The sequence below is a fragment of the Streptomyces sp. CBMA29 genome (genome assembly GCF_014596445.1).
Classification (GTDB): domain Bacteria; phylum Actinomycetota; class Actinomycetes; order Streptomycetales; family Streptomycetaceae; genus Actinacidiphila.
Map to the genome: position 1 here is coordinate 1 of NZ_MECL01000093.1, position 55,010 is coordinate 55,010.

A 55,010-nucleotide genomic window follows, 5' to 3' on the forward strand; every position below is an offset into this window, starting at 1 on the left:
GCCGGGCCAGCACCAGCGCGGGCAGGCACAGGGCGGCGGCGCCCAGCAGCAGCCCCGCGAGGTCGCCGGTCGGGCCGCCGCCGAGCCGGGCGGTGACGGCGTGGGCGGTGAGCAGGGCCAGGGCGGCGCCCGGCAGGAAGGCCACGGTAAGCCGTACGTGGTGGCCCAGGACACGGGGCCGCCAGCCCAGGCGGCGGCGCAGCAGCGCGGCGGTGGCCAGCAGGCCGGCCGTACAGGCGAGCGCGTATCCGGCGGCCATGCCGGTGACCGCCCAGCGGGCCGGGAGCAGCGCGTAACAGGCGGCGGCGGTCGCGGCGTTGACGGCGGCGATGAGGACGTTGAGGAAGAAGGGCGTACGGGTGTCGCCGAGTGCGTAGTAGCCGCGCGCGAGGAGGTACTGGCCCGCGAAGGCGGGCAGGCCGGCGGCGAAGGCGACCAGCATCCAGGCGATGGCGCGGGCGTCCGCCTCGCTGGTGGCGCCGTGCTGGAAGACGACGCCGGTGATCTGCGGGGCGAGCGTGAGGAAGGCGAAGACGGCGGGGACGACGGCGGTGCCGGAGACGGTGAGGCCGCGTGTGAGGTCGGCGCCGATCGCCGCGTGGTCGCCGTCGGCCGCGGCCCGGCTCATCCGCGGCAGCAGCGCGGTGGCCAGCGACACGGTGACGATGCCCTGCGGGACGACCCACAGGCTGTACGCGTTGCTGTAGGCCGCGTAGCCGACGCCGGTGGAGTGTCCCGAGGCCAGCGCGCGCAGTCCGGCGGAGGTGGACAGCCGGGTCACCACCCAGTACGCGCCCTGGTTGACCAGGACCAGCAGCAGCGTCCACACGGCGGCCCGCATCGGCTGGGTAAGTCCGGCGCCGCGCCAGTCGAACCGCGGGTGCCAGCGGAAGCCGGTGGCGCGCAGCGACGGCAGCAGCGCGAGGGCCTGTACGGCGATCCCCGCGGTGCTGCCGAGGCCGAGCAGCAGCGCGTCCCGGTGCCCGATGCCCCCGCTCGCGACCGCGAGGTACAGGCCGAAGACGGCGATCACGACGAGGTTGTTGAGCACCGGGGTCCACATCATGGCGCCGAACCGGTCACGGGCGCCGAGCACCTGGCCGAGGAGCGTGAACAGGCCGTAGAAGAGGATCTGCGGCAGGCAGTAACGGGCCAGGGCCACGGTCAGGTCGCGCTGGCCGCCGCTGAAGCCGGGGGCGTACGCGCTGACCAGCCAGGGCGCGGCGAGCACCGCGAGGGCGGTGACGGCGAGCAGCGCGACCGCGCACAGGGTGAGCAGCCGGTCGGTGTACGCCTGGCCGCCGTCGGCGTGCTCGCGGGCGGCGCGGACGAGTTCGGGGACGAAGACGGACTGGAGGGCGCCGCCGATCATCAGCGCGTAGATGATGTTCGGCACGGTGTTGGCGACCCCGAAGGCGTCTCCGGCCGCCGCCGTGCCGAGCGCCGCGGTGATCGTCGCCAGCCGCAGGAAGCCGGTGGCGCGGGACACCAGCGACCCGGCCATCATCAGACCGCCGCTGCGCCGCAGGGAGTCGGTGTCGCGGGCGTGCGCCCGCCGCCCCTTGCGGTGCGTGGAGCCGTCCACTGCTGAAGTCACCCGTCGGTCCCCTGTTCACGCTGATCGTCCTGTGCCCGGTATCGGCTGGTCGCGGTGGTCGCCGTCCCCTGGGCAGACGCGCAGTCTGCCCCGGCGGTCACGGCTGACGGAAGTCGCGGGGCGGTACGGCGGGTGTCGGAAAAGTCTCTGTCACCTGACGGCCGCGCCGGGCGTGTCCTGTGTGAGCGGGCCGCCCCGGCCCGCCCCGCAGCGCGGAGGACGACGCCTTGACGATGACCACTCACCAGCGTTCCGGCCCCGGCTCCGACCGCGCCGCGGACGACAAGGGCAGCGGGACCGGCATCGAGACCGGCAGCGGGACCGGCATGAGCGCCGGGACCGGTGTTCTGCGGCTGCTGCCGGTGCCCGCCTCCGTGCACGCCGACTTCGTCCGCCGCCCCGGCCCGTACACCGCGAGCTTCCTCCAGACACCCGCCTGGGCGCGGGTGAAGTCCGGGTGGCAGGCCGAGAGCCTGGGCTGGCTGGACGAGCACGACCGGGTGGTCGGCTCCGCGCTGGTCCTGTACCGCCAACTGCCGGGCGTACGGCGGTCGTTCGCCTACCTCCCGGAGGGCCCCGCGGTGGACTGGGCCGATCCGCGCCTGGTCCGCTGGCTCGACCCGCTGCTGGAACACCTGCGCGGTACGGGGGCGTTCGCGGTACGGATGGGGCCGCCGCTGGCGTACCGGCGGTGGACGGCGCGGACGTTGAAGGACGCGTCGGGTCCCGGGCGCCGGGTCGGTGACGTGCTGCCCGACCTGGTCGAGCCGCTGGGCGCGGCGGTCTGCGACCGGCTGCGGGAGGGCGGTTGGCGGCGCTGCGGCGAGGACGGGCAGGGTGTGGGGGTACCTCCCGGGCGGAGCTCTGGGGACGCGCAGCCGCGGCTGGTGTTCGAGATACCGCTGGCAGGGCGCGGTCTGGACGACCTGTGGACCGGCCTCAACCAGGAGTGGCGGCGCAACGTCAAGAAGGCCGCCAAGTGCGGTGTGCGAACGGGCGTCGAGGGCCCGGAGACGCTGCCCGCCTTCCACGAACTGCTGCGGGTCACCGAGGCCCGCGACGGCTTCGACCTCGGCCGTTCGCTGGACTACTACCGGCGGCAGTACGAGGCGCTCAACGCCGAGGAGCCGGGCCGCATGCGGCTGTACACCGCGCGGCACGAGGGCGAACTCCTCGCCGCGCACACGCTGTTGACCGCGCCGGACGGCGGCCGGGCCTGGTACCAGACGGGTGCCTCCGCCGACCACCGCCGCGAGGTGCGGCCGAGCAACGCGCTCCAGTGGCGGATGCTGTGCGACGCGCAGGCGAGGGGCGCGGCGGTCTACGACATGCGCGGGGTGCCCGACGGCCTCGACCCGGCGGCGCGCGCCTACGGGCTGCTGCGCTGGAAGTTGGGCACCGGCGGGGAGGCGGTGGAGACGGTGGGCGAGTGGGAGCTGCCGCTCCAGGGCGCGGTCAACAAGACGCTGCACCGGGCGATGCACGCGTATCTGACCCGGCGTTGAATGCTCCGGCGTTGAATGCTCCGGGGCCATGGGTCACGGGGTCACGGGGTCACGGGCCACGGGCCACGGGGTCAACGCGTAGTCCCGCGAGGGCCGTTGCTCAGGCGGGGCTGGCCGCGGCGCCCATCGGCTGCGTACGGCGTACCGACCGCAGCACGGGCACGACGCTGAGCGTGCCGAGTATCCCCGCGCCCGCGATCACCGCGTAGGGCGGCACCCACTCCGCGACGGCGCCGCCGACCGTCATGCCGACGCCCTGGAGCGTCATGATCCCGGCGCCGAGCAGCGACATGGCCCGGCCGCGCATGTCCTCGGGCACGTCGTGCACGAACCACTTGTCGATGCCGAGCGCGTACGCGGTGGTGATCCCGGTGATCAGCAGCAGCACGATCGCCAGCGGCAGCGAGGGGTGCACGAGGAAGCAGACGAAGGGCAGCATCGAGACGGCGGCGAGCGGGATGGCGATCCGTTCGCGGGCGGCCGGGGTGAGCAGGGTGCCCGCCAGTACCTCGCCGACGACGGTGCCCGCGGGCATCGCGGCGAGCAGGATGCCGAAGCCCGCGGAGCCCGCGCCCGCCGCGTCCGCGTAAGGGGCGGCGACGCCCTCGGCGACGACGCAGAACATCGGCGGCACCCACCACATGAGCATCAGCGAGCGAATCCGCGCGTTGCGGAACAGCCGCCCCGCCGAGCCGATCGAGTCGCGCATCATGGCGCCGGTCCCGGTGACCCGGGCGGGCCGGTCGCGGGTGCCGAAGCGCAGCAGCAGCGCGGAGCTGAGGAAGGTGCCGATCGTCACCAGCAGCGCGGCGCGCGGCGACAGCCACACCAGGACGAGACCGCCGATTCCGTATCCGATGATCTGCGAGCTCTGGCCGACGATCCGCACCAGGGAGCGGCCGAGCACGAAGACGTCGCCCTGGAGGATGTCGGCCAGGCTGGCGGCCCTCGTTCCGGTGAACAGCGGTGTGATCATCGAGACGGACACGCGTAGCACGAAGAGAAGGGCGAGCGGTGTGGCCGGCACGGCCATCACCGCGACGAAGGCGGCACAGAGCAGATCGCAGGCCACCAGGACGCGGCGGGTGGGGTACCGGTCGGAGATTCCGGACAGCAGGATGCCGCTGAGCGCGTAGGGCAGGAAGCCGAGCGCGAAGATCAGCGCGGTGAGGACGGCGGAGCCGGTCTGCCGGAAGACGAGGACGGCCAGCGAGACCTCGGCGAAGACGCTGCCGAGGACGGACAGGACATGCGCGGCGAAGATCGGGCGGAATTCCCTGACCGCGAAAACGGCACCGTAGCCGGTGGGGGTGCTGTCGCCGGTGGCGGCGACGCCGCTGGTAGGAGGCGTGCCGTGGCCCTTCCCGTGGGTGGTGGGAGCGGGCTGCGAACCGGTCGGCGATGGGGTGCGTCCACCTGGTGGGGGGTGCTCGCTGTCCGTTGTCATGACATCACCCTGGTGGCATGAGCACTGCATATCGTAGTGTTTCGGACTGAGCCGAATCTTGGGGGTCGTGATGTCGTTTCGTATGCGATTTGCGGCTGAGGACCTTTTGCGGTGCCGCTTCGCCATCTCGCCGCTGCGGGAGACCCAGGGGGCGATACGTACCCTGTCCCGGCCGGACCGACACGGCTACCACCTGCCCTGGTTGCGGCAGGTCAGGGCCGCGGCGGCCGGTCTCGACCTGGCTCCGCTGTGGCTGCTGGCGCCGGACCACGGGCACCCCCCGGACTTCCTGCACCCCTCGCCCCAGGCGCCCCTGGGCACCCTGGACGACGAACTCGACGTCGTACGGGCCACGGACCCGGACGAGGCGCACCGCCAGATCCAGGCCGCGCTGGCCCAGACACCGGGCGCGGAACACGGCAAGCGGGGCCGCGCGATGCTCGCCGATCCGGCCGGAACCGTACGGCAGTTGGCCGGTTTGTACGAGCATGTGTGGGCTGCCCTGCTCGCCCCGCACTGGCCCCGGCTGCGGGCGGTGCTGGAGGCGGACATCGCCTATCACGCGCGGCGGCTGGCGGACGGCGGCATGCAGCGGCTGTTCACCGCGCTGCACCCGAAGCTGAGCTGGTCGGAGGGCGCGCTGACGGCGGCGGGGCACACCTCGCACCTGCCGGATTTCAGCGGCCAGGGGCTGGTGCTGGTGCCCAGCGTCTTCTTCTGGCCCGAGGCGGGCAACGCCTTCGACCCGCCCTGGCAGCCCACCGTCGTCTATCCGGCGCGCGGCATCGGCGGGCTGTGGGCCGAGACCGGGCCGACCGCGTCCGCCGCGATGATCGCGCTGCTCGGCGCCAACCGGGCCGCGATCCTCAGCGACCTCGACGCGCCCAGCACCACGACGGCGCTGGCCCACCGGCACGCCCTCGCGCTGTCGTCGGTCTCCGCGCATCTGGCGGTGCTGCGCGACGCGGGTCTGCTGGCGTCACGGCGCTACGGGCACCAGGTGCTCTACGAGCGGACGCCGCTGGGGATCGCGCTCACGACCGGCGGGCTGTTCTGAGCGGGAGAAGCGTGAGAAGCAGAGGACGCAGAGGACGCGGAGGACGCGGAGAAAGGGGAAGAAGGGGCCCGACGAGGGGCGCCCCGCTACTGCGAGAGGTAGCGCTCCACCGTCTCGACCTTCGAGGTCAGTCCGTCCGTCACGCCCGGCCTGATGTCGGCCTTGAGGACCAGCGACACCCGGGGCGCCCGCGCCTCGACCGCGGCGACGGCTCGCCGTACGACGTCCATCACCTCGTCCCACTCGCCCTCGACGGAGGTGAACATCGCGTCCGTACGGTTCGGCAGCCGGGACTCGCGGACCACGCGGACGGCGTCGGCCACGTACTCGCCGACGTCCTCGCCGACGCCCAGCGGGGTGATGGAGAAGGCGACGATCACGCGCCGACCGCCTCGCCCTGAGCGCCGCGCGCGGCCACGACCGACTCCTCGGACTCGCGGCGCAGCATCCGCTCGGCGAAGAAGCCGCCGGTGGGCAGGACGGACAGCACGAAGAAGAGGGCGCCGCGGGCCGGCGACCACTTGGCGCGGCGCCAGGCGTCCGCCCAGAAGACGACGTAGAGGACGAACAGCACTCCGTGCACCATGCCCATGACGGGCACCGCGTTGAAGTCCGTGGTCCGTTTGAGTACCGAGCAGACCATCAGCAGCAGGAACGACACCGCTTCCGGTGCGGAGATCAGACGGAGCCTGCGCAGGGCGGTGGCGGTCTTCAGGTCCACGAGAACCTCACTGTTGGTGACGGGAAACCGCCTTGTGAACGTGATCACAAGACCACCCCATTATCACCGGCCCGTATCGATGGTCCGCCCCGGGGGTAGGAAACCGCGGGGCGGGCGATAGCGTCCCTGTCCACGACACGACCCGTACGCACCACCCGCACGACGTGATCCGCACGACCTGACCGACCACCCAACGGGGACCGAGACACGATGACGATGGACTGGGACCGGCGGCACTGCGCCCGCAAGGGGCACATCACCTACGCGCCCGACGAGAACCACCTGCGGCAGAAGCTGCACGCGAGCACCGCCGTCGGCACGGTGTGGCGCTGTCTGCGCTGCGGCGACTTCGTCCTCGGCGACCCGCACGGCAGCGGCCCCGCCGACCGCGCCCCCGAGGTGCCGCGCGGCCGGGCGCTGCGCGACCTGTTCATCCTGCGCTTCCTCGCCGTCGAGCGAATCCTGCGCGGGCTGCTGGTCCTGATCGCCGCCTGGGCGGTCTGGCGGTTCAGCAACTCGCAGAACGCGGTGCGCGACCTGTTCGAGAAGGACCTCACCGTCTTCAAGCCGGTCGCCGAGCACTTCCACTACGACCTGGACCACTCGCCGGTCGTCGACACCATCCGCAAGACCTTCGACTACAAGCACTCCACCCTCCAGCTCGTCGCCGCGCTGCTGCTGGCGTACGCGCTGATCGAGATCATCGAGGGTTTCGGCCTGTGGTGGGGCAAGCGATGGGCGGAGTATCTGGCGGTGGTGGCGACCGCCGCGTTCCTGCCGATCGAGGGCTACGAGCTGACCGAGCGGGTCAGTTGGTTCAAGGTCGCCACGATCACCCTCAATGTGCTGGCCGTCCTCTACATCCTGCTCGGCAAGCGGCTGTTCGGGCTGCGCGGCGGCCACAAGGCGTTCGAGGCGGAACGCCGGGGCGCGTCGCTGCTCGAGGTCGAGGAGGCGGCGGGCGAGGTGCCCGGCGACCACGCGCCCAAGCCGCCGCTGCCCGTACGGCAGCGGTCCACGGCGGACGGCGTCTGATCCGCGATGCCACGTTTCCGGCTCCAGGGCACCCGGGTGCTCGCCGTGGACCTCACCGGCGACACCGTCAAGGCGAAGAACGGCGCGATGGTCGCCTATGAGGGCGAGATGACGTTCAAGAAGATGACCGGCGGCGGCGAGGGCCTGCGCGGCCTGGTCACCCGCCGGATCACCGGCGAGTCGATGGCCGTCATGGAGGTGAAGGGGCACGGCACCTGCTACTTCGCCGACCGCGCCACCGAGATCAATCTGGTCCGGCTGAACGGCGAGAAGCTGTACGTGGAGGCGAGCAATCTGCTGGCCACCGACTCCGCGCTGCGCACCGGCACCACCTTCACCGGACTGCGCGGCGCCTCGCAGGGCAACGGCCTGTTCACCACGACCGTCGAGGGCACCGGGCAGGCGGCCGTGATGTCCGACGGGCCCGCGATCGTGCTGCGGGTGTCGGCCGCGACGCCGCTGACCGTGGACCCGGGCGCGTACATCGCGCACACCGGGAATCTGCGGCAGCAGCTCCAGCACTCGGTGGGCTGGCGCACGGTGATCGGCGAGGGTTCCGGCGAGAGCTTCCAGATCCGCTTCGAGGGCGAGGGGCTGGTGTACGTGCAGCCCAGCGAGCGCACCACGATCGGGGGTCAGCTCTGATGCCGTTCACCAGGATCAACTCCAAGATGGTGGAGGCCGGGATCGCCCCAGGCCAGCGGATGTTCAGCCAGCGCGGGGCGATGCTGGCGTACCGCGGGGAGGTCTCCTTCACGCCGAGCATCACCGGCGGGCAGGGCGGTGTGATGTCGATGATCGGCCGCCGGGTCGCCAACGAGGCGACGCCGCTGATGACCATCGAGGGCGAAGGTTCGGTCATGTTCGGGCACGGCGGGCACCACATCCACTGCGTCGACCTCGCTGGCGAGACGCTGTACGTCGAGGCCGACCGGCTGCTCGCCTTCGACGGCTCGCTCCAGCAGGGCACCATGTTCATGGGTTCGCAGGGCGGTGTCATGGGCGTGATACGCGGTCAGGTCACCGGGCAGGGCCTGTTCACCACCACGCTCCAGGGCAAGGGCTCGGTCGCCGTCATGGCGCACGGCGGCGTCATCGAACTGCCCATCGCCCCGCAGCACCCGGTGCACGTCGACCCGCAGGCGTATGTCGCCCACCGCGGCGACGTACGCAACAAGCTGTCCGCGGCGCTGGGCTGGCGCGAGATGGTCGGGCGCGGTTCGGGCGAGGCGTTCCAACTGGAGCTGTCAGGGCAGGGGATGGTCTACGTACAGGCGTCGGAGGAGAAGCTGTGAGCGTCCCGATGACCGGTGACGGCGGCGGGCCCGTGGTGTACGACCCGTACACGCTGCCGGTGAACGACAACGTCAACCCGTACGCCTTCTCCGTGGAGCTGAACGGGCAGTGGTTCCTCCAGAAGGGGAAGATGATCGCCTATTACGGGCAGGTCGACTTCCACGCGATCGGGCACGGCCCGCTGGACCGGCTGGTCGCCACCAGCTTCCACTCGCCGCTGCACGCGGCGGACTGGGTGGTGGCGCAGGGGCGCGGCAAGATGCTGCTCGCGGACCGGTCGTACGACATCAATTCGTACGATCTGGAGGACGGCAATCTGACCATCAGGTCGGGGAATCTGCTGGCCTTCGAGCCCACGCTGGCGCTGAAGCAGTCGATCATTCCCGGCTTTCTGACGCTGATCGGCACGGGGAAGTTCGTGGCCGCGTCCAACGGCGCGGTGCACTTCGTGGAGCCGCCGATCCGGGTCGACCCGCAGGCGCTGGTCGGCTGGGCGGACTGCCCCTCTCCCTGCCACCACTACGACCACGCGTATCTGCGCGGTGTCCTCGGCGGTATCCGGGCGATGACCGGGATCGGCGGGGCGTCGGGCGAGGAGCACCAGTTCGAGTTCGTCGGCGCGGGGCAGGTGCTGCTCCAGTCCACCGAGACGCTGATGGCCGAGGTCAACACCGGCGGCGTGCCGGGACAGGCCGGACCAGGGGTCCCCGGCGCGGGCCCCCCTGGGCAGGGCCGTTCCGGACGGTGACCGTCCGGCTACCCTGACGATCATCCGCGGTGTGACCGCCGGTAGAATTCACCCTATGGAGACCGTGACAGCAGAAGCTGAAGGCGCTACGGCTTGGCTCACCGAGGACGAGCAGCACGCCTGGCGCATCCATCTGGACGTCAGCCGGCTGCTCATGTACCAACTCGAGCGGGACCTCCAGTCCTTCGGCCTGACCAACAACGACTACGAGATCCTGGTCAACCTCTCCGAGGCCGAGGAGCGGCGGCTGCGCATGAGCGATCTGGCGCGCTCCACGCTCCAGTCCAAGAGCCGCCTCTCGCACCAGATCACCCGCATGGAGTCGGCCGGTCTCGTCCGCCGCGAGAACTGCGAGTCCGACCGCCGCGGTCTCTACGCGGTCCTCACCGACCAGGGCTGGGCCACCATGCGCCAGGTCGCCCCCCGTCATGTCGCCGCGGTCCGCGCCCACTTCATCGACCTCATCACCCCCGAGGACCTCGCGACCTACCGCCGCGCCCTGGCCCCGGTCGCCGACCACCTCCGCGCAGTCCGCGAGAAGTAGCCTTCCAGGCCGGATCAGGCGAAGTCCGACGCGCCGAGGTCGATCGTGAGGGCGTTGCCGCAGTTGTGGGTGAAGGCCGCCGTCATGCCGTCGGCCTCCGCCCGCACGAACGGATTCGACCGGCTCAGCGACACCAGCCCCCTCCTCCCCGTCCGGACCGGGTACGCCCGTCCCGGACGCCCTAACTCGCCGTCAGGCCGGCGATCAGTTCGTCGGCTGCTGCGTAGGGGTCGAGGGTGCCTTGGGTGACGCGCTCGGCGAGGGAGTCCAGGCGCTGGTCGCCGCGGAGGTCGCCGATGCGGGAGCGCAGGGCGGTGACGGCGATGTGCTCGACCTCGGTGGCGGCGCGGGCGCGGCGGCGGGTGGCCAGGACGCCGTGCTCCTCCATCCAGGCGCGGTGCTTCTCCAGGGCTTCGACGACTTCGTCGATGCCCTCGCCGCGCGCGGCGACGGTCTTGACGATGGGGGGCCGCCAGTCCCCCGCCTCGCGGGCTTCGCCGAGGCCGAGCATGTGGTTCAGCTCGCGGGCGGTGGCGTCGGCCCCGTCGCGGTCGGCCTTGTTGACCACGTAGACGTCGCCGATCTCCAGGATTCCGGCCTTGGCGGCCTGGATGCCGTCGCCCATGCCGGGGGCGAGCAGCACGACGGAGGTGTCGGCCTGCGCGGCGATCTCGACCTCGGACTGCCCGACGCCGACGGTCTCGACGAGGACGATGTCGCAGCCCGCCGCGTCCAGCACCCGGATGGCCTGGGGGGCGGCCCAGGCCAGGCCGCCGAGGTGGCCGCGGGTGGCCATCGAGCGGATGTAGACGCCGGGGTCGGAGGCGTGCTCCGACATCCGGACCCGGTCGCCGAGCAGCGCGCCGCCGGAGAACGGCGAGGACGGGTCGACGGCGAGCACGCCGACCCGCTTGCCCGCCTTGCGGTACGCGGTGACCAGCGCCGAGGTGGATGTCGACTTGCCGACACCGGGCGACCCGGTGAGGCCGACCACGTACGCGCCGCCGGTCAGCGGCGCGAGCGCGGCCATCACCTCGCGGAGCTGCGGGGACGCCCCCTCCACGAGCGAGATCAGCCGGGCCACGGCCCGCGGCCCGCCCTGCCGCGCCTGCTCGACCAGGGCAAGGACGTCCACCATCTGGCTCCTCCCGATTCCCGCGATACCTACAGATACCGATGTCAGTTTCCGGCCACCGTGATGATCAGCGCGTCACCCTGTCCGCCGCCCCCGCACAGCGCCGCCGCTCCCGTACCGCCGCCGCGCCGCTTCAGTTCGAGGGCCAGGTGCAGCACGATACGTGCTCCCGACATGCCGATCGGGTGCCCGAGGGCGATGGCGCCGCCGTTCACGTTCACCTTTTCGGGTGTGACGCCCAGGTCCTTCATCGACTGGACGGCGACGGCCGCGAACGCCTCGTTGATCTCGATGAGGTCGAGGTCGTCCACGGTCAGGCCCTGCTTGCCGAGCGCGTGCCTGATGGCGTTGGACGGCTGGGACTGGAGCGAGTTGTCCGGGCCCGCGACATTGCCGTGGGCGCCGATCTCGGCGATCCAGCTCAGCCCCAGCTCCTCCGCCTTGGCGCGGCTCATGACGACCACGGCGGCGGCGCCGTCGGAGATCTGCGAGGCCGTACCTGCGGTGATCGTGCCGTCCTTCTTGAAGGCGGGCCGCAGCTTGCCCAGCGACTCGGCGGTGGTCTCCGGCCGGATGCCCTCGTCCTGGCTGAAGACCACCGGGTCTCCCTTGCGCTGCGGGATCTCGACGGGGGTGATCTCGGCGTCGAAGACGCCGTTCTTCTGCGCGGCGGCGGCCCGCTGGTGGGACAGCGCGCCGAACTCGTCCTGCGGGGCGCGCTCGATGCCGAGCCGCCCGTTGTGCGTCTCGGTCGACTCGCCCATCGCGATGTTCTCGAAGGCGTCGGTCAGCCCGTCGTACGCCATCGCGTCCAGCATCTCGATCGCGCCGTACTTGTGTCCCTCGCGGGACTTGGGCAGCAGGTGCGGGGCGTTGGTCATGGACTCCTGGCCGCCCGCCACCACGATGTCGAACTCGCCGGCCCGGATGAGCTGGTCGGCCAGCGCGATGGCGTCGAGGCCGGACAGGCACACCTTGTTGACGGTGAGCGCGGGCACGCTCATCGGGATGCCGGCCTTGACCGCCGCCTGCCGGGCCGGGATCTGGCCCGCGCCCGCCTGGAGCACCTGGCCCATGATCACGTACTGCACCTGGTCGCCGCCGATTCCGGCGCGGTCGAGCGCGGCCTTGATCGCGACACCGCCGAGGTCCGATCCGGAGAAGGTGCGCAGGCTGCCCAGCAGCCTGCCCATCGGGGTTCGGGCACCTGCGACGATCACGGATGTACGCGCCTGGCTGGTCATGGTGCGGCCCCTTCGGCTGAAGAGAGAAGTTAACGAGGGTTATCGTCAATGTACTGAGGGGTAGGCCGCCGGGTCACCCGTCGGAACGTGTGACGGCGCGCACGTTGCGTGACCACACACCCGTGCGGTGCACTGTGTCCATGGCTACTGGGCTGACCCGCATCGACCACATCGGCATCGCCTGCTTCGACCTGGACGCGACCGTCGAGTTCTACCGTGCCACCTACGGCTTCGAAGTGGCGCACAGCGAGGTGAACGAGGAGCAGGGCGTACGCGAGGCCATGCTCAGGATCAACGGCACGGACGACGGCGGCGCCAGCTACCTCCAGCTCCTGGAGCCCACCCGTGAGGACTCCGCGGTCGGCAAGTGGCTGGCCAAGAACGGCGAGGGCGTGCACCACATCGCCTTCGGCACCGCGGACGTGGACGCCGACGCCGCGGCGATCCGCGAGAAAGGCGTACGGGTGCTCTACGACGAGCCGCGCAGGGGCTCGATGGACTCCCGGATCACGTTCCTGCACCCCAAGGACTGCCACGGCGTACTGACCGAGCTGGTCACCTCGGCGGAAAAGACCACGGCAGGGACCGCGAAGGGCTCCCGGGACCACTGACCCAACCCCCGCCCCGCCCGGTAGAGTGACCGGGCCGACCGGGGTGGGTCCATAGGTACTGGGCACGCGGGTACGCTCGCGCTCCGCGGCGTTGATCTGACACCATTCTTCGTAGAGCTCTGTCTTCAAACGGAGTGACGAGGAATCTCACCCGGTTGGCGGGTGAGTACGCCAGGAGACCGATGGGACCGCGGAGTGCGGGGCAACGACAGCTACCAGGCTGACGACCACCTCTCTCAGCTCGAAGCCGAGATGGAGCGGCTTCGTACCGAGCGGGGCAAGGCCGTCGACCACGCCGACGACCTCGGTTATCAGGTCGAGGTGCTGCGCGCCAAGCTGCACGAGGCGCGCCGCAATCTGGCGACCCGTCCTGCCTACGACAACATCGGCCACCAGGCCGACCAGCTCCTGCGCAACGCCCAGATCCAGGCCGACCAGCTCCGCGCCGACGCCGAGCGCGAGCTGCGCGACGCCCGCGCCCAGACCCAGCGGCTGCTCCAGGAGCAGGCCGAGCACCAGGCCCGCTTCGAGGCGGAGTGGCACGCCGAGGCCATCGCCCGGCGGCGGCAGCTCGACGAGGAGCTGGGCGAGCGCCGCGCGACCGTAGAGACGCACGTCAACGAGAACGTGGCGTGGGCCGAGCAGCTGCGGGCCCGCAGCGAGTCGCAGGCCCGCCGCCTGCTGGACGAGACCCGCGCCGAGTCCGAGGCGGCGCTGGCCGCCGCCCGCGGTGAGGCCACCCGGGTCGCCGAGCAGACCCGCGAGCGGCTGACCTCGGAGGCGCAGTCCGCGCGCAACGAGGCGGAGCAGCTGCTGCGCCGGGCCCGCACCGACGCCGAGCGGCTGCTGACCGCCGCCTCGACGCAGGCGCAGGAGGCCACCAGCGAGGCCGAGCAGCTGCGGACCTCCACCCGCAGCGAGTCCGACGAGGCCAGAAGCCGGGCGATCGAGCTGTCCCGGCTGGCCGAGGAGCGGCTGCGGGAGGCCGACGAGGCGCTGCGCACCGCCCGCGCGGAGGCCGAGCGGCTGCGCGAGGAGGCCACGGCCGGCGCCGCCAAGCGCCTGGCGGCCACCGAGACGGAGAACGAGCAGCGCACCCGTACGGCCAGGGCCGAGATCGCCCGCATGGTCGGCGAGGCCACCAAGCAGGTGGACAGCGCCAAGGCGGAGGCCGAACAGACCGTCGCCGACGCCCGCGCGCAGGCCGAGCGCATCCGTACCGAGGCGCAGGAGACCGCCCGCGCCGCCGCGTCCGAGGACGCCGCCGCCCAGCTGGCGCAGGCCGCCAGGTCGGCCGAGGAGATCCTGACCAAGGCGTCGGAGGACGCCCGCTCCACCACGAAGTCGGCGGGCGAGGAGGCCGAGCGGATCCGCCGCGAGGCCGAGGCGGAGACCGAGCGGCTGCGCAGCGAGGCCGAGGCGTCCGCGCAGGAGCTGCGCGGCGCCGCCCAGGACGACACCGAGGAGTACCGGGCCAGGACCGTCGAGCTCCAGGAGGAGGCCAGGCGGCTGCGCGGCGAGGCCGAGCAGCTGCGGGCCGACGCGGTCGCCGAGGGCGAGCGCATCCGCGGTGAGGCCCGCAGGGAGGCCGTCCAGCAGATCGAGGAGGCCGCGAGCAAGGCCGAGGAGCTGCTGGCCAAGGCGAAGGCCGACGGCGACGAGCTGCGGCAGGGCGCGGCCACCGAGGCCGACCGGATGCGTACCGAGTCCGTCGAGCGGGCCTCCGCGCTGAACACCAAGGCCGAGGACGCCCTTCAGCACGCCCGCGCCGAGGCCGAGGAGCTGCGCCAGGAGGCGGAGCGGCAGGCCACGACGGTCAAGGAGGAGGCCGAGGAGGCCGCCCAGCGGCAGCGCGCGGAGGGCGACACGCTCGTCGCCCGGATGCGCGAGGAGGCCGAGACCGACCTGGTACGGCTCCGCGAGGAGGCCGAGACCCGGCTCGCCGCCGCCGAGCAGTCGCTGCGCGACGCCGACACAGAGGCGGAGCGGCTGCGCCGGGAGGCCGCCGAGGAGGCAGAGAGGCTGCGCCAGGAGACCGGCGAGCGGGTCCGCACCCTCCAGGAGCAGGCCGAGGCCGAGGCGGTACGGCTGCGGGACGAGGCCGCGGCGGACGCGGCGCAGACCCGCGCGGAGGGCGAGAACGTCGCCGTACGGCTCCAGGCGGAGGCGGCGGCGGAGGCCGAGCAGCGGCGCGCGGAGGCCAAGGAGCACGCGGACCGGGTCCGCGCCGAGGCCGCCGCGGCGGCCGAGCGCCTCGGTACGGAGGCCGCGGAGGCGCTGGCCGCCGCGCAGGAGGAGGCGGCCAGGCGCCGCCGCGAGGCCGAGGAGTTGCTGGGCGCCGCCCGCGGCGAGGCCGAGCAGGAGCGCGCGCAGGCCCGCCGCGAGAGCGAGGAACTGCTGGCCGCCGCCCGCAAGCGCGTCGAGGACGCGGCGGCGGAGGCCGACCGGCTGGGCGCGGAGGCCGACCGGCTGGGCGCGGAGGCCGACCAGCGGGCCGCGGAGGCGGTCGCGGCGGCCGAGGCCACCGCGCAGCAGGTCCGCGACTCGGTCGCGCATCTGCACCAGGAGGCCGAGGAGGAGATCACCGGGCTCCGCTCGGCGGCCGAGCACGCGGCCCAGCGGGTGCGCGGCGAGGCCCAGGGCGAGGCGGACCGGCTGCACGCGGACGCCAACTCCGAGCGGGAGCGGGCGTCGCAGGACTCGGCCCGGATCCGCCAAGAGAGCAAGGAGGAGGCCGACGCGGCACGGCAGTTGGCCGACCGTACGGTCACCGAGGCGATCGAGGAGTCCGACCGGCTGCGCGCCGAGGCCCGCGACGACGCCAACCGGATGCGCACCGACGCGGCGTCCCAGGCCGACCAGTTGGTCACCAAGGCCCGCGAGGAGGCCGAACGGCTCGGTATCCTCGCCAAGGACGCGCTGGACACCGCGGAGCGCGAGGCCGAGGAGGCGCGGACGCATTCGCAGCGCGTCCTCGACGAGGCGCGCGAGGCGGCCAACAAGCGCCGCAGCGAGGCCGCGGAGCAGGCGGACGAGCTGATCGGCAAGGCGCAGGCGGAGGCCCGCAGGACCGCGGCGACGGCCGAGGAGCAGGCCGACGCGATGGTCGGCGCGGCCCGCGGCGAGTCCGAGCGGCTGGTCAACGAGGCCACGGCGGAGGGCAATGGCCTGGTCGAGCGGGCGCGGACCGACGCGGACACCATGCTCGGCGAGGCCAGGCACGACGCGACGGCCATAAGGGAACGTACCGAGGAGCTGCGCCAGCGCGTGGAGTCCGAGGTCGAGGAGCTGCACGACCGGGCCCGCAAGGAGGCCGCGGAGGCGATGAAGACCGTCGGCGAGCGGGTCGACAAGCTGGTCACCGCCGCCACCGAGCAGCTCGCCGAGGCGGAGCAGAAGGCCGCCGAGATCAAGTCCACGGCCACGTCCGAGGCGAGCAAGGTCCGTATCGCCGCGGTGAAGAAGGTCGAGGGTCTCCTGAAGGAGGCCGAGCAGAAGAGGGCCGAGGCCGAGCGCGAGTCCGAGCGGGTCAAGGGGGAGGCCCGTACCGAAGCGGATCGCATCGTGACCGAGGGCAGACGAGAACTGGAGATCCTCGTGCGCCGCAGAGAAGACATCAACGCGGAGATCTCTCGCGTCCAGGACGTGCTGGAGGCGCTGGAGTCGTTCGAGGCGCCCGGGGGCGGTGTCACCGCTGGTGCGGGTGCGGGAACCACTCGTTCGAGTGGCAAGCGCATCGACGATGCTCCACTCGATTGAGCGGACTTTGAGCGGACATTCTCCATACCTAATAGGCAATGGCTCGGTGACACGCCGCCTGGGCCCCTAGGATTCCCCCTATCACCTCAACCGGTCTGAATCGACAGGATCCCCATGAGCGACACTTCCTCCCCCTTCGGCTTCGAGCTCGTTCGGCGCGGATACGACCGCGGACAGGTGGACGACCGCATCACGAAGCTCGTCGCCGACCGTGACAGCGCACTGACGAGGATCACCGCGCTGGAGAAGCGCATCGAGGAGTTGCACCTCGAAACCCAGAACGCCCAGGCCCAGGTCAATGACTCGGAGCCGTCGTACGCGGGTCTCGGTGCCCGTGTCGAGAAGATCCTCCGTCTCGCCGAGGAGGAGGCGAAGGACCTGCGCGAGGAGGCCCGCCGCGCCGCCGAGCAGCACCGCGAGCTGGCCGAGTCGGCCGCCAACCAGGTGCGCAACGACGCGGAGGCGTTCGCCGCCGACCGCAAGTCGAAGGCCGAGGACGAGGGCGTCCGTATCGTCGACAAGGCGAAGGGCGACGCCTCGCAGCTCCGCGCCGACGCCACGAAGGACGCGCAGAACAAGCGCGAGGAGGCGGACGCCCTCTTCGAGGAGACCCGCGCCAAGGCCGCCCAGGCCGCCGCGGACTTCGAGACCAACCTGGCCAAGCGCCGCGAGCAGTCCGAGCGTGACCTGGCGGGCCGTCAGGCCAAGGCCGAGAAGCGCCTGGCGGAGATCGAGCACCGCGCCGAGCAGCTTCGCCTGGAGGCGGAGAAGCTGCGCACCGACGCCGAGCGTCGCGCGCGTCAGACGGTGGAGACCGCTCAGCGTCAGTCCGAGGACATCGTCGCGGACGCGAACGCGAAGGCCGACCGGATCCGCAGCGAGTCCGAGCGCGAGCTGGCGGCGCTCACCAACCGCCGCGACAGCATCAACGCTCAGCTCACCAACGTCCGCGAGATGCTGGCGACGCTGACCGGTGCCGCGGTCGCCGCGGCCGGTGCTCCGGCCGACGACGAGCCGATCTCGCGTGGCGTCCCGGCGCAGCAGTCCCGCTGACCGCCCGCCCACCTGTGGGTTCTCCGGTCTGAACAGGGGCTGAAGCGCCTGAACACGGGCTGAACGTTCGCCGACGGGTTGCCCGAAACCCCCGCCCATCCCGGGCGGGGGTTTCGGTTTACTCCGGGGCGGTTGCTAGCCTCGCCCCCATGATTGAGTTGCAGGGGCTCACCAAGCGGTACGGGGACAAGACCGCAGTCGACAATCTGACCTTCACCGTGCGCCCCGGCGTGGTGACCGGCTTCCTCGGGCCCAACGGCGCGGGCAAGTCCACGACGATGCGCATGATGCTCGGCCTGGACAACCCGACCGCGGGCAACGTACGCATCGACGGCAAGCACTACGCGCAGCTCAGCGAGCCGCTGAAGTACATCGGCGCGCTGCTGGACGCCAAGGCCATCCACGGCGGGCGGACCGCGTACAACCATCTGTTGTGTCTCGCCCAGTCGAACCGCATTCCGCGGCACCGGGTGGACGAGGTGCTGGAGACGGTCGGTCTGACGGCGGTGGCGAAGAAACGTTCCAAGGGCTTCTCGCTCGGCATGGGCCAGCGGCTCGGCATCGCGGGCGCGCTGCTCGGCGACCCCGAGATCCTGATGTTCGACGAGCCGGTCAACGGACTGGACCCCGAGGGCATCCACTGGATCCGCAATCTCATGAAGGGGCTGGCCGCGCAGGGCCGTACGGTCTTCGTCTCCAGCCACCTGATGAGCGAGATGGCGCTGACCGCCGAGCATCTGATCGTGATCGGCCGCGGCCGGCTGATGGCCGACACCTCGATGGCCGACTTCATCGAGAAGAACTCCCGTTCCTACGTGCGGATTCGCACCCCGCAGCCGGAGCGGTTGAAGGACGTGCTGGCCACGGCGGGGTTCACCCCGGTGACCACGAGCGACGGCACGTTCGAGATCCAGGACGGCGACACGGCGCAGCTCGGCGAGCTGGCCGCGCAGCATCAGTTGGTGCTGCACGAACTCAGCCCGCAGCGGGCATCGTTGGAGGAAGCGTTCATGCAGCTCACCGCGGACTCGGTGGAGTACCACGCGGGCGGTGTGCTCGCCCCGCCGCCCGGTCCGGGTGGCGCCGCGCCAGAGCCCGGCGCCCCCGCCCCGCAGTGGGGTGCGGACTGGCGCAACTCCGGCTCCGGGAAGGTGAACTGACATGGCGTCTCCTACCGCCGTCCTCCAGTCGGAGTGGACGAAGATCAAGTCGGTACGTTCCACGCTCTGGACGCTGGTGCTCGCCTTCATCGTCACCGTGGGCCTCGGCGCGCTGATCTGCCTGGTGGTCAACAACACGTTCCACGACAGGTCGGACTCGGACAGGGCGACCTTCGACGCGACGGCCACCAGCTTCTTCGGCATGTCGCTCGGCCAGTTGGCGCTGATCGTCTTCGGTGTGCTGGTGATCTCCAGCGAGTACAGCACCGGCATGATCCGCACCTCGCTGGCGGCCGTACCGCAGCGCGGCGTCTTCTACTTCTGCAAGATCGCGGTGACCGGCCTGTTGGGCGTGGTGGTCGGCATGGCCACCAGTTTCGTCACGTTCTTCGTCGGTCAGGCGCTGCTGGGCTCGCACAAGACGTCGATCAGCGATCCGGGGGTGCTGCGGGCCGTCTTCGGCGCCGGGCTCTACATGACGCTGATGGTGCTGCTGTGCGTCGGCGCCGCCGCGATGATGCGCAGCCCGATGCTGGGTCTCGGCATCCTGATGCCGTTCTTCTTCCTGGTCTCGCCGATCCTGTCGGCCGTGCCGAAGGTGAAGACCTTCGCGCGCTACCTCCCCGACCAGGCGGGCCAGAAGATCATGCAGGTGGTGCCGGATTCGGGCGACCACACCGCGTACGGCCCCTGGGGCGGTATCGGCATCATGGCGATCTGGGTGATCGTGGCGCTGATCGGCGGTTACGTGGTGCTGGCCAAGCGCGACGCCTGAGGTTCCCGCCGCCGGGCCGCGGGTTCGCCGAGTCCGGATCGTTGTCATGGGGCACCTCCCAGGTGCGAGTTTGGGGGACGGTGGGGGGAACCAACCCCCACCGGCTACGCTTCCTCCCTCACGGGGGCGAGTCGCCTCCGTTGCAGTGAGGGGCGGAGCATGATCCAGGCAGTCGGCCTGACCAAGCAGTACGGCGCGAAGACAGCCGTGTACAACCTGTCGTTCCAGGTACGGCCTGGCACCGTCACCGGATTCCTCGGCCCGAACGGCTCGGGCAAGTCCACGACGATGCGGATGATCCTGGGCCTGGACGAGCCGACCTCCGGCCAGGTGACCATCGGCGGAGTGCCGTACCGGCGGCTGCCGAACGCGCCGCGCAAGGTGGGCGCGCTGCTGGACGCCAAGGCGGTGCACGGGGGCCGCAGCGCCCGTCAGCACCTGCTCTGCGTGGCGCAGCTCTCCGGCATACCGGCCCGCAGGGTCGACGAGGTGCTGGGGGTCGTCGGCCTCCAGGACGTGGCCTCCCGGCGCTCCAAGGGCTTCTCGCTGGGCATGGGACAGCGGCTCGGCATCGCGGGAGCGCTGCTCGGCGACCCGGAAGTGCTGCTCTTCGACGAGCCGGTCAACGGGCTCGACCCCGAGGGCATCCACTGGGTGCGCAATCTGATGCGCAAGCTGGCGAGCGAGGGCCGCACCGTCTTCGTCTCCAGCCACCTGATGAGCGAGATGGCGCTGACCGCCGACCACCTCATCGTCATCGGCCGCGGCCAACTGCTCGCCGACATGAGCGTCAAGGACTTCATCGCCCACCACTCGACCGGCTACGCGCTGGTCCGCACGCCCGCCGAGGGCGGTGAGCGCGAGAAGTTCAGCAAGGCGCTCACCGACGCGGGCGCCGCCGTACAGCCGGAGCAGGACGGCGCGCTGCGCGTCACCGGCCTCGAACTGCCCAGGATCAGCGACATCGCGTACGACGCCGAGGTCCGGATCTGGGAACTGTCGCCGCACCAGGCGTCGCTGGAGGAGGCGTACATGCGCCTGACCAGCGGCGCGGTCGACTACCGCTCGACGCAGGACCCGCGCCAGGGCCTTCAGCACGCGGCGCCGTACGCCGTCCAGGGCCCCGGCGGCTACGCACCGCCGCCGGGAGCGCAGGGCTGGCAGCAGCCGTACGGACAGCAACAGCCGTACGGGCAGCCGGGTTACGGACAGCCGGGTCACGAGCAGCAGCAGCCCGGCTGGGGGTACCAGCAGCAGCCGATGGCCGCGCCCGTACCGCAGCAGTCGTACGCTCCCCAGGCGCCGCCCGCCGCTTCCACCGCTCCCGCGACTCAGCCCGTAGCACCCGCCGCTCCGCCCGTACCGCCCGCACCCGCCGCCCTGAACATGGACAAGTCCGACAGCGAGGACGCCCGATGACCGCCCCGGCCCAGTTCCCGGCCTCCGCCCCGCATGGCGGCTACCAGCAACAGCAGCCGCAGCAGCCGCAGTTCGCCTCGCAGTCGCCGGTCGCGCAGACCACCCTCGGGCAGGCGGTGCGCTCGGAGTGGACGAAGATCCGCACGGTGCGCTCCACGGTGTGGACGCTCGGCGTGATGCTCGTCCTGGTCATCGGCATCAATCTGCTGGTGGTCGTGCCGATCGACCACAGCAACGACACCAGTGTGCCGGTGCTCGCACCCGGCCTGTTCGGCCTCATCCTGGGCCAGTTGGCGATCATCACGCTGGGTGTGCTGGTGATCACCTCCGAGTACGGCACCGGCATGATCCGTACCACCCTGACCGCGTGCCCGCAGCGCTCGCGGGTCCTGACGGCGAAGGCGATCGTCTTCTTCCTGCTGTCCTTCGTGACCACCACGGTCGCCTGCACGATCACCGCGCTCATCAGTTGGAGCGTGATGTCCGGCAAGCGGGTCTCCGGATACGACCTGGAGGACCCGCACCCGGGCGTCGTCATCAGGGACGGCGTGACCGCCGCGAGCGGCACCGAATGGCTGGGCGCGACCGTCGGCGTCGGCCTCTACGTGGCGCTGCTCGGCCTGCTGGCGCTCGCCGTCGGCACGCTGCTGCGGCACTCGGCCGGGGCGATCACCACCATGCTCGGCGTCGTCCTGCTGCCGCTGCTGATCGCGATCTTCCTGCCGTCCAGCCTGGACGAGGCCCGCAACAAGCTGGTGCGGTTCTCCGCGCCCAACTCGCTGGCCTCGCTCTACCACTTCCCGATGATCGGCGAGGGCGACCAGAACGGCCTGCCCCAGCTCATCACGCTGGCCTGCATCACGGCGGTGCTGCTGGGAGCGGCGTACGCGACGCTCAACACCAGGGACGTCTGAACACGTATCGGCCGCGTCGGCCAAAGGACTTGGCCCCGGTTCAGTGCCGGGGAGCGTTACGGGACCGCTGCACCTTGCTGGTGCGGCGGTCCCTCGCGTTCCAGCACGCGCGGTGCCAGTGCCGCCGGTCGTCCACTCCCCCGTAGTCCCGCCAGGCCACCACGTGCCCGACGCCGGGCGGGATCTCCTGGTCGCAGCCGGGACAGCGGTAGTGCTTGGCGGAGGCGCTGCCCGCGATCGGGCGCACCACCCACTCCTCGCCCTGCCACTCCACGGTGCTGCTGGCGCCGAGCCCCGACTCCTGCTGCTCCGTACGGTCGGCGGGGCGGTCTCCGCCGGGCGGGCGGTTTCGTCGCGGCGACACGGGACACCTCGCGCTCTGCTGGGCTTCGCGGACTCTGCGTCAAGGGTACGCGGCCGGTCGGCCCATACCGGAACACCCGCCTCGCGCACACCAGAACGGCTCATCTCCGATATGACTGCCGAAAATCATGAAAACGTCTCAGAAAGCCGTGCCTTTGGCACGTGCCAAGCGTTACCAAGGGAGGAGGGATGAGCAATGCGAGTTGGGACATTCGTCATAGCGGCCCAGTTCCCCGGTCAGGGCCAGGGAGAGGCGCTGCACCGGGCGATATCCTCGGCCGAGGCCGCTGACGTGGCCGGACTTGACACCGTATGGCTGGCCGAGCACCACTTCGTCCCGTACGGCGTGTGCCCGTCGGCCGTCACCCTCGCCGGGCTGCTGCTCGGGCGTACGCGCCGGATCAGCGTGGGCACCGCGGTGAGCGTGCTGCCGACCGCGCATCCGGTGGCGCTGGGCGAACAGGCCGCGCTGCTGCATCTGGCGTCCGGCGGACGCTTCACCCTCGGGGTCGGCCGCGGCGGTCCGTGGGTGGACCTGGAGGTCTTCGGCACCGGACTGGCCGCCTTCGAGGCCGGTTTCCCCGAATCGCTCGACCTGCTGCTGCGCTGGCTGCGCGAGCCCGCGGTCGGCGCGGACGGTCCGCGCTACACCTTCCGCGAGGTGTCCGTCGTGCCGCGTCCCGACGAGCTGTACGACCCGGCGGCCGAGCCGGTGGCGGGCTCGGGGCCGCCCGTCGTGGTCGCCTGCACCTCCCCCGGCACCGTCCGGCTGGCCGCGGAACGCGGGCTGCCGATGCTGCTGGGGATGCACTGCGGGGACGAGGAGAAGGCCGCGATGGTGGCGGCCTGGCGGGAGGCGGCACTGGCCGCCGGGCACTGCCCCGACGCCGTGTCGGCCGCCGGTCATGTCTCGGCGGGCGTGGCCCAGGTCGGGGACACCAGGTCGGACGCGGTGGAGACGCTGCTCAAGTCGATGCCCGGCTGGTTACAGCGCGGGCTCGGCGCCCATCGCACGGTGGACGGCAGCGCGCGGGCCATGCGCGACCCGCGCGCCTACACCGAACTGCTCTGTGATCTGCACCCGGTGGGTCCGCCACGGCTGTGCGCCGACCGCCTCGCGGCCACCGCGGAACGGACCGGTATCACCCGTTTCGCCCTCCTGGTGGAGGGCTCGGGGGACCTGACCGCCACCTTGGACAATGTGGCCAGGCTGGGCGCCGACGTGCTCCCGGAACTGGCCTGATTACGCGGGCGGGTCCGGTCGCGGGAGCGGGCCGCATTGTGCCGACGCCCAGTGCGAGCTAGGGCGTGTCCGGCGGTGTTCGCCGGGCGGGGCGTTACGTCAGCAGTCCCTGAACTCCGGTGACTGGTTGAGCACTTGGGACCTGACGGAGGTGAACTTGCCGTAGCTCTCGGCGATCCCGGGGTCCACCGTGTCCAGTGGGAAGACCGCCACACGGTGGCAGTTCTGGAAGGCGAGCCGCACCCCGAAGTGCCGTTGTAGGGCCCCTCGTATCGCATCGCTGGCCAGTGCACGGAGCAACTGGCCGCGCTCCTTCTCACTCGGCGGCGGCACCTGGTTGTCGGCGAAGGCTCCGCCGTCGACCTTGAGCTGTGCCACCAACGAGCTGATCATCTCCCACGCGTAAGGGAGGGACGTCCTGACGCAGTCGACGAATTCCTGTTCGTCGACCTCGCCTCGCTCGGCCTGTTCGAGGAGGGCCGGTGAGACGTCGAGCGACATGGGTACTCCTCTCGTGACCCCGTGATCACACGGAGCCAGACGGACGGGTTGCCAGCGGCCGGACCAGCGTTCCCGCACGTCCGGCCTCCGCTTCAACCGTAGGGTCGTTGGTCCGACCGCACCAGGAGGTAGCGCACTTAACCGGCCAAGTTTCCGCAGTCGTCCGGAGTCGTACGCACAGGGGCGCACGGGACGTGCGGGGGCGAAACGTGCGGGGGTGAATCACCCGGGGCCGAATCGCGTACGGGGCGGCGCGTCCAGTAGCGTTGCGCACCATGCGTCTCGTCATCGCCCGCTGCTCCGTCGACTACGCGGGCCGGCTCTCCGCCCACCTGCCCTCCGCCACCCGGCTGCTGCTCATCAAGGCGGACGGCAGTCTGTCGGTGCACGCCGACGACCGGGCCTACAAGCCGCTCAACTGGATGTCCCCGCCGTGCACGCTCAAAGAGGGCGACGACGGCGTCTGGACGGTCGTCAACAAGGCCGGTGAGCAGCTCATCATCACCATCGAGGAGGTCCTGCACGACTCCTCGCACGAACTCGGCGTCGACCCCGGCCTGATCAAGGACGGCGTCGAGGCGCACCTCCAGGAGCTGCTGGCCGACCGGATGGAAGTCCTCGGCGCGGGCTGGACCCTGATCCGCCGCGAATACCCCACGGCCATCGGCCCGGTGGACATCCTGTGCCGCGACGCCTCGGGCGCCACCGTCGCCGTCGAGCTGAAGCGGCGCGGCGACATCGACGGTGTCGAACAGCTCACCCGCTACCTCGAACTCCTCAACCGCGACCCCCGTCTCGCCCCGGTGCGCGGGGTGTTCGCCGCCCAGGAGATCAAACCCCAGGCCCGCGTGCTGGCCACGGACCGCGGCATCGGCTGCGTCGTCCTGGACTACGACGGGATGCGCGGCATCTCCGACGACAAGCTGCGGCTGTTCTAGTCCGCCGCTCTGACCCGCGGCCATGACCCGCCGCTCTGACCCGCGGCGCTAACCCGCGGCCTTGAGGGAGTCGAGCCAGCGCAGGAGGCGGGCGCCCTCCCGGACCGTGACGGCCGGGTCGCGCAGGGCGTTGGTCAGCAATGACATGCCCTGGTAGGCGGAGACGAGGGTGACGGCGAGGTCGTCGGGGTCGGGCAGACCCAGGGCGCGGAACTGCTGGGCCGCCCAGTCCAGCAGGCGCCGGATCACCGCGCCTGCCTCGGCGTCGAGGGTGCCGTCGGCGCGCTTGCCGAGTTCGACGGCGAGCGAGCCGGTCGGGCAGCCGTGGCGGGCGGCGACCTCGCGCTGCTCGATCCAGGACTCGACCAGCGCCTTGAGCCGGTCGCGCGGGTCGGGCAATCGGTCGAGGCGGGCGGTGAGTTGGTCCAGGCGGGAGCTGTGCTCGCAGAGCGCGGCCAGGATCAGCTCGTCCTTGGTCTTGAAGTAGTAGTAGACGTTCCCGACCGGGACGCCGGCCGCGCGCGCGATGTCGGCGAGGGTGGTGCGCTCGACGCCCTGCTCGTGCAGGACCCGGGCCGCCTCGGCCGTGAGCCGTCGGCGCTTGTCGGCCGCCCGCGCTCGGGGCTTCACTGAGTCAGTCACCCAACTCACTATAGACAACCCTCCCGTGGGCCGTGCTAGCGTCCTATTTAGTCAGCCAACTAACTCACAGAGGGAGTCGTCGTGATCGTGGTGACAGGAGCGACCGGCAACATCGGGCGGATCTTGGTGCCCCTGCTGGCAGAGGCGGGCGAGGACGTCGTGGCCGTCTCGCGGCGCGGGCCCGGGGCATTCCCCGAAGGGCTCCCGGCAGGGACCAGGCACGCCCGCGCCGACGTCGGAGACAGCGCGAGCATACGGCCCGTCCTCGACGGTGCCGAGGCTTTTTTCCTCCTGCTCGCGGGGGAACTCAACGGCCGCGGGGAGAGACCGGGCGCCGTGGTCGACGCGGCCCTCGACGCCGGGGTCAAGCGGATCGTGCTGGTCTCCTCCCAGCTCAACTCCACGCGCCCCGACGCGCCTTCGCACGCCCGCCTGGGCGCCTTCGAAGCCGCCGTGCGCGCGTCAGGAGCGGACTACACGATCCTGCGCCCCGGCGGCTTCGCCTCCAACGCCCTCGCCTGGTCCGAGTCCGTCCGCGCCCGACGGACGGTCTTCGCGCCCTTCGGCGACGTGGTCACCCCCGTGGTCGACCCGGCCGACATCGCCGCCGTGGCGGCGGTCGCGCTGCGCGAGGAGGGGCACGCGGGCCGCACGTACGAACTCACCGGGCCCGAGGCCCTCAGCCCGCGCCGGCAGGCGGCGGCGATCTCCCACGCCCTGGGCGAGGACATCACCTTCGTGGAGCTCTCCCGCGAGGAGGCCCACGCCCGCATGGCGCGCTTCATGCCGGAGGAGATCATCCCCGGCACCCTCGACGTACTCGGCCTCCCCCTGCCCGCCGAGCAGGCCGTCAGCCCCGACGTGAAGCGCGTCCTCCACCGCTCCCCCGCACCCTTCGCGGATTGGGTCACCCGAAATCTCCCGGCCTTCCGGTAGACCGGCAGCCCCCGTTGGCCCCGGGCGCACGCGGATCGCTTCGCGCGCGTCCGGGCATCTCCGTGTTTTCGCGGTTCAGGCTGGGCGGCGGTTGTACCTGTCCAGCGCCGCCTTGTTGGTGGAGGCATCCTGAAACACGAGTTCCCACGGGCCGGTGTTCACGTCCATCTCCTTGCCGAAGCCGACCCACTTGCCGGTCAGGCGGCGGCCGGTTGGTTCGGCGAGCATCTGGACAGCGCCGTGGTAGCGAGCACCCCGGTAGTAACCGTCTTGCGCCGTCTGCTCGACCCAGGTTCCCGTGATGACGTTGCCGTCCACGGTGAGGTCCATCGTCAGCGGTGAATCCGAGGAGCCGGGAAGGCTTCGCACGGTCAGCCGGTTGGCGTGCTGAAGCACGACTACGTAGTGCAGGCCGGTGAACACGTCCCCGCTCCGGCCGGAAGAGACGTACTCGTAGCGCGAGAGCCACACCCCCGAGTAGTTGGCTCGGGGTGCCGCTTGTGCGGTCGGCGCGGGACCGTGGGCAGCGGCCATTCCAGGCGGCGAGCCCGCGAGGTCATGACCTCCCACGCGCGTAGGCGGGACGCGGAGACAGTGACGTACCGGCCTCCCAGCGCTGTACGAGCCGCTTGGAGGCGTCGTTGGGCTCACCGGCACGCGCGTCATTCAGGTGTCACTCTCTGCGCGTGACCGATGCACCACGGCATGGGTTGAACCAGCGACGCAGGCGGGACCAGCGCTTGCCCTATCGAGAGTGTGTACATGAAGCGGATCGTTGCCCGCGTGTGGAAGCTCGTCCGGGGCCCTCTGCAGTGGCGCATCCTGTGGTTTGCTCACGCCAAATTCATGGTCGGCGTGACGGGAGTGGTACGTAACGAGGCGGGGGAAGTCCTGCTGCTCAAACACCGCTTGTGGCCCGCCGACCGGCCATGGGGCCTCCCGACCGGCTACGCGGTCAAGAGTGAAGAATTTCCGAAGACCATCGTCCGAGAGGTCCGGGAAGAAACCGGCCTTGACGTCGTTCCGGGCCGACTGGTGCAGGTGACCAGCGGCTACAAGCTCCGTGTGGAAATCGCATACGAAGCTCTCCACGTGGGTGGAACTCTCAAGCTGGATGGCTTCGAGATTCTGGAGGCGAAATGGTTCAACCCGGATGCGCTCCCTGCTGGGACGCAAGAGGCCCACATTCAGCTCATCAAATCGGGCACACCGGCTTAGCGGAGCTCGCTCCGAACGAGTCCGTGACGGGCGCCGGGGCACCCCGTTCCATGAAGGCGTCGAAAGCGCTCGGCGGGTTCCACCACCCGGATCAGGGGTACCGGCACCTCCAGATGGTGACGGTCATCACCGTGTACGGGCCCATGGGGCGCCACGATCCCGAGCACCCCGCACTGGCTCTCCTCGACCTACTGCGTGCGACGGGGCCAGGACAGCGACGTGTTCGCACAGCACCTGCCGGCGGGCCTTCTGAGCCAGATCGCCTACGGCGTCGTGTTCGCCGTCGCGGACAGCGACCTGTCGAACGGGTCCCTCGGCGCCCGAGCGGCGACGATCACCAGCCTGTTGATGCTGGGAGTTCCCGAGACGCGCGCGGTCGCCCTCGTGGGCGACCGGCCCTGACCCGCAGCGCTCCAATACCGCTGTGCGTAGTGGGCCGGTCGGCTACTTCGCGGGGAACTCCCCCGCTATGACGGCGGCGAGGAAGGCGGTCCACTCGGGGGCGGGGAAGAGGAGGGCGGGGCCGTGGGGGTCCTTGCTGTCGCGGGTCGCGCGGGCGCCGTCCGGGAGGGCGGCGACCTCGACGCAGTTGCCGTTGTTGCCTGAGTACGAGGACTTCGTCCAGGCAAGACCGGCGGCAGAGGCGGAGTCGATGTGAGTCTGCACGGGATTAGCTCATTTCGTTGATGGCGTTCAGGATGAGCGCCCGCGATTTGGTGACGTTGTCGGCTGCCATGTTGAGGCGCCGGAACAGCGTGGTGTAGACGTCCACGTCCGCGGGTTCCTCGTAGTACAGCGTGCTGGTCTGCGACTCGGCGTAGATGATGTCCGTCTCGGTGGTCGCCGGGAAACTCATGATGACGAACGGCCCGAACAGACAGGCGTTCATGGGATCGTCCCGCGACAGCACCTGAAGCTGCACATTGGCCTGACGGCTGTCCGCGATCAGGGCCTCCAACTGGGCCTTCATCACCTCGCGCGAGCCGACCCGGTGGTGCAGCGCACTCTCGGAAATGATCACCCAGAGTTGCAGGGGGTCGGCGCGCGTGAGCATATTGCGTCGCTCACGCCGCACATTGACCTGTGTTTCGACGTGCTCGGGTGTCGAGTCCGGCGCCTGCAACTCGACGAGCGCGCGGGTGTATTCGGGAGTTTGCAGCAGACCGGGAACGAGATTGGTCTCCACGTTGTACAGCTCCGCCGCGTCCCATTCGATCGCCACGTACGAGGCGTAGTCGGCGTCGACCGCGTTCGCGTACCGCGACCACCAGCCCTTTTTCTTCGCCTCGCGGGCGAGGAGTTCGATCTCGGCGCGGTCGTCGGCTTCGGTGACCCCGTAGGCGTCCATCAGGGCGCGCAGGTCCGGCAGCCGTACGCCCGACTGCGCGTTCTCGATCCGCCCGACCTTCGACTCGGCGGAACCGAGCGCCTTGGCCGCGTCCGCGTGCGTCAGTCCGGCGTCCGTCCGCAGGTCCCGGAGCCGTCGGGCCAGTCGTCGCTGACGGATCGTCGGATTGCTGTTGATGGGCACTGCGGCACCACCCCTCCCACTGCTTCTCGCAGGTCAAGTGTGCCGTTCGGCGACTGTAAGGGCAACAGGTCTTTGAACCTTGTCAAAGTGGGGACTTGACACTCTAGGCAAGTCACGATGCATAGTAATCACGGTGGCCGATGTGACCCAACTCTCAGCGTCCGCACGGCACATGACGGCGCCACCCCGACCCTCACCCAGGGAGTGGTATGTCGATCGACCGCACCGAATCCATGCAACTGCGGCGCTACCGGCCCGCCGTGGCCAAAGCCCGTACGTACGCTCGCGAGTTAGCCGACCGATGGAACATTCCGGCATTGGGCGATGACCTGGAACTTGCCGTCACCGAGGTGGTCACCAACGCCGTGATCCACGGCGACGCGGCCAAGGGCAGCCGCGTACACGTCAGTTACCGCCTGACGAAGGACCGGCTGCGCGTCGAGGTCCGCGACCGGGCGACCGGCACGCCGACGCCCGCCCGGCGCGGGGCCCCTGACGGCGACCTCGCCGAGAACGGGTACGGCCTCCCGGTGCTCACCGCGATCACCGACCTGTGGGGCGTGACGCCCCATGTCATCGGCAAGAGCGTGTGGTTCGAGATCGAAAGGCCGAGCGCGTACGGCTACATGCGCGCGTACGACGCGACACCGGACGAGGAAATCCGCGCCGACGAGCAGCGGCTGCGGATGTGGGCGGCGGCCGAGGGCTACGTGCTGGCCACCGTCTACCAAGAGGTCGTCGCGGGCGGAATCACCGAACTGACCGCGCTTATCGCACAGATGCGGCGGACGGGCGTCCGTACGGTCGTCGTGCCGTCCGTCGAGCACTTGGGCAACGGCCGGTTCCTCCAGGAGCACGTCTGGGCCGAGATCGTCGGGCGCACCGACGCCGAGGTGCACGAGGCGCGCGAGGCGGAGAAGGCCCCAAACGGCTCAGACGACTCAGACAGCTCAGATGACTCGGACGCGGGGAAGGGAAAGCCGTGATCACCACATCCGCGCCGGGAGACCTCCGGGTCTCCACCCTTCACATGACGTCCGGGCCGCCCGCCGTGGGCCTGGCAAGGGAATTCGTACGCCGGACGCTGCGGCACTGGCAACTCGTGGACGTACTCGACAGCGCCGAGCTGGTGGTGTCCGAGTTGGCCACCAACGCGGTGAAGAGCACAGGCGGCGACAGCGGACAGCACGTGGTCGGCGTACAACTGCGGCTGGTGGAAGCCCGGTTGTACGTCGAAGTCTGGGACAGCGGCGAGGGATCGGCTGTCGTGGCACCGGAGCAGTCGCTCGACGCCGAGGGCGGGCGCGGGCTGTTCCTGGTGGCGGCGCTGTGCGAACGGTGGGACAGCTACCGGCCTACGGCGGGCGGCAAGGTGGTCTGGGGCAGACTGCCGGTCGCGTGACGGCGACGCTCGGGAACGGCGGTCACGCGACCGGAGGGGCCGGACGGGGTCGGGCAGGGTCAGTCGAGGCAGAATTCGTTGCCCTCGGGGTCGGTCATCACGATGTGGCCCGGGTTGAGGAGGGCGGGGTCGTGGCGGGTGAGGCGGGTGGCGCCGAGGGCGGTGAGGCGGTCGGCCTCCTTCTCGTGGGCCGCCATGCGCTCGTCGCCCTCCAGGCCGGGGGCGGCGCGGACGTCGAGGTGGACGCGGTTCTTGGCCTGCTTCCCCTCGGGGACGCTCTGGAAGAAGAGCCGGGGCCTGACGCCCGAGGGGTCGACCACGGCGGAGCGTTCGTTGCGCAGCTCGGGCGGTACACCCATCGACTCAAGAGCCTCGTCCCAGGACGAGAAGCCCTCGGGCGGGTCCTGGAGCCGGTAGCCGAGGGCCTCGGCCCAGAAGACGGCCAGCGCGTTCGGGTCGGCGCAGTCGAAGGTGATCTGGAGGTCGCGGACTTCCTGGTGCTCGTTCATGATCCCAGCGTGGCGCATATAGCGGACAGGTACGTTCCGTGATCGCCGGGCGATGTGGAACGATCACCCGATGACCGTAGAAGCGACGACCGAACGGGTGCTGCGGCTGCTGTCGCTCCTCCAGCACCGCTCGTCCTGGACGGCCGGTGAACTCGCCGCCGAGCTGGGCGTCACGGACCGCTCGGTACGCCGTGACGTGGAGCGGCTGCGCGCGGTCGGCTACCCCGTGCACGCGGTCCCGGGCGTCGGCGGCGGCTACCGGCTCGGCGCGGGCACCCGGCTGCCGCCGCTGCTCCTGGACGACGACGAGGCCATCGCGACGGCGGTCTCGCTGCGGCTGGCGTCGGGCGGCACGGTCGCGGGCGCGAGCGAGGCGGCGCTGCGGGCGCTGGCCAAGCTCGACCAGGTGATGCCGCCCCGGCTGCGCGCCGAGGTGCGGGCCGTCCAGGGCGCCACCGACACCCTCGTGGGCCCCACCAACGAAGTCGACCCGGACCTGCTGATGACCTTCGCGCGGGCCTGCCGGGACACCGTACGCGTACGGTTCGCGTACAGCGGCCGGGACGGCGGCACGGCGCGCGGGCGTACGGTCGAGCCGGTGCGGATGGTCACCACGGGACGCCGCTGGTACCTGATGGCCTGGGACGTCGACCGCGACGACTGGCGCACCTTCCGGCTCGACCGGATGCGCGACGCGGAGGCGACCACCTGGCGCTTCCGGCCTCGCGAGCACCCCGACCCGGTCGCCTACGTGCGCCGGTCCGTGACCGAGTCCCCGTACGCGCACCTCGCCCGCATCCGGTTGCGCGCCCGGCCTGATCTCGTCAGGGACATGGTGCCGCCGCAGGTGGGACGCGTCGAGGACGACGAGCGCGAGGGCTGGTGCGTCCTCGTCATCGGCGCGACCTCCCTGGAGGTGACCGCCGCCCGGGTGGCCGCGCTGGGCTTCGAGGCCGAGGTGCTCGAACCGCCGGAGCTGCGCGAGGCCGCCGCCCGCCTGGCCCGCCGCCTCACCACCATGGCGCAGGGCGGCTGACGTCGGGGGTGGCCTCAGCCGGTGGGCGTGACGGTGTCCGTGGCTCCGGGACCGGTGGTTCCGGCGTCCGTGGTCGCGGTGCCCGTGGTCGCGGCGCCCGTCGTCGGCGGCGTGAAGGTGCCGGTCCTGGTGGGGGCGGCGCCGGAGGGGGTGAGGTTCGGCGGAGTGGAGACGTCGGCCGATGACGGGTCCGTGGTCGGCGGAGTCGTCGGGTCGTCCGTGGGCGGTGTGGTGGTTGGCGTCGTCGGCGGAGTGGTCGTCGGGGTCGTGGGAGGTCTGCTCGTCGGCGGACGACTCGTCGGCGGCCTCGACGTGTGCGTGTTGCGCGGCGGCGTCGGCGTATCGCCCGGTGCCGACGTCAGGCCGCCGCCAGGGGGCGTGTACGGGGCTCCGGGGGCCGTTGTCGGGCCGCCCGTCGTCCCGGCCGGTATCGACGGCGTCGGGGACGTGGCGGAGGCGGACGGCGAGGCGGCCGTGGGGCCGTCCGTCGAGGGATCGTCCGTCGGGGCGTCGGTCGAGGGATCGTCCTGCTGAGACGACTCGACCGGCTGGACCTGGTTGGGCTTGGGGCCGTCACCGGAGGTGGCGCCCATGGTGACGATCGTGGCGAGGGCCGCCGCGAGCGCGACGCCGGTGCCGACCACCACCAGATTGCGGCGCCGTCGGTGCGTGGCGGGGCGCCCGGCCTCACCCCGCGGGACCGGGGAGCCGCTCTTGTTGATCACCGTCAGCGGCGTCGTGGCCGCCGTGATAGCGAGCGGCGCCGTACCGCCGGAGCCGCCCGGCGGGAGCTCGAGCAGCGCGGGCAGGTTCGGAGTGCCGCCGCCGGCACGGTCGTTGACCAGCGCGAGCGTACGGCGGCCGACGACGGTGCCCTGCCGGTCGGCGAGGGCCCCGCGCAGAGCGATGGACGCCTCCAGTTCGGCGCGGGCGCGGTCGGTGTTGCCGGTGCACAGCGCGAGGACGCCCAGCTCGTGGTGGAAGTACGCCTCCTCCGCGACCTCGCCCGACAGCCGGGCGGCCTCCTGGCCGATCCGCAGCGCCCGCTCCCAGGCGCCCCAGTGCAGCGCGGCGGCGAAGGCGGGCGCGACGGTGCGGGCGAGCAGGACGGCCGCGCTGGGGTTGCCGCCGTCGCGGCAGGCGGACATCGCGGCGAGGATCGCCTCGGACTCGGCGGCGGCGCGCTCGGGGCCGACCGAGGGGTGCCCGGTCCACCAGGCGTAGTGCAGGGCCGCGGTGTGCGACTGGACCGCGCTCAGCTCGCCGTCTGCGGTGAGCCGCGGCGCGAGCTGCTGGACGACTCCGGCGGCGAGCCGGAAGTGCGCGGAGACCGGTACGGCCAGGCCGACCGCGGTGAGTTCGCCGAGGGCCGCGTCGCCGTGGGTGTCACCGACGAGGGCGGGCAGGTGCGAGGGGTGCGGGCACTCGCCGTCGAGGGCGACGGCGAAGGCGAGGGCTTCGCGGGCCGATTCGCTCAACCGGCTGGCGAGCAGTTCCGCGGGGGCCGCGCTCTCGGCGAGCGACGGCAGCGGCAGGTCGACGGGCGGGCCGGTGTAGGCGGCGGGTCCCGGACGGGGGGCCGCCCCCGGTATCTCGGGTATCTCGGAGGTGTCGGCGCCGGACGGGAGCGCGTCGGCGGCGTCCTCCGCGCCGTGTCCCGGAGGCGCGTCGGGCCCCTGGAGTATGTCGAAGCCGGTGAGGTCGGGGACGGCCGGTGCGCCCGCGCCCTGCGGCGAGCCGTTCTCCCACACCGAGTCGTCCCAGTCGGGCTCGGGCGGCTGGCGCAGCGCGTCCCGCTGCCGCAGCAGCGCGCCGGCCTGCACGAAGCGCAGCGGCAGGCCCTCGGACTCGAACCACAGGTCGGCCGCCCACGCGGTCTCGTCCTCGCCCAGTGGCCGTCCGGTGACGAATTGCAGCAGGTCGACGCAGGCGACGCGGGTCAGGCCCGACAGGAAGACCTCTTCGATCATCGAGTCGGCGGACGGTGTGGTGACGTCGGGCGTCGCGGACATCAGGAAGGCGCACTCGGGGGCCGCGGAGAGCAGTTCCTCCAGCGCGGCGCCGCCAAATTCCAGGTCGTCTATGACGACGACGGCGCCGGTGTCGCGCAGCAGGCCCGGCAGGTCCGCGCGGTCGGGGCGGTGGCCGTCGGTGGCGTAGACGGTGGCGAAGAGTTCCTGGAGGACGTCGGCGGGGGTGCGACGGTAGCCGGACAGCCACAGCACGCCGTCGGGGGCGAGATCGGCGCAGGCGTTGGCGACGGATTCCAGCAGCGCGGTGCGGCCCGCGCCCGACGGCCCTGTGACCCGTACGGAACGGCCCCTGGCCAGCAGCCGGATCAGCCGCTCGCGCTCCTCGTCGCGCTCCAGCAGCGGCAGTTCGGGGGCGGGCGGTCCCGGCGGCGGCGACGGGCGGCCCGCGGCCAGGTGCGCGACGCGCTCCTCGCGGGTGCGGCGCAGCGGCAGCGGGCTCTCGGCGGGCGGGCAGAGCGTGACCTCGGTGCCGTCGATCGGGTTGACGGTCAGCAGGTAGTCGGAGGTGGTGACGCGGAGCACGCGGGCGTTGCCGCCGCTGGAGGTGCCGCCCAGTTCCGGGGTGAGCGGGTCGCGGGAGGCGCGCGGGCCGCGCAGCGCCAGGGTGCTGTCCGTGAGGGCGGGCAGGAACCCGGTGGCGGGGCCGTTGCCCTTGCCGTGGCCGTTGCCGTGGCCGTCACCGTGGCCCTCGCCGTGGTCGGGGTCGGCACCGAAGTCCGAGCCTGCGGCGAAGTCGGAGCCGAAACCGGGTCCCGGGCCGGGCGTGGGGGCCGGGCCGAAGTCGGCGGCGAAGTCCGCGCCGTGCCCGAATTCGACGCCCTGGCCGAAATCGGGGCCGGTGGCGGGACGCGCGTCGGCGTCGGCGACCGTCAGGTCGTCGAAGTCCGGTATCGGGCGCTCGCCCGACTCGCCGGTGCGGTGGTCCATCTCGTACGCCCCCCAGGTGCGTGACGTGCGGGGGCCTGATCGGGCCGCCCTGTGTCCGCTGCCGGACCCGGCCCGATTCCCCTTTTCTGGCGTACGGGGTGGCACGCCTGCTGGCAATCTGCGGCAAACTCTAAAGGCTGCCACAGTATTCATGAAGTGCCGGGGCCACGGTGCCGCCCTTACGTCACCTTTCGGCCTCGATCGCGAGGATTCGATGCAGCCGGGTGGCGACCAGCAGGCGCTGCATCCGCGGCGGGACCCCGCGCAGCACGAGCCTCCGGTTGGCGCGGCCCGCTCTGCGGTGGGCGCCCATGATCACGCCGAGGCCGGTGGCGTCCCACGAGTCCAGCTCCGTGAGATCGAGCACCAGGTCACCACGGCCGGAGTCGACGGCGGTGTGCAGGGCCGAACGGGCGTCCGCCGCGCTCCGGACGTCGAGGCGGCCCCCGACGACCAGCTCGGCGTGGTCGCCCTTGATGTGCATAGTCGCTCCCCGAGGAGTGCCGGCTCGTGGACCCGGCTCGTGGCATGGCCGCCGCGGGACGGCGACGGCACGGATCATCCGTATGTCTTCACACAACTGACGGTCCGTCGTATGGAGAAGTTGCCGTCTGTGAGCGAACCGATACCGAATTCACTCCTGCGGGTGACGTTGTATAGTACGCGTGCTCACTGCGCGTGCTCAGTACGAGTAGAAGCCCTTGCCGCTCTTGCGGCCGAGGTCGCCCGCGTCGACCATGCGGCGCATGATCTCCGGCGGTGCGAACTTCTCGTCCTGCGACTCGGTGTAGATGTTGTCCGCGGCGTGCAGCAGGATGTCCACGCCCGTGAGGTCGGCGGTGGCGAGCGGGCCCATCGCGTGGCCGAAGCCGAGCTTGCAGGCGATGTCGATGTCCTCGGCGGAGGCGACGCCCGACTCGTAGAGCTTGACGGCCTCGACGACCAGGGCCGAGATCAGCCGGGTGGTGACGAAGCCCGCCACGTCACGGTTGACGACGACGCAGGTCTTGCCGATCTCCTCGGCGAAGCCGCGGGCGCGCTCCAGCGTGGCGTCGCTGGTCTTGTAGCCGCGGACGAGTTCGCAGAGCCCCATGAGCGGGACCGGCGAGAAGAAGTGGGTGCCGACGACGCGTTCGGGGTCGCGGGTGACGGCGGCGATCTTGGTGATCGGGATCGCGGAGGTGTTGGAGGCCAGGACCGCGTCGTCGCGCACGATCGTGTCGAGGGCGCGGAAGATCTCCTGCTTGACCTCGATCCGCTCGAAGACGGCCTCCACGACGATGTCCGCGTCCGCGGCGGCGTCGAGGTCGGTGGTCGCGGTGATCCTGGCCAGCGCCGCCTCGGCGTCCGCCGCGTCCAGCTTGCCCTTGGAGACGAACTTCTCGTACGAGGCGCGGATGCCGTCCGTGCCGCGCTTGAGCGCCGCGTCGGTGACGTCCCGCAGGACCACGTCGTACCCCGCCTGGGCCGACACCTGCGCGATACCGGAGCCCATCAGTCCCGCTCCGACGACGGCGAGCTTCTTCGCCACGGCACACACCTCTCCATTGGGGCCGAGCCTTTGCGGCCGACTGGCCGAATTCGCTGATCTCGCCGGACCTTAACGCTCGTTCACCTCCGCGCGCAGCATGAAGTAAGCGGTGTCACCGTGTGTCCTTCGTCGCACTGGGCGCCAACCGGCCATCAGGCGGGGGCGTCAACCGGCCGTCGGGCGGGGGCGGGAGACGCCCCGTCGGGCGGGCACGCTCTACGCTCGACCGTATGGTCAACCTCACCCGCATCTACACACGTACCGGCGACGACGGCACCACCGCGCTCGGCGACATGAGCCGGACCGCGAAGACCGACAGCCGGATCGCCGCCTACGCCGACGCCAACGAGGCCAACGCCGCGCTCGGTGTGGCGCTCGCGCTCGGCGCGCTGCCCGAGGAGGTCGCCACCGTCCTGGTGCGCGTGCAGAACGACCTCTTCGACGTCGGCGCCGACCTCGCCACTCCGGTGGTCCCCGACCCCGAGTACCCGCCGCTGCGGGTCGAGCAGACCTATGTCGACCGGCTGGAGGAGGAGTGCGACCGCTTCCTCGCCGATCTGGACAAGCTCCGCAGCTTCATCCTCCCCGGCGGCACGCCCGGCGCCGCCCTGCTCCACCAGGCGTGCACCATCGTCCGCCGCGCCGAACGCTCCACCTGGGCCGCCCTGGAGGACCACGCGGACACGATGAACCCGCTCACCGCGACCTACCTCAACCGGCTCTCCGACCTTCTGTTCATCCTCGCCCGCACCGCCAACAAGTCCCGCGGGGACGTCCTGTGGATCCCCGGCGAGAACCGCTGACCCACCCCCGCGCTCCCGTCCCGCAGCCGTCGTCGCGCGCCCGCCGCGGATGACGGGACAGCTCTCAGCGCTCGGCGCGTTCGGGGGCCGGCGGGCGTTTGGGCCACAGGGTGTAGGTGGCTGCCACAAGGGCGTTGATCACGGTGATCGCGGCCATGCGGAGTTGCCATTGGTGGAGGGCGTCGGTGCGGGCGGGGGCATCGACGTACCAGACGGCGAGCTGGAGCAGGAGGACCGCGACGGCGGAGGCGACGGCTGTGCGGGCGCAGATCGACCACTCGTGGCGGGCGCGGGCGCGGCCGTACTTCGGGCGTCCCGCGGGGGCCGGGGCGCCGGCGAAGCGGTGGGCGAAACGGACGTCGGCCCAGCGGATGAGGTAGTGGCCGTAGCCGACGGAGAAGCCGATGTAGGCGGCGGCCAGGCCGTGGGTGACGTCGGCGGTGGCGCCGCGTCGCAGGTCGAGGACGGTGACCACCAGGAGCACGAGATCCACCAGTGGCACCGCGGCCAGCACCAGGGCGCCCGCCCGTGGGCGGCGCAGCGGGTAGCGCAGCGTCAGTCCGGCGGCCAGCAGCAGCCAGAAGCCGATCTCGCACCCGGCGATGACGGCGACGATCATGAGCGGGGCTCCTCCGGTCTCCGATGGGCCGGCGAAGGCCCGGCACCTGTCAAGCCTCTCCCACGGGCGGTCGTGGATCATCGTCGGCACTGACGATCCCGCCCTGCATCCTTCGATGTAGTCGCCGCCTCCTCCCGCGGTCCGACGCGTCCACCGCGGCGCCGTGCTGTGATGGAGCCGTGCTCACCACCATTCGCCGCCCGCCCCGCGACGACGTACTGATCGCGGCTGCCGGGCTGACCGGCGGGCTGGTGATGTGGGGGTTCGGGCTGACCACCGGCTCGCACCACCCGGAGGGGAACTACTCCTGGCTGACGCTGCTGCCGCTCGGCCTGATGACGGCGTGCGAGGCGTTCCGCAGGACCGCGCCCGCGCTCACCCTCCCGGTCGGCCTCGCCGCGCTCGCCCTCGATTCGGTCTTCGGGTCGCTGCTGGTCACGATCGTGATGTTCACCGATGTCGTCTACGCGTGCGTGCTGTACGGGGGGCGCCGCCCGGCCCGCGCGGTGCCGGTGGCGGCGGTGGCCGTCACCGTGGCGCTGACGCTGGTGCTGGGCGCGGTGTCGCGGGACCCGCAGTCCCTGGTGATCGGGCTGCTCGCGGCGCTCGTCCTGGTGGCGCCCTCCTGGACCGGGCTGATCGTGCGGCAGCACAGAGAGACCGCGGACGCGGCGACGTTGCGGGCCGAACAGACCGCGCTGCTGGCCGAGTTGGACCGGCGGCAGGCGGTGACCGGCGAGCGCTCCCGGATGGCGCGCGAGCTGCACGACCTGGTCGCCAACCACCTGTCCGCCATCGCGATCCACTCCACGGCCGCGCTGAGCGTGGACAAGCGGGAGGGCCCGGCCAGGGACGCGCTCGGGGTGATCCGGGAGAACAGCGTGCTGGGTCTGGCCGAGATGCGGCGGCTGATCGGCCTGCTCCGCGACCCGGCGGAGGGCCCCGACAGTCTGGAGCCCGCCGCCGCACCCAGCCTGGACGCGGCCGACACACTGGTGGAGCAGGCGCGGGCGGCCGGTGCGGAGTCGGGGCTGCGGTTCACGCTGCGGGACGAGCGGACCCGCGACGCTCCACCGGTCCCCTCCCCCGTCGGCCTCGCCGCGTACCGCATCCTCCAGGAGTCGTTGACGAACGCCCTCAAGCACGCGGCGCCCGGCCGGGTGCTCGTCGTCCTGCACCAGCGGGAGGACGCGCTGGCGGTGGTGGTGTCCAGCGGGTACGCGCCCACGCCCGGCGGTACGGGCACGGGTCCCCGGGCCCCCGGCTCGGGCGCGGGGCTGATCGGCATGCGCGAGCGGGTGGCGCTGCTGGGCGGCGAATTCCAGGCGGGCCCCGACCCGGACGGCCGGCGCTGGCGGGTACAGGCGCTGCTGCCCGTGGAACACCCGGCCGCCGCGGCGGGAAGCGAGCCACGGAACCAGCCCGTGAGCCAACCGAGCAGCCAGCCCAGCAACCAACCCGTCAGCCAGCCCGTCAGCCAGCCCGGAACCGGGCAGACACGCAACAGTGAGGGAGTCGCATGATCCGGGTCGTGGTGGCCGAGGACCAGTCCGCCGTACGCGCCGGGCTGGTGATGATCCTGCGGTCGGCCCCGGACATCGAGGTGGTCGGTGAGGCCGCCGACGGCGAGGAGGCGGTGCGGGTGGCCCGCGAACTCCGCCCCGACCTGGTGCTGATGGACATCCAGATGCCCCGCCTCGACGGTGTGGCCGCCACTGCCCAGGTCACGGGCGAGGGCCTGGCGGACGTCCTGGTGCTGACCACCTTCGACCTGGACGAGTACGTCTTCGGCGCGCTGCGGGCGGGCGCGGCCGGTTTTCTCCTCAAGGACACCGACGCCGAGCGGCTGCTGGAGGGCGTACGCCTGGTCGCGCGCGGCGAGGGCCTGCTCGCGCCCGCCGTGACCCGGCGGCTGATCAGCGCCTTTGCCGGGCGGCCAGGTCCCCGCACGGCCGCCGACCGGGCGGCCGTGGCCGCGCTGACCCCGCGGGAGCAGGAGGTGCTGTCGTGTCTGGGCGGGGGCCTGTCCAACGCGGAGATCGCCGCGGCGCTGTCGATGGCGGAGGCGACGACGAAGACGCATGTGAGCCGGATTCTGGCGAAGCTGGAGCTGCGCAGCCGGGTGCAGGCCGCGATGCTGGCCCAGGAACTCGGTATGGTCCAGACCTCTTGACCGGTGGTCCAGACCTTTCTGAGCCCGACCCGTACGGCCGGAGGCCGACACCGCCGCCCGTCGGCCTCCGGTGCTACGCCACGTTGACCCGCTGGCCGGGCGGCGCCGCTTCGAGCCAGGCGAGGAACCCCGTCAGGGCGTCGTAGCTCATCGCCAGCTCCAGCCGGGCGCCCTGATGCTCGCAGGAGAGCACCACCGCGTCCGACAGCAGCGCCAGCTCCTCCGAGCCCTGCGGGTCCCGGCGCCCCAGTACCTCGATCGCCGGTCGCAGCAGCACCCGCCGCGGGCGGGGCGCGTACGAGAAGACCCGGAACCACTCCACCCGGTCACCGCTGTAGCGCGCGACCCCGTACACCCAGCCCTTGCCGCCACCGCCGGCCGGCTCGTCACCGTCCGCGCCCTCCGCCGGAGCGGGGCGCAGGCTGCAGTCGAAAGTGCCGCCTGGCCGTTGGATCAGCCGGCGGCGCAGTCCGAAGACGAAGAGTCCGAGCAGCGCGGCGGCGATCACCGCGCCACCCACCTCAAAGGAGAGGATCACGTCCACCGACCTCCTCGCCTAGAAATGGGTTACTGCCCTTGCTGTACCGGAGCCGCGGACCGCCCCCAGGAGGGCAGTCCGCGGCACCGTGGTCGTTCGGTCACGCCTGGTACGTCAGCTGGTGCGGTTGTGGTGGTGCGGTTGTGGTGGCGCGGTTGTTCAATTGGTCGGCGCTCCCGGCGGGAGAGTCAGTACGCTCCCGCCGCGGCGGCCAGCCGGACCTCGGCGCGGCGCTCGGCCGCGGCGTCGGTCTCCGACTTTGACCGCTCAAGAGCACGCTCGGCGCGCGCCACATCGATCTCGTCCGCCAGCTCCGCGATCTCCGCGAGAATCGAGAGCTTGTCGTCCGAGAAGGAGATGAAGCCACCGTGCACGGCGGCCACGACAGTGCCGCCGTCCGACGTGCGCACCGTCACCGGGCCGGACTGGAGCACCCCGAGGAGCGGCTCGTGTCCCGGCATGATGCCGATGTCACCCGACGTGGTACGGGCGATGACCATGGTGGCCTCGCCGGACCAGACACTACGGTCCGCGGCGACCAGCTCGACGTGAAGATCGGCCAAGACGGCTCCTCGGGTTGGCACCCACCGTGCTCAGTGGATGCGTAAGACACAGAATAAGGGGTGCGAGAGGGGGCGGGCGCCCCGGGGCTTCGCCACGGGACTCACCGCCCCCCTTTTACGCTGTCGCGCGCGCTCCTACCGACGCGCACGCGCGGCCTGCTCGAGGCTTCCGCGTCAGCTGACGCCGAGCTTCGCCGCGTTGGCCTTGAGGTCGTCCAGGCCACCGCACATGAAGAACGCCTGCTCCGGGAAGTGGTCGTACACACCGTCGGCGATGGCGTTGAACGCGGAGATCGACTCCTCCAGCGACACGTCGGAGCCGTCGACACCGGTGAACTGCTTCGCCGCGTGGGTGTTCTGCGACAGGAAGCGCTCGATCCGGCGGGCGCGGAAGACGGTGAGCTTGTCCTCTTCGCCCAGCTCGTCGATGCCGAGGATGGAGATGATGTCCTGGAGGTCCTTGTACTTCTGCAGGATTCCCTTGACGCGCATGGCGCAGTCGTAGTGGTCCTGCGCGATGTAGCGCGGGTCCAGGATGCGGGACGTGGAGTCCAGCGGGTCCACCGCGGGGTAGATGCCCTTCTCCGAGATCGGCCGCGAAAGCACGGTCGTCGCGTCGAGGTGGGCGAAGGTGGTCGCCGGGGCCGGGTCGGTCAGGTCGTCCGCGGGGACGTAGATCGCCTGCATCGAGGTGATCGAGTGACCACGCGTCGAGGTGATCCGCTCCTGGAGCTGCCCCATCTCGTCGGCCAGGTTCGGCTGGTAACCCACCGCGGACGGCATACGGCCGAGCAGCGTGGAGACCTCGGAACCGGCCTGCGTGAAGCGGAAGATGTTGTCGATGAAGAACAGCACGTCCTGCTTGGCCACGTCACGGAAGTACTCCGCCATGGTCAGACCGGCCAGCGCCACGCGCAGACGGGTGCCCGGGGGCTCGTCCATCTGACCGAAGACCAGCGCGGTCTGCGGCAGCACGCCCGACTCGGCCATTTCCGCGATGAGGTCGTTGCCCTCACGGGTGCGCTCGCCGACACCGGCGAACACCGAGACGCCCTCGTGCAGCTTGGCCACACGCATGATCATTTCCTGGATGAGCACGGTCTTGCCGACACCGGCGCCGCCGAACAGACCGATCTTGCCGCCCTTGACGTACGGGGTCAGCAGGTCGACGACCTTCAGGCCGGTCTCGAACATCTCGGTCTTCGACTCGAGGTCGTCGAACTTCGGCGCCTTGCGGTGGATCGCCCAGCGGTCGGTGACCTCGGACTCGGCCTCCGGCTCGTTCAGGATCTGGCCCAGGGTGTTGAACACCCGGCCCTTGGTGACGTCGCCGACCGGCACCGTGATGCCGTCGCCGGTGTCGGTCACCGGGGCCTGGCGGACCAGGCCGTCGGTGGGCTGCATCGAGATGGCGCGCACCAGGCCGTCGCCGAGGTGCTGCGCCACCTCCAGCGTCAGCGTCTTCGTGCCGGACTCGGCGCCCGTGTCGGCCACGTCGACGTGCAGCGCGTTGTAGATCTCCGGCATCGCGTCGACGGGGAACTCCACGTCGACGACCGGGCCGATGACCCGCGCGACGCGGCCGGTGGCCGTAGCGGTTTCAACAGTGCCAGCAGTGGCAGTCATAGTGGTTAGTCACTCCCCGCGTTCGCGTCGGCCAGCGCACTGGAGCCGCCGACGATCTCGCTGATTTCCTGGGTGATGTCGGCCTGTCGGGCCGCATTGGCAAGCCGCGTGAGCGACTTGATGAGGTCTTCCGCGTTGTCGGTCGCGGACTTCATCGCACGGCGGCGGGCCGCGTGCTCCGAAGCCGCCGCCTGGAGCAGCGCGTTGAAGATGCGGCTCTCGACGTAGCGAGGCAGCAGCGCGTCCAGCACGCCCTCGGCGGAAGGCTCGAACTCGTACAGCGGAAGAATCCCGCCCTTGGCGGCCCGCTCCTCGGCGCCCGCGGCGGCCGTCTCGTCCAGCGAGAGCGGCAGCAGCCTGGTGTCGACCGGGGACTGCGTCATCATCGACACGAACTCCGTGAAGACGATGTGCAGTTCGTCGACGCCACCGTCGGCCGTGTCCTTGAGCACCGACTCGATCAGCGGCCCCGCGACCTTCTTGGCGTCGCCGTAGCCGGGGCTGTCGGAGAAACCGGTCCAGGACTCGGCGACCGTACGCTCGCGGAAGCCGTAGTACGCCACTGCCTTGCGGCCGATGAGGTACGAGTCGACTTCCTTGCCCTCCGCGCGCAGCCGCTCGATGAGCCGGTCGGCCGCCTTGATCGCGTTGGACGAGTAGCCGCCAGCCAGACCGCGGTCGCTCGTGACGAGCAGGACCGCGGCGCGGGTCGGGTTCTCGGCCTCGGTGGTCAGCGGATGCCTGGTGTTGGAGCCGGTCGCCACCGCCGTGACCGCACGAGTCAGTTCATCGGCGTACGGGGACGAGGCCGCCACCTGGCGCTGCGCCTTGACGATGCGCGAGGCGGCGATCATCTCCATCGCCTTGGTGATCTTCTTCGTGGCGGTGACGGACTTGATCCGGCGCTTGTAAACCCGAATCTGTGCGCCCATGCGATCAGCCCTCGACCAGCAGCGCGCCCGAGGACGTCTCGAACTGCTTCTTGAAGGCGGCGACCGCTTCCTTGAGCGTCTGCACGGTCTCGTCCGGCAGCTTGCCGGTCTCGACGATCGCGGTGAGCAGCGACTTGTGCTCGCGGTGCAGGTAGTCGAGCAGCTCGCGCTCGAAGCGGCGCACGTCCTCGACCGGTACGTCGTCCAGCTCGCCGGTGGTGCCGGCCCAGATGGAGACGACCTGGTCCTCGATCGCGTACGGCGCGTACTGGCCCTGCTTGAGCAGCTCGACCATCCGCTGGCCGCGCTCGAGCTGGGCCTTGGACGCCGCGTCCAGGTCGGAGCCGAAGGCGGCGAACGCCTCCAGCTCACGGAACTGGGCCAGGTCCACGCGCAGCCGTCCGGCGACGCCCTTCATGGCCTTGATCTGCGCGGAGCCGCCGACTCGGGAGACCGAGATACCGACGTTCAGCGCGGGGCGCTGACCGGCGTTGAACAGGTCCGACTCCAGGAAGCACTGGCCGTCGGTGATGGAGATGACGTTGGTCGGGATGAACGCCGACACGTCGTTCGCCTTGGTCTCGACGATCGGCAGACCGGTCATCGAACCGGCGCCCAGGTCGTCGGAGAGCTTGGCGCAGCGCTCCAGCAGGCGGGAGTGCAGGTAGAAGACGTCGCCGGGGTACGCCTCGCGCCCCGGCGGACGGCGCAGCAGCAGGGAGACCGCGCGGTAGGCGTCGGCCTGCTTGCTCAGGTCGTCGAAGACGATCAGTACGTGCTTGCCCTGGTACATCCAGTGCTGGCCGATGGCAGAACCGGTGTACGGGGCGAGGTACTTGAAGCCGGCCGGGTCGGACGCCGGGGCGGCGACGATCGTCGTGTACTCCAGGGCGCCGGCCTCCTCCAGCGAGGCGCGCACGCCCGCGATGGTGGAGCCCTTCTGGCCGATGGCGACGTAGATGCAGCGGACCTGCTTCTTCGGGTCGCCCGAACGCCAGTTGTCGCGCTGGTTGATGATCGTGTCGATCGCCAGGGCGGTCTTGCCGGTCTGCCGGTCGCCGATGATGAGCTGGCGCTGGCCGCGGCCGATCGGGGTCATCGCGTCCACGGCCTTGAGGCCGGTCTGCATCGGCTCGTGCACCGACTTGCGCTGCATGACCGTGGGGGCCTGCAGTTCAAGGGCGCGGCGGCCGTCGGTCTCGATCTCGCCGAGGCCGTCGATCGGGGTGCCGAGCGGGTCCACGACCCGGCCCAGGTAGCCCTCGCCGACCGCGACGGAGAGCACCTCGCCGGTGCGCTGCACCGGCTGGCCCTCCTCGATTCCGTTGAACTCGCCGAGGACGATCGCGCCGATCTCGCGCTCTTCCAGGTTGAGGGCGAGACCGAGGGTCCCGTCCTCGAACTTCAGCAGCTCGTTCGCCATGGCCGAGGGCAGACCCTCGACCTTCGCGATGCCGTCTCCGGCAACGCTGACCGTGCCGACCTCCTCGCGCGAGGCGGCGTCCGGCTTGTACGACTGGACAAAGGTCTCCAGCGCGTCCCGGATCTCCTCCGGCCGGATCGTGAGCTCCGCCATCTGGGTTCCCTGCTCTCCTTGTTGGGCCCGAAAGTCTTCTTGGGGGTTTCTGGGGTCAACCCCCAGAAAGGCTCTGTTAGGCTCCGTCGGCCCAACGCGGGCCGCTCGTACTACGTCGTCGTGCTGCGTGCTGTGCCTTCGTGCTGCGTGGCTGATGCCGCGTGGTCGTGTGTGACGCGACCGGCTGTCAGCCCGCCATCCGCCGGGCCGCCTCGTCGAGACGGTCGGAGATGGCTCCGTTGATGACCTCGTCGCCAACCTGCACCCGGACTCCGCCGAGGACCGTGGGGTCCACGTCCAGGTTCAGATGCACCTGGCGGCCGTAGATCCGGGCCAGCGCGGCGCCGAGGCGCTGCTTCTGCTGGTCACTGAGCGGAGTCGCCGACACCACTTCCGCGACCATCCGGTCACGGCGGGCCGCGGCCAGCTTGGACAGGGACTCGATCCCCGACTCCAGGCTACGTCCCCGGGGCGTGGTGACCAGCCGGACGACCAGCCGTTCGGTGACCGGATCGGCCCGCCCGCCGAGCAGCGTGTGCAGCAGTGCGGCCTTGGCCGGACCGCCGACGACGCGGTCGGTGAGGGCGGAGCGCAGTTCGGTGCTGCCGGAGACGATCCGGCCGAAGCGGAACAGCTCGTCCTCGACGTCGTCGAGGCGACCGGCCCGCTGCGCGGTGGCGAGGTCGGCGCTCGACGCCAGCTCCTCGACCGAGTCGACCAGGTCGCGCGAGCGCGACCAGCGGGACCTGACCATGCCGGTGAGCAGGTCGAGGCTCTCGCCGCCGATCTGGCCGCCGAGAAGCTGTCGCGCCAGCGACGCCTTGGCCTCGCCGGACTTCGCCGGGTCGGTCAGGGCGCGACGGAGCGTGCCCTCGCGGTCCAGCAGTCCGGTGACGGCGGCCAGGTCCTCGGCGAGCTTGGCCACGTCGACGGACTGGACGTCCGTCAGCGCGTCGAGCCGTTCGCGGGCCGCGCCCAGCGCGTCGCGGCTCGCGCCGTTCATCGCGCCGCCTCGGCCGTCGCGGAACCGGCGGCGGGAGCCGCGTTGTCCAGGCCGTCGAGGAAGCGGTCGATGGTACGGCTCTGCCGGGCGGAGTCCTCCAGGGACTCACCGACGAGCTTGCCCGCCAGTTCGGTGGCGAGCTTGCCGACGTCCTGGCGCAGCGCGGCGGCGGCGGCCTTGCGGTCGGCCTCGATCTGCGCGTGACCGGCGGCCACGATCTCCTCGCGCTGGCGCTGGCCTTCGGCCCGCATCTCCGCGATCAGCGCGGCGCCCTGCTCCTGCGCCTCCTGGCGCAGTCGCGCGGCCTCGTGCCGGGCCTCGGAGAGCTGCTCGCGGTACTGCTCCAGCGTCTGCTGGGCCTCGGCCTGGGTGGCCTCGGCCTTCTCCATGCCACCTTCGATGGCCTCACGGCGCTCGTCCAGAACCTTGTTGATGTTCGGGAGGAGCTTCTTGGCGAGGAAGAAGAAGACGATGGCGAAGGCGATCAGGCCGATGATGAGCTCGGGGATCGGCGGGATGAGCGGGTTCTCCGCCGTCGCCAGCGGTACCTGGGCGATCACATCAGTGCCTTCCGTCTAGGTTTCTGTTCGTCGGCCGGGATCAGGTGGCCGGGTAGACGAACGGCATGACCAGACCGATCAGGGCGAGCGCCTCACAGAAGGCGAAGCCGAGGATCTGGTTGGCGCGGATCAGACCGGCCGCCTCGGGCTGGCGGGCGAGGGCCTGGGTGCCGTTACCGAAGATGATGCCGATGCCGACGCCGGGGCCGATGGCCGCGAGGCCGTAACCGATCGAGCCGAGGTTGCCCTTGATCTGGGTGGCGGCGAGCGTCGCGTGCGCGAGAGCGGACATGCCGGTTCTTCCTTATCTTTCTCGGACCGGTGGGGGTTGGCCACCGGACATCTGTCGGGTCGTGGGGGCGGTGCTCAGTGGTGCTCGGCGAGCGCGCCCTGGACGTAGCTACAGGCCAGGAGCACGAACACGTACGCCTGAACGGCCTGGATGAACAGCTCGAAGGCGGTCATCACGATGGTCATCACGAACGAGACGCCCGCGTAGGCGATGCCGATGCCGTTGAGCATGTACCAGCTCGCGATGGTGAACAGCAGCAGCAGCGTGTGACCGGCGAACATGTTGGCGAAGAGCCGGACCGCGTGGGTGAAGGGCCGCACCAGGACGTTCGAGAAGAACTCGATGGTCATGGAGAGCGGCAGCACGGCGCCGAGCGTCTTGTCGTAGCCGGTGATGTTCTTCAGGCCGCCGACGAGGCCGTGCTTCTTGAACGTCAGGTACATCCACGTGACGTAGACGATCGCGGCCAGCCCGACAGGGAAGGCGATGATCGACGTCACGGGGAACTGGGCGACCGGGATGACCGACCAGATGTTCATGATCCAGACGAAGAAGAACAGCGAGACCATCAGCGGGACGTACTTCTCGCCGACCTTCTTGCCGAGCGTCTCGTAGACGATGCCGCGGCGGACGAAGTCGTAGCCCGCCTCGCCCACCATCTGGACCTTGCCCGGGACCATCTTGGGCTTGTTGAACGCGGCCCAGAAGAATCCGACGACCACGATCGTGCTCAACAGTGCCAGCAGCATCGGCTTGTTGAAGTGGAAGCTGCCGATCGAGAAGATCGGGTCGAAGACGAACGAGTGCAGTCCGGGGGCCGGGAAGCCGCACCCGTCGAAGAGGTGGCAGTTCGTCTCGAAGGCGAGAACCTGGTCAGCACTCACCGCGAGCTCCTTCAGCGTGGCGCATGGGTACGGCAACCTCGATGTGTCGGCGGGCCTGACGGCCACGGAACGGCACTGGACTGGTGGGTCGGATGTGTACGCGGCGAGTCGGCGCTGAACCGAGCGGCAGGGCAGGCTTGAGCGCCGCTCGCGGCAGCTCCGCCGCAGTTGAGTCCGGACGATAGCAAACGAGCGGCAGAGTCTTTACACCGGCCCTACCGAACCCGCGGCTCACGACGGTGTTCCCGCCGACTCGGGCTCGACGTAAAGGATCTTGGTCTTCATGTGCGCGCGTGCCTGCGCGGCGATCCAGACGAGCGCCGCGGCCAGCAGCGAGAACGCGAACGCGCGGGTGTTGAAGAGCGAGGTGTGCTTGAACACCGCGAGCACGATCGCCAGCAGCAGGATCTGCACGGTGTAGAGCACGAGGCCCATCATCTGGAACAGCGACGGGTACGCCTTGGCGGTGCGCTGGAGCACCACCATCCCGATCGCCATGAAGGCGATCACGACCAACGTGCCGGCGGCGGCGCCGATCGCTCCCTTGCCACCGGCCACCGCTCCGCTCACAGCGGTGGCGATGACACCGGCCGCGGCAGTGGGGACGGTGCAGTTGAGGAGGGTTCGGACGTCGTTGGACTGCATGGTGGCAGCTCCTCCGGCGGGAGTTGGGGAAAGCGGGTGTCGTCGGAGACGAGCGTAATCCGGGTTCGGGGACGTGCCTCACGCCGGAAGACCATCTCACTACGGTCTTTCGGCTTGTTTCCCGGGTTTCGTGAACGGTATCACAAAGTATTTAGCCAGGGCTTTACCATGGAAGTGTGCTGACCGTCACACGGGAGAGGTATCGACACGCCTTTCAACTGACGCCCTATTTGGCACACTTCCGAGAAATCGCCGGATATGCCGGATTTAAAGTCGTTTATCGACGGCTCTCGACGGGACGCCGGTCCGGCAGCCGCGAACGGTCGCCGATCGCGGTCGATCCATGCAGCGGCGGACGGTCCTCGGAGCGCATCTCCCGCTCGGCCGCGGCAGCGGCGGCGGCCAGCCGGCGGCGCCGACGCCGGTAGCGCGGCGGCACGAACGCCTCGGCCCAGTGCGGCGCGCGCGGCCGGAACCGCGGCAGCAGCAGGACCAGCAGACCCAGCGCGCTCAGGCCGACGATCACCATGACGATGCCGAGGCTGGAGGAGTTCACCGAGAACGCCACCGCGGAGAAGGCGAACAGCGCCGACCAGAAGTACATGATCAGCACGGCCCGGCTGTGCGAGTGCCCGATCTCCAGCAGCCGGTGGTGCAGGTGGCCGCGGTCGGCGGCGAACGGCGACTGCCCCTTCCACGTCCTGCGGACCACGGCCAGCACCAGGTCGGCGGCCGGAATCGCGATCATCGTCAGCGGCAGCAGCAGCGGCATGTAGACCGGCACCATGAAGTGCACGGTGCTGCGGCTGGATCCGGTGAAGTCGGTGATGGCGTCCGGGTCGACCTGCCCGGTGATGGAGATCGCGGACGAGGCGAGCACCAGGCCGATCAGCATCGACCCCGAGTCGCCCATGAAGATCCGCGCCGGGTGGATGTTGTGCGGCAGGAAACCCACGCACATGCCGATCAGGATCGCGCTGAACAGCGTGGCGGGCGCGGCGGCTTCGACGCCGTAGCCGTACCACATGCGGTACGCGTACATGAAGAACGCGATGGCGGCGATGCAGACGACGCCCGCGGCCAGACCGTCGAGGCCGTCCACGAAGTTGACCGCGTTGATGGTGATGACGACCAGCGCGACGGTCAGCAGCGTCGACTGGATCGGGGTGAGCGCGACCGGGCCGACACCGGGCACCGGCAGCCACAGAATGGTCAGGCCCTGGAAGACCATCAGACCCGCGGCGATCATCTGCACGCCGAGCTTGACCAGCGCGTCGACGCCCCACTTGTCGTCCAGCACACCGAGCAGCCAGATCAGCCCGGCGCCGGAGAGCAGCGCGCGCGGCTCGTTGGACTGCGAGAACACGTCCCCGATGTTGCTCAGGTGCGCGGCGACCAGCAGACCGGCGCACAGCCCGCCGAACATCGCGATGCCGCCCAGCCGGGGCGTGGGCTCGCGGTGCACGTCACGCGCGCGGATCGGCGGCATGGCGCCCGCCGCGATGGCGAACTTCCGTACCGGGCCGGTCAGCAGATACGTGACGGCGGCGGCGACGCACAGGGTCAGCAGATACTCGCGCACGAGCAGCCTCCGACGGTGATTTCGCGGGCATCGGGGGCGTAGCAGCGCTGCGCACACGTCCGGGGGATCCTCACAGCGTCACACCCTAGTGGTGGCCGGGCCGAGACGGCGAACATCAGTCAAGACTCACAGGGAGCGCCCACGGTTGCACATCGGCTGTACGGGGAATGTGAAGAGGTCGTTCCAAGCGTGCCGGGTCGGACTCAGACGGCCGCGGGAATGCCCGTCAGGGCGGTGACGACGGGGTCGAGCGCGGTGTGGATCTCGTCACCGATGCTGCGGAAGTACGAGATGGGAGCGCCGTACGGGTCGTGGACCTCGTCGGCGTCGGGGCTGGGCGCGAGCAGCCAGCCGCGCAGCGCGGCGGCGGCGCCGACCAGGGCGCGGGCGCGGTCGGTGACACTGCCCTCGGGCAGCGTGGTGGGGTCTATGGCCCGCACCAGCCGGGTGAACTCCTTGAGCGTGAAGGTACGCAGACCCGCCGCGTGTCCCATCGAGATCACCTGGGAGCGGTGGTCGCGGGTCGCGGTCAGGACGAGGTCGGCGTCGATCACGTGATCGTCGAGCAGCTCCCGGCCGGTGAAACCGGTCGGGTCGGCGCCGTACTCGGCGAGTACGGCGGCGGCGTGCGCCTCCATCGGCGCGCCTTCGTGGCCCCAGGTGCCCGCGGACTCCACGACGATGCCGGTCGCGCCGTCGCCGAGGCGGCGCGCCAGCCCATGCCGCGTCAGCCGCTCGGCCATCGGCGAGCGGCAGACGTTGCCGGTGCAGACGTGGAGGATGCGGAAGGCGTCACCGCCCTGTCCGGGGAGGGTCCCCGCGCGGGCGGCGAGGCCCGGTATGCCACGCCCGTCGGGCGCAGTCAACTGCGCTCCTCCAGGTCGGGGACCACCTTGCGCAGCTCCTCCGCACTGATCGCCCCGGCCCGCAGCAGTACCGGGACCTTCCCCGTCACGTCCACGATCGAGGAGGCGACGGCGGACGGGGTGGGGCCGCCGTCGAGGTAGACCGCCACGGAGTCGCCGAGCATGCCCTGGGCGGCGTCGCAGTCCTGCGGTGAGGGGTGTCCCGTGAGGTTGGCGCTGGAGACGGCCATCGGCCCGGTGGCGGTCAGCAGCTCGATCGCCACCGGGTGCAGCGGCATCCGGACGGCGACGGTGCCGCGGGCGTCGCCGAGGTCCCAGTTGAGCGACGGCTGGTGCTTGGTGACCAGGGTGAGCGCACCGGGCCAGAAGGCGTCGACGAGCTCCCACGCCTGCTCGGAGAAGTCGGTGACGATGCCGTGCAGGGTGTTCGGGGAGCCGACCAGGACGGGCGAGGGCATATTGCGCCCGCGGCCCTTGGCCTCCAGCAGGTCGCCGACCGCCTCGGCGTCGAAGGCGTCCGCGCCGATGCCGTACACGGTGTCGGTGGGCAGGACGACGAGTTCACCGCGCTTGACGGCCGAGGTGGCCTCGCGCAGGCCGGTGGCCCGGTCGGTCGCATCCGAGCAGTCGTATCGCCGTGCCATTAGCTGACCTCCAGAAGATGCTGTCCCATAGTCATGGTGTCGTCTTGCGAGCCGTCGTACCGCACCCGCCCAGGGGACGACCCCCGTACCCCCGGTGTCATGGTGTCGCCTTACGGGCTGTGGTGAAACGGGGGCGGTTGTTGAGATCGGGATGGTCGGCCGCGTCCGCCCAGCCCGCGTCCTCCTTGAAGATCCACGGCACTTGGCCGCCCTGGGAGTCGGCGTGCTCGATGACGACGACGCCGCCGGGCCGCAGCAGCCGGTGCGCGGTGCGTTCGATGCCGCGGATGGTGTCCAGGCCGTCCTCACCGGAGAACAGGGCGAGTTCGGGGTCGTGGTCGCGGGCCTCGGGCGCCACGTACTCCCACTCGGTGAGCGGGATGTAGGGCGGGTTGGAGATCACCAGGTCGACGTGGCCGTTGAGTTCGGGGAACGCGGTCAGCGCGTTGCCCTGGCGCAGGTCGACCTTGCTGCCCTCGACGTTCTTGCGGGCCCACTCCAGGGCGTCCTCCGACAGTTCCACGGCGTGCACCCGCGAGCGCGGCACCTCCTGGGCCAGCGCCAGCGCGATGGCGCCGGAGCCGGTGCACAGGTCCACGATCAGCGGTTCCGCGACGTCCATGGCGCGTACGGCGTCTATCGCCCAGCCGACCACGGACTCGGTCTCCGGGCGGGGCACGAACACCCCTGGCCCCACCTGGAGTTCGAGGTAGCGGAAGAAGGCCCGGCCGGTGATGTGCTGGAGCGGTTCGCGTGCCTCGCGGCGCGCCACGGCCTCCCAGTACCTGGCGTCGAACTCGGTGTCGGCGACGCCGTGCAGTTCACCGCGCTTGACTCCGTGGACGTACGCGGCGAGTTCCTCGGCGTCGAAGCGTGGCGACGGCACGCCCGCGTCGGCCAGTCGCTGGGCGGCCTGCGCCACCTCGGCGAGCAGCAGGTTCACTGCGCCTTCCCCCCTTAGCTGCCGTCGCCGGCGGCGGCCAGTTTGGCCGCCGAATCGGCGTCCACGCAGGCCTGGATCATCGCGTCCAGGTCCCCGTCGAGCACCTGGTCCAAGTTGTACGCCTTGAAGCCGACCCGGTGGTCCGAGATGCGGTTCTCGGGGAAGTTGTACGTACGGATGCGCTCGGAGCGGTCGACCGTACGGACCTGGCTGCGGCGGGCGTCGGAGGCTTCCTTCTCGGCCTCCTCCTGCGCGGCGGCCAGCAGCCGGGAGCGCAGGATGCGCATCGCCGACTCCTTGTTCTGGAGCTGGCTCTTCTCGTTCTGGCAGGAGACGACCAGGCCGCTGGGAAGGTGCGTGATGCGGACCGCGGAGTCGGTGGTGTTGACGGACTGGCCGCCGGGGCCCGACGAGCGGTAGACGTCGATCCGCAGGTCGTTGGGGCCGATCTCGACCTCGACCTCCTCGGCCTCCGGGGTGACCAGCACACCGGCCGCGGAGGTGTGGATACGGCCCTGCGACTCGGTGGCGGGCACCCGCTGCACGCGGTGCACGCCGCCCTCGTACTTCATACGGGCCCAGACGCCCTGGCCCACCTCATGGTTGCTCTTGGCCTTCACCACGACCTGGACGTCCTTGTAGCCGCCGAGGTCGGACTCGTTGGCGTCGAGGATCTCGGTCTTCCAGCCGACGCGCTCGGCGTAGCGCAGGTACATCCGCAACAGGTCCCCGGCGAACAGCGCGGACTCCTCGCCGCCCTCCCCCGCCTTGACCTCGAGGATGACGTCCTTGTCGTCGCTGGGGTCGCGGGGCACCAGCAGCAGCCGCAGCCGCTCGGTCACCTCGTCGCGCTGCTTCTCCAGGTCCTTCACCTCGGCGGCGAAGTCCGGGTCGTCGGCGCCGAGTTCGCGGGCGGTACCGATGTCGTCGCCGAGCTGCCGCCAGGAGCGGTACGTAGCGATGATGGGGGTCAGCTCGGCGTAACGCTTGTTCAGCTTGCGGGCGTTGGCCTGGTCCGCGTGGACCGCGGGGTCGGCAAGCTGCTTTTCGAGGTCGGCGTGCTCGCCGATCAGTTCCTCGACCGCCTCGAACATCTTCGGTTCCCTCGCTGGATGAAGTGGCTGCCTGGCCTGGCTGGCCCGGGACGACAAAGCGCCGGTCCGGTCACCCATGACTGGGCGACCGGGAACCGGCGCTCGCGGGTCGCTACTTCTTGGCGGACCCGGCGGCCTTGCCGAAGCGGGCCTCGAAGCGGGCCACACGGCCGCCGGTGTCGAGGATCTTCTGCTTGCCCGTGTAGAACGGGTGGCACTCGGAGCACACGTCGGCGCGGATCTGGCCGCTCTTCTCGGTGCTGTGAGTGGTGAACGAGGCGCCACAGGTGCAGGTGACCTGGGTCTCGAAGTACTCGGGGTGGATGCCTTGCTTCAAGGGATGCTCCTAGGTTCGGGAGGGCGCCGGGTCGTACCGCGGGTTTGCGTGCACGTGAACCGGAGCCAGCGGTCCAGTCTGCCAGGACTGGCCGTATCTCCCAAAACGAGGGGTGGGCCCGGATAATTCCCGGCCCGAAAGCGCAGGTCAGGGGCTGGTGCTCGGGCTCGGGCTGAGGCCCGGAGCCGGCGAGGCGGCCGGGTCGGCGGTGGCGTCACCGCCGACGCCACCGCCGACGACCTTCTTGGCGTTGACCTCGTCGGCGGCCGAGCCCTTGGTGGCAGCGGCCGGGATCGGCCGGTCGGCCCGCAGCGCGGACCACACCATCGCGGCCTGCGCCCGCATCGGCTCCACCCGGTTGGGATCGCTGACCGCGTACTGGACCGGCAGTGTCACCATGTGGACGTTCTTGGAGTCCAGGCCGCGCACGCTCTCCGCGAAGCCCATCAGGGAGCCCACCGAGGCGAGGTCGGAGTCGGTGGTGATGGCGCTGGTGGCGG

58 protein-coding genes and 1 pseudogene (1 of these 59 running past the window's edge) are annotated in these 55,010 nt (G+C 71.0%); 25 read left to right on the forward strand and 34 right to left on the reverse strand.

The window, feature by feature from the left end:
- Positions 1-1,507, reverse strand: a 1,507-nt coding sequence (murJ, locus tag BGM09_RS14145; protein WP_188281962.1) for a murein biosynthesis integral membrane protein MurJ, incomplete at its 3' end; no start/stop codon positions are given.
- Between the two features lie 416 nt (positions 1,508-1,923).
- Between murJ and BGM09_RS14150 the strand changes: the two genes are divergently transcribed.
- Positions 1,924-3,102 (forward strand): peptidoglycan bridge formation glycyltransferase FemA/FemB family protein, encoded by a 1,179-nt coding sequence (locus BGM09_RS14150; RefSeq protein ID WP_188281963.1) that lies wholly within the window; start codon positions 1,924-1,926, stop codon positions 3,100-3,102.
- Positions 3,103-3,202: 100 nt separating this feature from the next.
- On the opposite strand, the gene BGM09_RS14155 is transcribed toward BGM09_RS14150, so the two are convergent.
- Positions 3,203-4,549, reverse strand: a complete 1,347-nt coding sequence (locus BGM09_RS14155) for an MFS transporter (protein ID WP_188281909.1) — start codon at positions 4,547-4,549, stop codon at positions 3,203-3,205.
- 70 nt (positions 4,550-4,619) lie between these two features.
- Between BGM09_RS14155 and BGM09_RS14160 the strand changes: the two genes are divergently transcribed.
- On the forward strand, positions 4,620-5,606 hold the full coding sequence (locus tag BGM09_RS14160) for an ArsR/SmtB family transcription factor (RefSeq protein ID WP_188281910.1): 987 nt from the start codon (positions 4,620-4,622) through the stop codon (positions 5,604-5,606).
- 86 nt (positions 5,607-5,692) lie between these two features.
- Here BGM09_RS14160 and BGM09_RS14165 read toward each other — a convergent pair whose 3' ends face one another.
- The gene (locus BGM09_RS14165; protein ID WP_188281911.1) at positions 5,693-5,986 is read right to left on the reverse strand and encodes an MTH1187 family thiamine-binding protein; all 294 of its coding nucleotides are present in this window, start codon (positions 5,984-5,986) and stop codon (positions 5,693-5,695) included.
- Positions 5,983-6,327: a DUF3817 domain-containing protein gene (locus tag BGM09_RS14170; RefSeq protein WP_188281912.1), complete on the reverse strand. Its 345-nt coding sequence runs from the start codon at positions 6,325-6,327 to the stop codon at positions 5,983-5,985. Before BGM09_RS14170 ends, BGM09_RS14165 begins: the two co-directional genes overlap by 4 nt.
- Positions 6,328-6,537: 210 nt before the next feature.
- Between BGM09_RS14170 and BGM09_RS14175 the strand changes: the two genes are divergently transcribed.
- From BGM09_RS14175 to BGM09_RS14195, 5 genes are read left to right on the forward strand one after another with little or no spacing between them, the layout of a single operon-like run.
- The gene (locus tag BGM09_RS14175; protein WP_188281913.1) at positions 6,538-7,362 is read left to right on the forward strand and encodes a DUF2127 domain-containing protein; all 825 of its coding nucleotides are present in this window, start codon (positions 6,538-6,540) and stop codon (positions 7,360-7,362) included.
- A 6-nt stretch (positions 7,363-7,368) separates the two neighbouring features.
- A complete protein-coding gene (locus BGM09_RS14180; RefSeq protein ID WP_188281914.1) occupies positions 7,369-8,007 on the forward strand; it encodes an AIM24 family protein in 639 nt (212 codons plus the stop codon).
- Entirely contained in the window at positions 8,007-8,657 is a 651-nt protein-coding gene (locus tag BGM09_RS14185) for an AIM24 family protein (RefSeq protein ID WP_188281915.1), read from the forward strand. Before BGM09_RS14180 ends, BGM09_RS14185 begins: the two co-directional genes overlap by 1 nt.
- Positions 8,658-8,665: 8 nt before the next feature.
- Entirely contained in the window at positions 8,666-9,406 is a 741-nt protein-coding gene (locus tag BGM09_RS14190) for an AIM24 family protein (RefSeq protein ID WP_188281964.1), read from the forward strand.
- Between the two features lie 55 nt (positions 9,407-9,461).
- Entirely contained in the window at positions 9,462-9,950 is a 489-nt protein-coding gene (locus BGM09_RS14195; protein ID WP_188281916.1) for a MarR family winged helix-turn-helix transcriptional regulator, read from the forward strand.
- 181 nt (positions 9,951-10,131) lie between these two features.
- On the opposite strand, the gene meaB is transcribed toward BGM09_RS14195, so the two are convergent.
- The gene (gene meaB, locus BGM09_RS14200; RefSeq protein WP_188281917.1) at positions 10,132-11,088 is read right to left on the reverse strand and encodes a methylmalonyl Co-A mutase-associated GTPase MeaB; all 957 of its coding nucleotides are present in this window, start codon (positions 11,086-11,088) and stop codon (positions 10,132-10,134) included.
- A 41-nt stretch (positions 11,089-11,129) separates the two neighbouring features.
- The gene (locus BGM09_RS14205) at positions 11,130-12,329 is read right to left on the reverse strand and encodes an acetyl-CoA C-acetyltransferase (protein ID WP_188281918.1); all 1,200 of its coding nucleotides are present in this window, start codon (positions 12,327-12,329) and stop codon (positions 11,130-11,132) included.
- 140 nt (positions 12,330-12,469) lie between these two features.
- On the opposite strand from BGM09_RS14205, the gene mce reads away from it, so the two are divergent.
- The 7 genes from mce (at position 12,470) to BGM09_RS14240 (ending at position 22,020) form a co-directional block, all read left to right on the forward strand.
- Positions 12,470-12,940 (forward strand): methylmalonyl-CoA epimerase, encoded by a 471-nt coding sequence (gene mce, locus BGM09_RS14210; RefSeq protein ID WP_188281919.1) that lies wholly within the window; start codon positions 12,470-12,472, stop codon positions 12,938-12,940.
- 195 nt (positions 12,941-13,135) lie between these two features.
- On the forward strand, positions 13,136-16,699 hold the full coding sequence (scy, locus tag BGM09_RS14215; RefSeq protein WP_188281920.1) for a polarized growth protein Scy: 3,564 nt from the start codon (positions 13,136-13,138) through the stop codon (positions 16,697-16,699).
- A gap of 114 nt (positions 16,700-16,813) precedes the next feature.
- On the forward strand, positions 16,814-17,752 hold the full coding sequence (locus tag BGM09_RS14220) for a cellulose-binding protein (protein WP_188281921.1): 939 nt from the start codon (positions 16,814-16,816) through the stop codon (positions 17,750-17,752).
- A gap of 149 nt (positions 17,753-17,901) precedes the next feature.
- The gene (locus tag BGM09_RS14225) at positions 17,902-18,912 is read left to right on the forward strand and encodes an ABC transporter ATP-binding protein (RefSeq protein WP_188281922.1); all 1,011 of its coding nucleotides are present in this window, start codon (positions 17,902-17,904) and stop codon (positions 18,910-18,912) included.
- 1 nt (position 18,913) lies between these two features.
- Positions 18,914-19,687 carry an ABC transporter permease gene (locus BGM09_RS14230; RefSeq protein WP_188281923.1) on the forward strand — a complete coding sequence of 258 codons (774 nt, stop codon included), beginning with the start codon at positions 18,914-18,916 and terminating at the stop codon, positions 19,685-19,687.
- 159 nt (positions 19,688-19,846) lie between these two features.
- The gene (locus BGM09_RS14235; protein ID WP_188281924.1) at positions 19,847-21,106 is read left to right on the forward strand and encodes an ABC transporter ATP-binding protein; all 1,260 of its coding nucleotides are present in this window, start codon (positions 19,847-19,849) and stop codon (positions 21,104-21,106) included.
- Positions 21,103-22,020 carry an ABC transporter permease subunit gene (locus BGM09_RS14240; protein WP_188281925.1) on the forward strand — a complete coding sequence of 306 codons (918 nt, stop codon included), beginning with the start codon at positions 21,103-21,105 and terminating at the stop codon, positions 22,018-22,020. Before BGM09_RS14235 ends, BGM09_RS14240 begins: the two co-directional genes overlap by 4 nt.
- A 40-nt stretch (positions 22,021-22,060) precedes the next feature.
- Here BGM09_RS14240 and BGM09_RS14245 read toward each other — a convergent pair whose 3' ends face one another.
- Positions 22,061-22,384, reverse strand: a complete 324-nt coding sequence (locus BGM09_RS14245) for an ATP/GTP-binding protein (protein WP_188281926.1) — start codon at positions 22,382-22,384, stop codon at positions 22,061-22,063.
- Positions 22,385-22,579: 195 nt separating this feature from the next.
- Here BGM09_RS14245 and BGM09_RS14250 point away from each other — a divergent pair, with 195 nt between their 5' ends.
- A complete protein-coding gene (locus BGM09_RS14250) occupies positions 22,580-23,626 on the forward strand; it encodes an LLM class flavin-dependent oxidoreductase (protein ID WP_188281927.1) in 1,047 nt (348 codons plus the stop codon).
- Positions 23,627-23,725: 99 nt separating this feature from the next.
- Here the strand turns inward: BGM09_RS14250 and BGM09_RS14255 are convergent, their stop codons facing one another.
- Positions 23,726-24,127, reverse strand: coding sequence for an SCO5389 family protein (locus tag BGM09_RS14255; RefSeq protein ID WP_188281928.1), 402 nt, complete (start codon positions 24,125-24,127; stop codon positions 23,726-23,728).
- Positions 24,128-24,402: 275 nt separating this feature from the next.
- On the opposite strand from BGM09_RS14255, the gene nucS reads away from it, so the two are divergent.
- Complete coding sequence (gene nucS / locus BGM09_RS14260) at positions 24,403-25,065, forward strand: endonuclease NucS (protein ID WP_188281929.1); 663 nt, start codon at positions 24,403-24,405, stop codon at positions 25,063-25,065.
- A gap of 48 nt (positions 25,066-25,113) precedes the next feature.
- Here the strand turns inward: nucS and BGM09_RS14265 are convergent, their stop codons facing one another.
- Positions 25,114-25,707: a TetR/AcrR family transcriptional regulator gene (locus tag BGM09_RS14265; RefSeq protein WP_188281930.1), complete on the reverse strand. Its 594-nt coding sequence runs from the start codon at positions 25,705-25,707 to the stop codon at positions 25,114-25,116.
- Between the two features lie 81 nt (positions 25,708-25,788).
- Here BGM09_RS14265 and BGM09_RS14270 point away from each other — a divergent pair, with 81 nt between their 5' ends.
- Complete coding sequence (locus BGM09_RS14270; protein ID WP_188281931.1) at positions 25,789-26,643, forward strand: SDR family oxidoreductase; 855 nt, start codon at positions 25,789-25,791, stop codon at positions 26,641-26,643.
- Between the two features lie 75 nt (positions 26,644-26,718).
- On the opposite strand, the pseudogene BGM09_RS14275 reads toward BGM09_RS14270, so the two are convergent.
- Positions 26,719-27,313 (reverse strand): annotated as a pseudogene (locus tag BGM09_RS14275) (XRE family transcriptional regulator).
- A gap of 92 nt (positions 27,314-27,405) precedes the next feature.
- Between BGM09_RS14275 and BGM09_RS14280 the strand changes: the two are divergent.
- Complete coding sequence (locus BGM09_RS14280; protein WP_188281932.1) at positions 27,406-27,861, forward strand: NUDIX domain-containing protein; 456 nt, start codon at positions 27,406-27,408, stop codon at positions 27,859-27,861.
- Between the two features lie 219 nt (positions 27,862-28,080).
- A complete protein-coding gene (locus BGM09_RS14285; protein WP_223186891.1) occupies positions 28,081-28,263 on the forward strand; it encodes a hypothetical protein in 183 nt (60 codons plus the stop codon).
- Between the two features lie 42 nt (positions 28,264-28,305).
- On the opposite strand, the gene BGM09_RS14290 is transcribed toward BGM09_RS14285, so the two are convergent.
- Together BGM09_RS14290 and BGM09_RS14295 are read right to left on the reverse strand one after the other, a co-directional pair.
- Positions 28,306-28,527, reverse strand: coding sequence for a DUF397 domain-containing protein (locus BGM09_RS14290; RefSeq protein WP_188281933.1), 222 nt, complete (start codon positions 28,525-28,527; stop codon positions 28,306-28,308).
- A gap of 4 nt (positions 28,528-28,531) precedes the next feature.
- Positions 28,532-29,392, reverse strand: coding sequence for a helix-turn-helix domain-containing protein (locus tag BGM09_RS14295; protein ID WP_188281934.1), 861 nt, complete (start codon positions 29,390-29,392; stop codon positions 28,532-28,534).
- A 209-nt stretch (positions 29,393-29,601) separates the two neighbouring features.
- On the opposite strand from BGM09_RS14295, the gene BGM09_RS37680 reads away from it, so the two are divergent.
- Both BGM09_RS37680 and BGM09_RS14305 read left to right on the forward strand, forming a co-directional pair.
- Positions 29,602-30,378: an ATP-binding protein gene (locus BGM09_RS37680; protein ID WP_223186892.1), complete on the forward strand. Its 777-nt coding sequence runs from the start codon at positions 29,602-29,604 to the stop codon at positions 30,376-30,378.
- Entirely contained in the window at positions 30,375-30,794 is a 420-nt protein-coding gene (locus BGM09_RS14305) for an ATP-binding protein (RefSeq protein WP_188281935.1), read from the forward strand. Before BGM09_RS37680 ends, BGM09_RS14305 begins: the two co-directional genes overlap by 4 nt.
- A gap of 59 nt (positions 30,795-30,853) precedes the next feature.
- Here BGM09_RS14305 and BGM09_RS14310 read toward each other — a convergent pair whose 3' ends face one another.
- Complete coding sequence (locus BGM09_RS14310) at positions 30,854-31,303, reverse strand: VOC family protein (protein WP_188281936.1); 450 nt, start codon at positions 31,301-31,303, stop codon at positions 30,854-30,856.
- A 70-nt stretch (positions 31,304-31,373) separates the two neighbouring features.
- Here BGM09_RS14310 and BGM09_RS14315 point away from each other — a divergent pair, with 70 nt between their 5' ends.
- Positions 31,374-32,339, forward strand: coding sequence for a helix-turn-helix transcriptional regulator (locus tag BGM09_RS14315; RefSeq protein ID WP_188281937.1), 966 nt, complete (start codon positions 31,374-31,376; stop codon positions 32,337-32,339).
- Between the two features lie 14 nt (positions 32,340-32,353).
- Here BGM09_RS14315 and BGM09_RS14320 read toward each other — a convergent pair whose 3' ends face one another.
- From BGM09_RS14320 to BGM09_RS14330, 3 genes are all read right to left on the reverse strand, one after another.
- Positions 32,354-35,299 carry an ATP-binding protein gene (locus BGM09_RS14320; protein WP_188281938.1) on the reverse strand — a complete coding sequence of 982 codons (2,946 nt, stop codon included), beginning with the start codon at positions 35,297-35,299 and terminating at the stop codon, positions 32,354-32,356.
- Positions 35,300-35,483: 184 nt separating this feature from the next.
- Positions 35,484-35,783 carry an STAS domain-containing protein gene (locus BGM09_RS14325; protein WP_188281939.1) on the reverse strand — a complete coding sequence of 100 codons (300 nt, stop codon included), beginning with the start codon at positions 35,781-35,783 and terminating at the stop codon, positions 35,484-35,486.
- 198 nt (positions 35,784-35,981) lie between these two features.
- On the reverse strand, positions 35,982-36,830 hold the full coding sequence (locus tag BGM09_RS14330) for a 3-hydroxyacyl-CoA dehydrogenase family protein (protein ID WP_188281940.1): 849 nt from the start codon (positions 36,828-36,830) through the stop codon (positions 35,982-35,984).
- Between the two features lie 230 nt (positions 36,831-37,060).
- Here BGM09_RS14330 and BGM09_RS14335 point away from each other — a divergent pair, with 230 nt between their 5' ends.
- Positions 37,061-37,633 (forward strand): cob(I)yrinic acid a,c-diamide adenosyltransferase, encoded by a 573-nt coding sequence (locus BGM09_RS14335; protein WP_188281941.1) that lies wholly within the window; start codon positions 37,061-37,063, stop codon positions 37,631-37,633.
- Between the two features lie 64 nt (positions 37,634-37,697).
- On the opposite strand, the gene BGM09_RS14340 is transcribed toward BGM09_RS14335, so the two are convergent.
- On the reverse strand, positions 37,698-38,252 hold the full coding sequence (locus BGM09_RS14340; protein WP_188281942.1) for a hypothetical protein: 555 nt from the start codon (positions 38,250-38,252) through the stop codon (positions 37,698-37,700).
- Positions 38,253-38,431: 179 nt separating this feature from the next.
- Here BGM09_RS14340 and BGM09_RS14345 point away from each other — a divergent pair, with 179 nt between their 5' ends.
- Both BGM09_RS14345 and BGM09_RS14350 read left to right on the forward strand, forming a co-directional pair.
- Positions 38,432-39,775, forward strand: a complete 1,344-nt coding sequence (locus tag BGM09_RS14345) for a histidine kinase (RefSeq protein ID WP_317452697.1) — start codon at positions 38,432-38,434, stop codon at positions 39,773-39,775.
- Positions 39,772-40,425 (forward strand): response regulator, encoded by a 654-nt coding sequence (locus BGM09_RS14350; protein ID WP_188281944.1) that lies wholly within the window; start codon positions 39,772-39,774, stop codon positions 40,423-40,425. The genes BGM09_RS14345 and BGM09_RS14350 overlap by 4 nt, the downstream gene beginning before the upstream one ends.
- Positions 40,426-40,498: 73 nt before the next feature.
- On the opposite strand, the gene BGM09_RS14355 is transcribed toward BGM09_RS14350, so the two are convergent.
- The 17 genes from BGM09_RS14355 to BGM09_RS14435 all read right to left on the reverse strand — a co-directional run.
- Positions 40,499-40,963 (reverse strand): DUF2550 domain-containing protein, encoded by a 465-nt coding sequence (locus BGM09_RS14355; RefSeq protein ID WP_188281945.1) that lies wholly within the window; start codon positions 40,961-40,963, stop codon positions 40,499-40,501.
- Positions 40,964-41,151: 188 nt separating this feature from the next.
- Positions 41,152-41,526 carry a F0F1 ATP synthase subunit epsilon gene (locus tag BGM09_RS14360; RefSeq protein ID WP_188281946.1) on the reverse strand — a complete coding sequence of 125 codons (375 nt, stop codon included), beginning with the start codon at positions 41,524-41,526 and terminating at the stop codon, positions 41,152-41,154.
- 174 nt (positions 41,527-41,700) lie between these two features.
- Positions 41,701-43,152: a F0F1 ATP synthase subunit beta gene (gene atpD, locus BGM09_RS14365; RefSeq protein WP_188281947.1), complete on the reverse strand. Its 1,452-nt coding sequence runs from the start codon at positions 43,150-43,152 to the stop codon at positions 41,701-41,703.
- Positions 43,153-43,157: 5 nt separating this feature from the next.
- Positions 43,158-44,084 carry a F0F1 ATP synthase subunit gamma gene (locus tag BGM09_RS14370; protein ID WP_188281948.1) on the reverse strand — a complete coding sequence of 309 codons (927 nt, stop codon included), beginning with the start codon at positions 44,082-44,084 and terminating at the stop codon, positions 43,158-43,160.
- A gap of 4 nt (positions 44,085-44,088) precedes the next feature.
- Positions 44,089-45,660 (reverse strand): F0F1 ATP synthase subunit alpha, encoded by a 1,572-nt coding sequence (atpA, locus tag BGM09_RS14375; protein ID WP_188281949.1) that lies wholly within the window; start codon positions 45,658-45,660, stop codon positions 44,089-44,091.
- A 187-nt stretch (positions 45,661-45,847) separates the two neighbouring features.
- Positions 45,848-46,663 carry a F0F1 ATP synthase subunit delta gene (locus BGM09_RS14380; protein ID WP_188281950.1) on the reverse strand — a complete coding sequence of 272 codons (816 nt, stop codon included), beginning with the start codon at positions 46,661-46,663 and terminating at the stop codon, positions 45,848-45,850.
- The gene (locus BGM09_RS14385) at positions 46,660-47,223 is read right to left on the reverse strand and encodes a F0F1 ATP synthase subunit B (protein ID WP_188281951.1); all 564 of its coding nucleotides are present in this window, start codon (positions 47,221-47,223) and stop codon (positions 46,660-46,662) included. Before BGM09_RS14385 ends, BGM09_RS14380 begins: the two co-directional genes overlap by 4 nt.
- 40 nt (positions 47,224-47,263) lie before the next feature.
- Positions 47,264-47,515, reverse strand: a complete 252-nt coding sequence (atpE, locus tag BGM09_RS14390) for an ATP synthase F0 subunit C (RefSeq protein WP_188281952.1) — start codon at positions 47,513-47,515, stop codon at positions 47,264-47,266.
- A gap of 74 nt (positions 47,516-47,589) precedes the next feature.
- Positions 47,590-48,414, reverse strand: a complete 825-nt coding sequence (atpB, locus tag BGM09_RS14395; protein ID WP_188281965.1) for a F0F1 ATP synthase subunit A — start codon at positions 48,412-48,414, stop codon at positions 47,590-47,592.
- A gap of 216 nt (positions 48,415-48,630) precedes the next feature.
- The gene (locus tag BGM09_RS14400) at positions 48,631-49,044 is read right to left on the reverse strand and encodes a hypothetical protein (protein WP_188281953.1); all 414 of its coding nucleotides are present in this window, start codon (positions 49,042-49,044) and stop codon (positions 48,631-48,633) included.
- Between the two features lie 277 nt (positions 49,045-49,321).
- Positions 49,322-50,626 carry an MraY family glycosyltransferase gene (locus BGM09_RS14405; RefSeq protein ID WP_188281954.1) on the reverse strand — a complete coding sequence of 435 codons (1,305 nt, stop codon included), beginning with the start codon at positions 50,624-50,626 and terminating at the stop codon, positions 49,322-49,324.
- 203 nt (positions 50,627-50,829) lie between these two features.
- On the reverse strand, positions 50,830-51,492 hold the full coding sequence (locus BGM09_RS14410) for a protein-tyrosine-phosphatase (protein ID WP_188281955.1): 663 nt from the start codon (positions 51,490-51,492) through the stop codon (positions 50,830-50,832).
- Positions 51,489-52,136 carry an L-threonylcarbamoyladenylate synthase gene (locus BGM09_RS14415; RefSeq protein WP_188281956.1) on the reverse strand — a complete coding sequence of 216 codons (648 nt, stop codon included), beginning with the start codon at positions 52,134-52,136 and terminating at the stop codon, positions 51,489-51,491. The genes BGM09_RS14410 and BGM09_RS14415 overlap by 4 nt, the downstream gene beginning before the upstream one ends.
- Positions 52,137-52,233: 97 nt before the next feature.
- Positions 52,234-53,079 (reverse strand): peptide chain release factor N(5)-glutamine methyltransferase, encoded by an 846-nt coding sequence (gene prmC, locus BGM09_RS14420; protein WP_188281957.1) that lies wholly within the window; start codon positions 53,077-53,079, stop codon positions 52,234-52,236.
- A gap of 14 nt (positions 53,080-53,093) precedes the next feature.
- Complete coding sequence (prfA, locus tag BGM09_RS14425; protein WP_188281958.1) at positions 53,094-54,173, reverse strand: peptide chain release factor 1; 1,080 nt, start codon at positions 54,171-54,173, stop codon at positions 53,094-53,096.
- A gap of 112 nt (positions 54,174-54,285) precedes the next feature.
- A complete protein-coding gene (gene rpmE, locus BGM09_RS14430; RefSeq protein ID WP_188281959.1) occupies positions 54,286-54,510 on the reverse strand; it encodes a 50S ribosomal protein L31 in 225 nt (74 codons plus the stop codon).
- A 147-nt stretch (positions 54,511-54,657) separates the two neighbouring features.
- Positions 54,658-55,010, reverse strand: the final stretch of a protein-coding gene (locus BGM09_RS14435) for an LCP family protein (protein WP_188281960.1). The gene runs 838 nt beyond the window's last position; the window shows 353 of its 1,191 coding nt (coding positions 839-1,191); its start codon lies off the right edge, out of view; its stop codon occupies positions 54,658-54,660.

What these genes read in the sequence shown, in the direction of transcription:
- BGM09_RS14335 (WP_188281941.1), top strand. Translation starts at nt 37,061, where the DNA reads ATGGTCAACCTCACCCGCATCTACACACGTACCGGCGACGACGGCACC.
- BGM09_RS37680 (WP_223186892.1), top strand. Translation starts at nt 29,602, where the DNA reads ATGTCGATCGACCGCACCGAATCCATGCAACTGCGGCGCTACCGGCCC.
- meaB (WP_188281917.1), bottom strand. Translation starts at nt 11,088, where the DNA reads ATGGTGGACGTCCTTGCCCTGGTCGAGCAGGCGCGGCAGGGCGGGCCG.
- BGM09_RS14400 (WP_188281953.1), bottom strand. Translation starts at nt 49,044, where the DNA reads ATGCAGTCCAACGACGTCCGAACCCTCCTCAACTGCACCGTCCCCACT.
- BGM09_RS14250 (WP_188281927.1), top strand. Translation starts at nt 22,580, where the DNA reads ATGCGAGTTGGGACATTCGTCATAGCGGCCCAGTTCCCCGGTCAGGGC.
- BGM09_RS14325 (WP_188281939.1), bottom strand. Translation starts at nt 35,783, where the DNA reads ATGCACATCAAGGGCGACCACGCCGAGCTGGTCGTCGGGGGCCGCCTC.
- BGM09_RS14415 (WP_188281956.1), bottom strand. Translation starts at nt 52,136, where the DNA reads ATGGCACGGCGATACGACTGCTCGGATGCGACCGACCGGGCCACCGGC.
- prfA (WP_188281958.1), bottom strand. Translation starts at nt 54,173, where the DNA reads ATGTTCGAGGCGGTCGAGGAACTGATCGGCGAGCACGCCGACCTCGAA.
- BGM09_RS14235 (WP_188281924.1), top strand. Translation starts at nt 19,847, where the DNA reads ATGATCCAGGCAGTCGGCCTGACCAAGCAGTACGGCGCGAAGACAGCC.
- atpA (WP_188281949.1), bottom strand. Translation starts at nt 45,660, where the DNA reads ATGGCGGAGCTCACGATCCGGCCGGAGGAGATCCGGGACGCGCTGGAG.
- mce (WP_188281919.1), top strand. Translation starts at nt 12,470, where the DNA reads ATGGCTACTGGGCTGACCCGCATCGACCACATCGGCATCGCCTGCTTC.
- BGM09_RS14230 (WP_188281923.1), top strand. Translation starts at nt 18,914, where the DNA reads ATGGCGTCTCCTACCGCCGTCCTCCAGTCGGAGTGGACGAAGATCAAG.
- BGM09_RS14205 (WP_188281918.1), bottom strand. Translation starts at nt 12,329, where the DNA reads ATGACCAGCCAGGCGCGTACATCCGTGATCGTCGCAGGTGCCCGAACC.
- BGM09_RS14225 (WP_188281922.1), top strand. Translation starts at nt 17,902, where the DNA reads ATGATTGAGTTGCAGGGGCTCACCAAGCGGTACGGGGACAAGACCGCA.
- BGM09_RS14220 (WP_188281921.1), top strand. Translation starts at nt 16,814, where the DNA reads ATGAGCGACACTTCCTCCCCCTTCGGCTTCGAGCTCGTTCGGCGCGGA.
- BGM09_RS14175 (WP_188281913.1), top strand. Translation starts at nt 6,538, where the DNA reads ATGACGATGGACTGGGACCGGCGGCACTGCGCCCGCAAGGGGCACATC.
- BGM09_RS14255 (WP_188281928.1), bottom strand. Translation starts at nt 24,127, where the DNA reads ATGTCGCTCGACGTCTCACCGGCCCTCCTCGAACAGGCCGAGCGAGGC.
- BGM09_RS14320 (WP_188281938.1), bottom strand. Translation starts at nt 35,299, where the DNA reads ATGGACCACCGCACCGGCGAGTCGGGCGAGCGCCCGATACCGGACTTC.
- BGM09_RS14370 (WP_188281948.1), bottom strand. Translation starts at nt 44,084, where the DNA reads ATGGGCGCACAGATTCGGGTTTACAAGCGCCGGATCAAGTCCGTCACC.
- atpD (WP_188281947.1), bottom strand. Translation starts at nt 43,152, where the DNA reads ATGACTGCCACTGCTGGCACTGTTGAAACCGCTACGGCCACCGGCCGC.
- BGM09_RS14190 (WP_188281964.1), top strand. Translation starts at nt 8,666, where the DNA reads ATGACCGGTGACGGCGGCGGGCCCGTGGTGTACGACCCGTACACGCTG.
- BGM09_RS14315 (WP_188281937.1), top strand. Translation starts at nt 31,374, where the DNA reads ATGACCGTAGAAGCGACGACCGAACGGGTGCTGCGGCTGCTGTCGCTC.
- BGM09_RS14340 (WP_188281942.1), bottom strand. Translation starts at nt 38,252, where the DNA reads ATGATCGTCGCCGTCATCGCCGGGTGCGAGATCGGCTTCTGGCTGCTG.
- BGM09_RS14185 (WP_188281915.1), top strand. Translation starts at nt 8,007, where the DNA reads ATGCCGTTCACCAGGATCAACTCCAAGATGGTGGAGGCCGGGATCGCC.
- atpE (WP_188281952.1), bottom strand. Translation starts at nt 47,515, where the DNA reads ATGTCCGCTCTCGCGCACGCGACGCTCGCCGCCACCCAGATCAAGGGC.
- BGM09_RS14155 (WP_188281909.1), bottom strand. Translation starts at nt 4,549, where the DNA reads ATGACAACGGACAGCGAGCACCCCCCACCAGGTGGACGCACCCCATCG.
- nucS (WP_188281929.1), top strand. Translation starts at nt 24,403, where the DNA reads ATGCGTCTCGTCATCGCCCGCTGCTCCGTCGACTACGCGGGCCGGCTC.
- BGM09_RS14280 (WP_188281932.1), top strand. Translation starts at nt 27,406, where the DNA reads ATGAAGCGGATCGTTGCCCGCGTGTGGAAGCTCGTCCGGGGCCCTCTG.
- BGM09_RS14150 (WP_188281963.1), top strand. Translation starts at nt 1,924, where the DNA reads ATGAGCGCCGGGACCGGTGTTCTGCGGCTGCTGCCGGTGCCCGCCTCC.
- BGM09_RS14180 (WP_188281914.1), top strand. Translation starts at nt 7,369, where the DNA reads ATGCCACGTTTCCGGCTCCAGGGCACCCGGGTGCTCGCCGTGGACCTC.
- BGM09_RS14240 (WP_188281925.1), top strand. Translation starts at nt 21,103, where the DNA reads ATGACCGCCCCGGCCCAGTTCCCGGCCTCCGCCCCGCATGGCGGCTAC.
- BGM09_RS14380 (WP_188281950.1), bottom strand. Translation starts at nt 46,663, where the DNA reads ATGAACGGCGCGAGCCGCGACGCGCTGGGCGCGGCCCGCGAACGGCTC.
- BGM09_RS14195 (WP_188281916.1), top strand. Translation starts at nt 9,462, where the DNA reads ATGGAGACCGTGACAGCAGAAGCTGAAGGCGCTACGGCTTGGCTCACC.
- BGM09_RS14310 (WP_188281936.1), bottom strand. Translation starts at nt 31,303, where the DNA reads ATGAACGAGCACCAGGAAGTCCGCGACCTCCAGATCACCTTCGACTGC.
- BGM09_RS14160 (WP_188281910.1), top strand. Translation starts at nt 4,620, where the DNA reads ATGTCGTTTCGTATGCGATTTGCGGCTGAGGACCTTTTGCGGTGCCGC.
- BGM09_RS14350 (WP_188281944.1), top strand. Translation starts at nt 39,772, where the DNA reads ATGATCCGGGTCGTGGTGGCCGAGGACCAGTCCGCCGTACGCGCCGGG.